This is a genomic window from Herbaspirillum sp. Her3 (assembly GCF_057961275.1).
This window is the reverse complement of the sequence record NZ_CM176328.1, coordinates 2,442,581-2,498,148: the sequence shown is the minus strand read 5'-3', so window position 1 is coordinate 2,498,148 and position 55,568 is coordinate 2,442,581. Positions and strand designations below refer to the sequence as shown.

Below are 55,568 nucleotides of genomic sequence, written 5' to 3'. Positions count from 1 at the left end.
CGCCGTCGCGGGTGTAGCGGTCCAGCACCGGGATGTTGCGCACGATGGCCAGCAGCAGGCCCAGCGCATGGTCGGCCACGCAATCTTCGTTGGTGCCGGCGCCGGTGGCGATCTCGATACCGTTGGCCTTGGCGTGGGCCACGTCGATGTTTTCAAAACCGGCACCCAGGGCGCAGACCAGTTGCAGATGCGGCAAGGCGCGCATTTCATCGGCGGTCAGGCCGGTGGAGCCGTTGGTCAGCACCACCGCCACTTTCCTGGCGGGGCCGGCGATCATCTCGTCGCGGCGCGGGCGGTCCGGTGCGTACAGGATGTCGTAATGGGCGGCGATGGTGGCCGTGCTTTCTTCGGAAAGATGAATCAGGACGAGCAGGGGCGGTTTCATGAGGGGACCTGGCAAGACGTGGGTAAGGAAGAGATGAACGAAAAAGCAATGACCGCCATTCTATTGCGAAACCGCAAAGCGGGCCGTACCTCGGTCAGCCATGCTTCATGCGAATTCCATGCCATGCCAGGCCGTGCCATGAAAAAACCCGGCGCACCGTGAAGCGCGCCGGGCCATCGGGGGACCCCAAGTCAGCACTCAGGGCGGGTGCATCCGGTCAATGCCGTGCCTGCTGTTTCTCCAGCAGGTCGTGCGCAGCCTGGCGCGCACCCTGCTCGGCCGCCTTTTCGTCGGCGAAGGTCTGGTCGGGCAGTACCCGCTGCACCGGGAACACCGGGTTGCGGTGCATGGGATTGGCCGAATGGCCGAAGATGGCCACCTGGGCCACCCACTGCTCGCCGCCGATGACGCGCACCCCCGCGTATTCCACTTCGTAATCGCCTATTTGTTCGGTGGGCATGATGGTCTCCTCTGGTGATGCTGTGGGCCGGCTGGCTCAGGCAGCGCCGTCGCTGGCGCGATCGTGCAGATGGGTGATGGCATAGCCTTTTTCGCCGATCTGCAGGAAGGCGTCTTCCGCCTCCAGCGTGAAATGCCGCTTGCCGTCGCGCTCGAAATCCACGTTCTGTTCATGCAGTTGCCAATCGGTATTGGTCACTTCGTCGGGCAGCGGTTCTTCGTGGGGCAGGACGAGGTAGGAAAACAGACCGTCGCCGTCCGGGCGCTTGTACACATCGACTTTCATCTTGGGCCTCCTGGTCGGGTTGAACATGGGCATTGCTTCAAGATGCGACTGGACGACCCGCCATTGGTTCGCCGTGAGGACGCGGGGAGATGCACAAAGCGGGTTGCGCTGTCAGCCTGATCCGACAGCGGCGCCCGGCGAGGGAGGAGGCATGGCTTCAAGATAGCACCGCCATCGGTGCGATGCCACTCGGTGATGTGTGCAGCGCAGCGTTCAGTCCGCCTGCCGCCGCAGCCAGGCCAGGGCGCCGGACAGACTGCGAAAATCAGCCAGGGACCGGCAGGCGATCTGCGGATGGCGCTCGCGCAGCATGCGCGAGAGCGCTGCGCCGGGGCCCAGTTCCAGCGCCACGGTGACGCCCCGTTCGACACAGGCGTCCATGCAGGCGGCCCACTGGATGGGTTCGACCAGTTGGCGCACCAGCAGCGCCTGGGCCTGCGCCGCATCGGTGATGGCCTGGCCGCTGACGCCGGCCAGCAGCGTCAGGCTGGGCGATTCCAGATGACGCGCCGCCAGTTGTGCAGCAAACGGTGCCGTGGCCGCTTGCATCAGTGGTGTATGCGAGGCCAGCCCAACCGGCAAGGCAGAGGTGCGCGCACCCGATCCAGCCAGTTCAGCCGCTGCCGCTTGCAGGGCGGCCTCGGCGCCCCCGGCGATGAGCGTATCCTCGCCCGTGATGATGGCCACATGGCCGCCATGGCGCGCCAGGCAATCCCGGGCACGATCTGTCGGTACGCCGCCGATGGCCATCAATCCTTGAGCGGGCTGCGCGCTGGCGGCCAGCGTCATTGCTGCGGCGCGCTGCGCGGCCAGCGCCACGGTATCGCGCGCCTCGATGACCCCGGCCACCGCATACGCGGACAATTCGCCCACGCTGTAGCCCGCCACCAGTACGGGCGCGCCTGCGATGGCAGTCAAGGGTTCGCGCAACGCCTGCCAGGCGGCAAGCTGGGCGGCCACGATCAGCGGCTGGGCGTTGCGATTGGCGTAGAGCCGGGGGGAATCGGCCAGTACCGCTTCAAGAGGGGCTTGCAAGTGCGCCGGCAGACCGGATTGCGCCAGGAAGGCGCTGGCCTGCGGTTCATCACGCAGCAGGTCGAACATGCCCGCATGCTGCGCGCCCTGCCCCGGACAGAGGATGGCCAGTCGCATGCTCATCCCTTGTCGGCCTCCAGCAAGCTTACCTGATGCACCAGGCAAGCCGCTGCCAGCAGATCGGCCGCACCGCCCGGAGACAAACGCCGGGCCACGAACTCCCGATGGCAGGCCAGCGCTTCGGCTTCCCAGCCAGCCCGCGCGGTACCGCCAGCGGCCAGGAAGGCGGCGCTGCGTTCGCGCACCAGCGCCGCGCCCTCGGCGCCACCGCGATGGTAAACGTTGGTATCGCTGAGTTGCGCCATCAGCGCAAAGAGCGCATCGATCCGGGCGTGATCATCATCGCGCCCGGCAGCAAGGGTGGCCTGCAATTGCGGCAAGGCCACTTCGAACACCGACGGAAAGCCCAAGGCCCCCTCTTCCCGCGCCCCGCCCACGGCATGCTCGGCCGCCACGCGCTGGCCATGGCTGTGCTCGTCGCCACCTGCTGCTGCGGCGCTATGGCGCGCCAGCGCATCGCCCCACTGGATCAGCAAGGTGGCGCGGATGGTGGCTGGCTGCAAGGGCATGTGGCGGGCACGCGCATGGGCCATGGCCGCGCACAGCATGCCCAGCGCGAAGATGGCACCGCGATGCGTATTGACGCCACCGGTAGCGCGCAGCATGCGCTCTTCGGCCTGGATGGCCAGTTTCTTCAGGGTGTGGAAAGGGGCCGCGTCCAGTCCGGCCGCCGCGATCCGGAAAAAATAATGGCGCAACGCGAACAGGCTGCGCAGGAAGGTCTGAGCGGTCATGTCCAGGTGGCTACCATTGTCCACGCGCGACACCAGGCCCGGCTTGGGATAGAGCACCAGTTCCTGGTACAGGCTGCGCACCGCCAGGCGCGCCAGTTGGCGGCAAAAGGCCAGGTTCTCGCGGACGGCCCGGCGCTTCTGGGTGTGATGGAGGGGCCGGGTCAGCGTATCCGCGTGCTGCATCAGGCGGCGCATGCTTGCTCCTGCGGCAGGCTGGCGCGCAATGCACCGACCCGCTCCAGCGCCACGCTGGCGGGACGCTTGACCAGCACCCGGCCCTCGGGATGCGTGCCCAGCACGGCCACCTGCCGCCACTCTTTCCAGGACACGGCAGCCCCGCCAGGGAACAGGATTTCTCCATCCAGCGGCAGGAACATGGCCTGCCAGGCCAGCAGCCGCACACCGGCTTCCAGTTCGGCCTGGCTGCGCGGCGCAAAGAGCAGGTCGATGTCGGAACCGCTGCGCAGATAAGCTTGCGCCGTCACGGCCTGCCAGGCCAGCGAGCCGAACACGGCCAGCGCAATGCCGGCACGGTCCATGTGCTGCTGCAATTCGTCCAGCCCCGGCTGCCAGGCCGAGGGCAGGCCCGGCAGATGCGCGGCCACGATATCGCGCAACAGGAATGGCACACGGCTGGCCGCCACCTCCTGTGCCTGCACCCGCAGGGCGATGCGCGGCTTGTTGCCCTGCGCATCGGGCGGCAAGGCGATGCCGACGCAGAGGTCCTCATCGCTGGCATCCACGTCGCGCCGGCGCACGATCAGCGGCCAGCGCATGCGCTGCCACTGCCGCAGCGTGGCATGCTGGCGGTCATCGCCGCTGCCGGCCAGCAGGCGTTCCCAGCCGGCCTCCTTCAGCCAGAGCAGATGGTGGCGGGAAGCAGCAAGGGACGGCGCGGACTCCATGCTCATCCCTGCAAGGGCGTATCGTTGGCCACTGCGTCGATGACGCGTTGCGCCCATTTGCGGCCGCCACGCGCCAGTCCCGTGGCCGCGCGCGTGTCGGCGCTGCGGTCCTGTGCCAGCGCCTCGACCAGGGACTGGGCCAGGTCGCCATTCCAGATCTCGGCGACACCGCCCATGCGTTGATAATTTTCCGGTCCCGGCGCAAAGACCGGATTGCTCTTGGCCAGTTCGGTCAGCCGTTCTTCCGGCACCTTGGTAATGCGCGCCATCGCCGGCAGGCCCATCACGCGGATGGTGGCGGCAGGCAAGGCATAGCAGGCGTCAGCGATCAGGCCGCTGGTGATGAAGCCGCCCGACAGGGCCTGGTCATACACCAGGCCGACGACGCGGTGGCCCTGGCGACGCGCCAGTTCCACGCACTTGCCGAGGTGTGCCATGTAGCTGTTGATGCCCAGCATTTCATCGCGGTGGCGCAGGCGCTGGCCTTGTGTATCGACCAGGATCACGATGGGCCGGCCCGGATGTTCACGCACCGTCTGCAAGATCACGCTGGCCTGGGCCAGGGCGATCTCGATGCCGATGGGCGTGTGGCCGGTGGTGCCGACCACGGTGACGGTGCTGCCGTCGACCTGGGCCGTGCCGGAGAGGAAATACTCCTGCTCGGTAATGGCATGACCCTGCGGGAACAGGTCTTGCGCGAGCGCGCGCCAGTCGACCTGGGTGGGGGTGACAATTTGACTCATGGATTCCTCTCAAGCCTTGGACGCTATGCGCAGGCGCTCGGCCATGGCAGTGAAGGCGCCGGCTTCCAGCATCGGCACCGCTTCCGGCCGGGACACGCCCAGCTCGGCCCAGATATCCATCGGATCCTCGGCATGGCCGAAGGTGGCGATGCGACGGCGCAGCATGTCCTGTTCGGCTTCCAGCGCGGCCAGCGTCAAGGGCACGTCGCCGGCCTGGGCCAGCGCTGCGATGGCGGCGGCGCGGAAGGCCTCGGTATCATCGCTGACCAGTTGCTGGCAATCACCGATCAGGTAGCGATGCTTGCCGCCCGTGGTGCGCCAGACCAGCGCACGGTCGCGCGAATCGAATTCTTCCACGCCGTTGGCCGTCTCGATCACCTCGGGACCGGACATGGCCAGCCGCCCTTCCTCGGACATGATGATGGTATTGGCACAGCGCGCCACGATGCCCATGCCGCCGAAGCAGCCATTGGCGCCGCCCACCAGCACGATCACCGGGATACCGGCGGCGCGCGCCTCCAGCACCGCACGCATCACCTCGGAGACCGCAATGAGACCAGCGTTGGCTTCATGCAGCCGCACGCCGCCCGTTTCCAGCAGCAGGATCACGCCAGCCGCTTGCCGTGCAATGGCGCGCTTGAGCAGGCCGACCAGCTTGGCGCCATGCACCTCGCCCACGGCCCCGCCCATGAAGCCGCCCTCTTGTGCGGCGGCCATCACGGCACGCCCGCCCAGCAGGCCTTCACCGATGATGACGCCATCATCGAAGGAGACCGGAGCGTCCAGCTGGCCCAGGTGCGGGCTCACCACGCGCTGGGCCGGTGGCAGCAGTTCCTTGAAGCTGCCGGCGTCCAGCACGGCCAGGATGCGCTCGCGCGCCGTGGCTTCCAGATAGCTCGCGCTCATTGGCCTTCCTCCACCATGGCTTCCACGGCCTGGTCCAGGCGCAGGCTGACCACGGCCGGCGTGGCGCCCATGTCGTTGATGGAAATGCGGGTATCGGCCAGTTGCCAGCGCTGCTGGAAGTCGGTCATCACCGCTTCCCAGATGGTGCCGAAGCCGCGCGCGGCGGTCTTGACCTCGATGGCGCAGGCGCCGTTCAGGGGCGCGTTCTCGATCAGCACTTCCAGGTTGCCCGAGCTGACCACACCGACCAGTTCAGGCGCAGCCTTGAGGCGGCGCTGGCCGTGCTCAAAGCGAAAAGTCAAAGTTTCCATAGTGTCGCTTTCGTTGCAGATGGCTTACCAGTTGCGGAAGCGCTTGGGCGGGTTGTACAGCCCGCCGGAAGCCCGCACCAGGTCTTTCATGTTCTTGGCCGCCAGCAGGTCGCGGGTGGCCATGCGCTTGTCGATGCCCAGGTCTTCGGCGCGGCGGATGATGCCGCGGTCGCGCAGGTTTTCGACCATGCGCTTGTCGCGGCCCATGCCCACGGCGGTGTAACCGGCCACGCCGCGAATGGCCTGCTCGCGCTCTTCCTCGGTACGGCACAGCAGCAGGTTGGCGATGCCTTCTTCGGTGAGGATGTGGGTGACGTCATCGCCATAGATCATCACGGGCGGAATCGGCATCTTGGCCTGTTCGCCCAGCTGCCAGGCGTCCAGTTTCTCGACGAAGGCCGGCTGCATGTGTTCGCGGAAGGTCTCCACCGTCTGCACCACCAGCTTCTGTCCGCGCGGGATGGTATTGCGACCGGCGCGCGCCTGCTGGCCGGCCTTGAGCCAGGCTTCACTGGCATGGCGGCGGCCACGGGCATCCGCTCCCATGTTGGGCGCACCGCCGAAACCGGCGATGCGTCCGAGCGTGGCCGTGGAGGAATTGCCCTGCAAGTCGATCTGCAGGGTCGAGCCGATGAACATGTCGCAGCCATAGTGCCCGGCCGTCTGCGAGAAGGCGCGGTTGCTGCGCATGGAGCCGTCCGGACCAACAAAGAAGACATCGGGACGGGCACGGATGTAGTCTTCCATGCCCAGCTCGGAGCCGAAGGAATGCACCGACTCCACAAACCCGGCCTCGATGGCAGGAATCAAGGCCGGATGCGGATTGAGCGCCCAATGCTTGCAGATCTTGCCGCGCAGGCCCAGCGATTCGGCATAGGTCGGCAGGATCAGTTCGATGGCGGCGGTGTCGAAACCGATGCCATGGTTCAGCCGCTGCACGCCGTATTCGGCATAGATGCCCTTGATGGCCATCATCGCCATGAGCACCTGGATCTCGGAAATCTGCGCCGGGTCGCGCGTGAAGAGCGGCTCGATGTAATGCGGCGTGGGCGCCTTGATGGCGAAGCTCACCCAGTCGGCCGGGATGTCCACGCGCGGCAGCTCATCGACAATTTCGTTCACCTGGGCAATCACGATGCCACTGGAGAAGGCCGTCGCTTCGGCAATGGCGGGCGTATCTTCCGTATTGGGCCCGGTATAGAGATTGCCATGGCGGTCGGCAGCCTGCGCGGCCACCAGCGCCACGCGCGGGGTCAGGTCCACGAAGTAGCGGCCGAACAGTTCCAGGTAGGTATGGATGGCGCCGATGTTGAGCTTGCCGGCCGAGGCCAGCTTGGCCAGGCGGCCGGCTTGCGGACCGGAGAAGGAAAAGTCCAGCCGGTCGGCGATACCCTTTTCGAACACGTCCAGATGTTCCGGCAAGGCCAGCACCGAGAACAGCATGTGCAGGCCATGAACCCGGGCCGGATCGAGCGCCGCCAGGCCCTTGGCCAGGAAATCGGCCTGCTTCTGGTTGTTGCCCTCGACACAAACCCGGTCGCCGTTTTCCAGCACCGCATAGAGCAGGTCCGCCAACTTGTCCGCAGGCGCGATCTTGCCCTGCAACTGGCTACCCAATGCGGCGGTGGCGCGCGCCAGCCGCTGTTCACGGTTTGTCTGGCGCGCATTCCACACGCGTTCGCTACTACTCATTTACTTGGCTCCCATCAACAGGTCAGGCAATACGGTCGCGATGCCCGGGAACATGCACAAGAGCAGGACCGCGAGAAACATCAGCGCCAGGAAAGGAATCGTCCCCTTGATGACATCGCCCAATGCGATATCGGGTGCGATGTTCTTGATGACAAACAGGTTCAGCCCCACCGGCGGGTGGATCAGGCCCATCTCCATGACCACGGTCATGACGATGCCGAACCAGATCAGGTCGAAACCGGCGGCTTTCAACGGCGGCAGGATGATGGGTGCGGTCATCAGGATGATCGACACCGGTGGCAGGAAGAAGCCCAGCACGATCACCATGCCCAGGATCACCGCCAGCAGCAGCCATTTCGACAGGTGCAGGTCGACCACCCATTGCGCCGCCGACTGGCTGATGTGCAGGTAGCTCATCACGTAGGAATACAGCAGCGACATGCCGATGATGAGCAGCAGCATCCCCGATTCCTTGATGGTGGAACTCAGGAACGGCGCAATCTCGCGCGGCTTGTAGATGCGATAGACCACCGCGATCAGCACCAGCGCCAGCAGCGCGCCCAGGCCAGCGGTTTCGGACGGCGTGGCCAGGCCGCCATAGAGCGCCACCATCACGCCGATCAGCAGGATCAGGAAGGGCAGCACGCGCGGCAGCATTTCCACCTTCTGCGCCAGCGTGAAATGCTCGTCATCGAGGTAGGCCGACTTGGCCCCGCCTGCGGTGTAGACGGCATGCGCCAATTTGTATTCCTTGCGTGCACGGAAGACGGCATAGCCGGCAAACAGGATCACCAGCAGCACACCCGGCCCGATACCGGCCAGGAACAGGCGGCCCAGCGATTGCTCAGCGGCCACCGCATACAGGATCATGGTGATCGATGGCGGCAGCAGGATGCCCAGCGTACCGCCAGCGGCAATGATGCCTGCGGCAAAACCGGGCGAGTAGCCACGCCGGCGCATTTCCGGAATGCCGGCCGAACCGATGGCCGAGCAGGTCGCGGGAGAAGAGCCCGCCATGGCCGCAAAGAGCGCGCAGGCAAACACGTTGGCAATGCCCAGGCCACCCGGCACCTTGTTCAGCCAGGCGTGGATGGCCGAATACAAGTCCTTGCCCGCTGGTGATTTACCGATGGCCGCTCCCTTCAGGATGAACAGCGGAATGGACAGCAGCGTGATGGAAGCGATTTCTTCATAGACGTTCTGCGTGATGGTATCGAGCGACGATTCCGGCATGAAGAAATACATGAAGCCGGTCGCCACCACGCCCAGCGCGAAGGCGATCGGCATGCCCGAACACATCACCAGGATGGTGACCACGCCATACAGGACGCCCAGGGTCAGCGGACTCATTGCACACCTCCGGCCTGCGGCGCGGGAACGGTGCCGGTGATGCGCACCAGCACTTGCACCAGCAGTTGCAGGGTAAGCATGGTCATGCCCAGCGCCATCAGGGAATACGGAATCCACAAGGGCGGCGCAAAGGTCGACGAGGTGGTCTGCCCTTCCGCCCAGGCTTCATGGAACAGGGCCCAGGATTTCCAGGTGAAGAAGGCGCAGAACAGCAAGGACGCCACATCCACGATGAACATGCGCACCTTGTTGGCCAGCGGCGAAAGCATGCCCGCCAGCGCCTCGATGCCGATGTGGCCGCGCAGCGATTGCACATAGGCCGAGCACAGGAAGATCACGCCCACCAGCATGAAGACCGACGCTTCATCCTGCCAGTCGGTCGGCTGATGGAAGAAGTAACGCACCACCACTGAATAGGTCAGGATGCAAGAGGTGACCAGCAAGGCGATCATCCCCAGGAACACGGCCACCCGATGGTAGCCCTGCAGGAAGGCCGCCAGCCACGCCACCGGGGCGCTGGCCGGGACGGCCGGGCGCGCTGCCGCCGCGCCGGGCATCTCGAAACCGTGGCTCATACGGTCTTCTCCGCCAGAGCCAGCAGCTTGGCGCAGCTGGCGTTACGCCCGGCGAAGTCCTTCCAGGCGGTATTGCGGGCGATGTCCTGCCACTTCTTGACGACCTCGGCGTTCAGGTCGACCACCTTGGCGCCGGCCTTCTGGTAGACCTGGGCCACGGCGATGTCATCGGCCTGGGCGGCCTTGGTGGCGAACTGCTCCATCTCTGCGCCTACCGCCATGATGACGGCTTGCTGATCCTTGGGCAGGCGCTCGAAGACGGCTTTGGACATCATCAGCGGTTCGAACATGTACCAGTAGGCTTTGTCGCGCCCGGTGGTCAGGGCCTTGGCCACTTCTTCCAGGCGGAAGGACATGAAGGAAGTCGAGGAAGTCATGGCCGCATCCATGGCGCCGGTCTGCATGGCGGCATAGATTTCATTGGAGGGCAGCGTCACCACGGCGGCGCCTGCCTCCTTCAGGATCAGGTCCATCTCGCGCGAACCGCCGCGCACCTTCATGCCCTTGACGTCGGACGGATCGACGATGGGCTTGCTGCGCGAGGCCACGCCGCCGGCCTGCCAGATCCAGCTGATGATGACCACACCCTTCTCGCCCAGCACGCGGGCCAGTTCCTTGCCGACCTCGGCATTCTTCCAGGCCGCGCCCTGCTGGTAGGACGTCACCAGGCCGGGCATGAGGCCGATGTTGGTTTCCGGGACTTCGCCCCCGGCATAGTTCAGCGGCACCAGCGACATGTCCAGCGCGCCCTTGCGAAGGGCCGAGAACTGGGCATTGGTCTTCATCAGCGAAGAACCGGGGTAGATCTCGAATTTCAGTGCGCCTTTGGTCCGTTCGTTCACCTGCTGGGCGAACATGCGCACCAGGCGGTCGCGGAAGTCGCCTTCGGTCAGGGTGCCACCGGGAAACTGGTGAGAAATCTTCAGACTGGCCGTTTGCGCCCAGGCGGCGGGCATGGCGGCGGCAAGCGGGGCGGCGGCTAAGGTGCCAAGGAAGTGGCGACGGGTCAATGCGGTCATGCTGGTATCTCCTCCAGGGATTGATGGAACTGCGAGTGTGTTTTTATGCTCTCATCATGTATACAATTTCAGTCGAAACGCATACATTGTCAAGCATAAATCCACTGGAAGACGATCCCTTTACACTGCTTGCCTTAAAAAAATCACCATGGATACGCCAAAGACCCGTTCTGAAACCCTGCGCGAATCGATCGAAGAATTGATCGCCGTCGGCAAGCTGGCACCCGGCCAGCATCTGGATGAAACCTCACTGGCCGAGCAATTCGGTGTTTCGCGCACGCCCATCCGCGAGGCGCTGATCCAGCTGGCCTCGATGGGCATCGTCGAGATGCGCCCGCGCCGGGGCGCCATCGTGGCCGAAATCGGCCCGCAGCAATTGATTGAGATGTTTGAAGTAATGGCCGAATTCGAAGCCATGTGCGGCCGCCTGGCTGCGCGCCGCATGACCCCGGCCGAGCATGCCGAGCTGCTGGCGGCGCACCAGGCCTGCCAGGCCGCGCGCGATGCCAGCGATCCGGATGCCTATTTCTATCTGAACGAAGCTTTCCACGATCATATCTACGCCGGCAGCCACAACGGTTTCCTGGCCGAGCAGGCGCGCGCCCTGCACCGCCGCCTGCGGCCCTACCGGCGCCTGCAGTTGCGGGTGCGGGATCGCCTGAAGATGTCCTACGACGAACACCAGGCTGTGGTCGATGCCATCATTGCGGGCGATCCCGAGCGCACCGTGGAAGTGCTGCGCCAGCACATCATGATCCAGGGGCAGCGCTTTGCCGACCTGGTGGCCTCGCTGCACCAGCTCAAGTCGGCCGCATGAGCTACGGCCAGCCGGCTACAGGCTGCGCTGGCTGACGAAATGGCGCTCGCTGCCGTCCAGCGGATCAATGAAGAACAGCGAACGCGCCAGCAGTTTGAGTGGTTTGTCCAGATCATCGGCCACCCCGACGGGCACCGCATCGGGATAGAACAGATCGTTGAGGATGGGAATGCCCAGCGCGGCCATGTGTACGCGCAACTGGTGGCGCCGGCCCGTCACCGGCTCCAGCTGGTACAGGCCCAGTTCTCCGCGTGCCTCCAGCAGGGAAATATGGGTTTCCGAATTGGGTGCGCCTTGCGCCTCATACATTTTGAAGAATTGTTCAGGAATTTCTTCCACGCGGCTGCGATGCACCCGTGGCAGCTCCAGATCAGGCCGCAGCGGGGCGATGGCTTCATATACCTTGAACATCGCCCGCTGCTGGAACATGGACTGGTACTTGCCCCGGCTGGCCGGCTGATGTGAAAAGACGATCACCCCGGCCGTCTCGCGGTCCAGCCGGTGGATGGGCACCAGGTCCTGCAGACCGGTGGCCTTCTTCAGGCGCACCAGCAAGGTTTCCTGCACGAAGCGCCCGGTCGGGATCACCGGCAGGAAATGCGGCTTGTCGGCCACCAGCAGGTGATCGTCCAGATGCAGGATCTTTTCTTCCACGGGGATGCGCTCTTCGCCCTGGGGCAATTCCCGGTAATAGAAGATGCAATCCCCGCTGCGATAGGGCGAATCCGGACGCAAGTGTTCACCTTGCTGGTTGCGCACCTCTCCGCGCAGAAGACGCTCGCGCCAGATCGCTTCGGGCACTGCCGTAAACCGTTCAGCCAGGAAGGACAGCATGTCGCGCCACGGTCCCGGTTGCAGCCAGAGGTAGCTGGGCGAGAGGCCCTCGCGCATGGGCAGGGTCGGCGTGGGTCTCATGCGCCCTCCCCGTTGGCCGGTTTCCTGCGCGCGGCGCGGCGGCGCCAGGCGGCCACGCTGGCATTGGCGTCCAGATGCGCCAGCAGCTTGCCCCGCTGGGCGTCGGTGAACGGCAGGCTGTCGATCAAGGCCGGCCATTGGGTCATGGCGCGCTCTACGGTCTCCACCAGCACCGCCTGCAGCCTGGGCTCGGGCAGGCGCCACAGGTTGGCGAGCTGGCGCAGGATGGCCGGGGTCAGCAATTGCTTGCCCTTCTGCCCCGGCACGAAGGCCAGCGCATGGCCGTCCCCGCCCACATAGGCGGCATAGGCCACGATGTCATAGGCCGGCGACAGCGCAGCCTGCTGCGGGGTGTGATAGAGCAGGCTGAAGTTCTTCAGGTGTGCGTCGAAATTGCCGAGCAGTTCGTTGACCTTGATCCGGCGCAGCAATTCGTAGACATCTTCCGCACCGCGCGTACTGCGCTCCAGCAAGACCACGCCGATGGCCGCATAGGTACCAACATACTTGGCCGCCGGCGCGGTGCCGGTGACCTGGGCGAAATCTTCCATGTGCAGGCGGCCGGTGGGGGTGGGGGCATCGCGGTCGAAGCGCTGCACCAGCAGGAAACGGCTGGCGTCATTGCGCAGACCGAACGGCAGGTGCTCAGCAATGGCCGAGAGCGGCTCCAGACTGAAGCGGCAGGTCTGCACGCCGGCCGCCGCCGCCAGCGAGAGCGAAGCAAATTCCACTTGCGGCATGTTGGGGTAATCGGTGGCCGGCAGCTTGGCGATGAAGTGGCTGCCCTGGCTGTCCTTGGAGCGCATCACGTAGCGGCCGCCACTCTCCCTTACCAGGGCCAGCTTGGGCTGCACGCCAGAGAGCGATTCCCCGCCCGGCACCGGCAACTGGCCGGAACTCATTTCGTAGCTGTCGTGCCCCTGCCCCAGCAAGCGGCCCAGCTCGCGTTCATCCAGCTCTTCGGCCAACGCCGAGACATCACCAGGCAGGTCGCGTCCGCAATAGGCCAGGAGGCCAAATTCATCGTCCGGGGCCAGCCCGGCGCGCTGCACCAGGTGCTTGCGCAACTGCCCTTCCGGCAGCAGGTTCTGGAAGAAAGCCGGCAAGCCGCCCCGGCCATCGCCCCGATTGGCGGCCAGCGTCGGATCGAGCAACTGGGCGCGGGTGCGCTCTTCGGTGGAGGCCAGATAGAGCTGGGAAAGGACCGGGCGATCCGCCCCCTGCAAGGCATAGGCGTCATCGAAACGGAAGTAGCAGCGGCCGTCGTCCAGTGCGAACAGGGAGCCGACCTCGGTCTGCCCCAGGCGGATGCGCAGGGATCGCAGCATGCTCATGCCTTGCCTCCCTCGCCCATGAGCGCCTGCAGGCGCGCGCCCAGTTCGGTCTGGCTACCGCTGCCTTGCGCCTCAGCCGCACGCAGGGGGGCCGCCTGCCGTGGCAGCAGCAGCAAGTCCAGTTCCAGCGCCTCGCACAGCGCCAGCAGCTTGACCAGCTCGATGTTGCCGCGCCCGGTTTCCAGTGCCAGCAAGGTATTGCGGTGCATGCCGGCGCGCTCGGCCAGGGTGACGGCCGTCATCCCGCGCGCCTTGCGGGCGCTGCGAATGCGCTGGCCGATGTCTTGCAGATTGGTCATGAGAAGATCCAATTAAATGGTTCTTTTTACATATGACCATTTTATTGGACATTTGGTCGAATGCAAGACCAATTAATTGTGTTTTTTATTTTATACCTAATTTATTGGTACTTAAGATCTAAAAACAGGGCGTGAAGGACGGGGCAAGTCGAAAGGGGAAAAAAAATCGCAGCCTGTGAGGACTGCGATTTCAAGGCTGCCAGCGTATTCAGGCGGTGGTATTGACGTTGCGCCCGATGTTCGGGTTGGCCGGCAACGGCAGCGCCTGCAGCAAGCCAGCGGCTGTGGCAGCCTGGCTATCGAGCGCCTTCTTCAGCATCAGCACGTTGACTGAATCCGAAGTCTGCGCCGCGGCCATGTTGCTGGCCAGTGATGCGATTTGAGTGACATCCATGAAGCTCTCCTTTTGGGGATACCGGAAAACAGGATGCGTTGACCGGTGCCTTGATTACGGCTCCGGATTCCCTTTCTTTACATTAATCAAGAAGTTTTGCTCAGTATCCGAGACAGGCTGCTGCCAGCTTGACTAAATAAGCCCAACATAGAGGATGTTCTGCGCAAAAAAAAATCGCACCCCAGAAAGGTGCGATCGCCCAACGCCGATACCGCAAGCTCCGACTGTCTAGGCGATGGTATTGATGATGCGGCCGATATTCACGTTGGCCGGCAAACGCGCCACCGATTTGGCTGCGTCTACCACGTCCCCCACTGCCGCCTTGGCGACCTTGCCCACGTCGACGCCCACAGACTGCGCCGCCTTGTCGGCCATCCAGGCCGTCGCCACGCCACTGGCAATCGCTGCTAACTCCACCATATGAAACTCCTTGTCTGAAGTGCAACCGGACCATGATGACAGCCTGATCGCCAGAATTTACACATTCCACATACCATGACAAACAATTATTTACGTCATGATTAAATGTGTTAACGCAGAGCATGCTCCCGCCTTGACGGTTTTTGCTGTTTCCTTACTTGTTTTTACCTTTGTAAACAGCAGGTTGCGGCCGCGCTGGCCCTATGTGGCTCAGCGCGCCGGTACTGGGGGAAGAGAGGCCAGTTGCTCGTAGACCGAGCTGGCAATACGGGAAAGTTCGGCGCGGGGGATACTGCCGGAGAGCGCATACCCAAACTGGCCATCGATCCAGTAGAAGACATTGACCCGGCCTTCCAGGGCGAAGCGGAAACCGGTGTCACGGTTCTGGACCTGATCATGGGAGACATACAAGGTCAGCCGCTGGCCGGCGGCATCCTGGTACATGAACTGCGCCACCGGGCCGCTCTGGCCCGGCAGCAGGCGGCCACCGATCAGGTCATAGCCCAAGGGCGCCAGCTTGGGCGCACGCACGTTCGCCCCAAGCCGTCGGGAAAGCCAGGTGACCAGCGCCTGTTCCTGGTCGGCACCGACTTCCACGGGACGCCGCAAGTCGGCGCTGAAGACGGTATGCGCCACCGCCGCCTGGCGCGCCAGCATGACCGGGGCAGTGGCGAGCGGATTGCGGGAGTGGCTGCCTGCGGCCAGATCGTGCGCCACCCAACCGCCCGCAGCGCCGGCCAGCGTCAGCAGCAGCATGGCTGCGTAACGCCACCAGGCCGGGCTGTTGGCCGCCGCGCGCGGCCCGGCTTCATCGCGGCGTTGATGGGACTGCCCGGCCCCTGCCAGGACGGCTGCGGCCAGGCGCGGCGGCAGGGGTTCTTCCAGTACAGGATCGTAATGCGCATGCAGGGCCCGGTTCTGCGCCCGCCAGCCTCGCACGCGCTGCAAGTGCGCCGCATGGGCCGGGTCCTGCTCCAGCCAGGCGGCGATCTCGCTGGCACGCGCCGCCGGCAACTGGCCGTCGGCATAGGCGTGCAGATCTTCTTCGGAAAGTGCCGGAATCTTCATTTCACCACCTTCAGGGTCGAGCCGGCCTCGCTGCGCCCGCCAGGCCCCTCCATCCATTGCCGCAGCCGCTCGCGGGCGCGCGACAGGCGCGACATCACGGTGCCGGTGGGGATGCCCAGCGTGGCGGCGACTTCTTCATATCGCATTTCTTCGAGCACCACCAACAGCAGCACTTCGCGCTGTTCGGGCGGCAACAATTGCAGGGCCGCTTCCAGGTCCAGCACCAGGCCGTGCTCGGTCACTGGCGGGGGCGCTGCCGCGTCGGCCGCCTGTTCAAGCTCCACCGTGACCAGCGCCGGCTGGCGCCGTTGGTCGGCATGCAGGTTGTGCATGATGGCAAAGAGCCAGGGCCGCATGTCGCTGCCGCGCTTCCAGCTGTCCAGTTTTTGCCAGGCACGTTCCAGGGTGTCCTGCACCAGGTCGTCGGCGCTGTCGCGCCCGCCAGTCAGGGCGCGGGCGTAGCGGCGCAGACGCGGCAGGCAGGCGAGCATGGCTTGCTCGTCGGCCTGCCGTTCCCGTTGCTGACGCTGCAGCCTGGCAGTGCGTCCGAACATGGCGTACCTGGGGCTCGGTCAGGGCTTGACGATGTGCCAGATGTCCTTGAAGTTGTCGCCGGTGCGGTCACCCGGCTTCTTGTCGGATTCGTACAGGTACAGCGGCTTGCCCTGGTAGGCCAGCTGGGCGCTGCCATCGTCGCGGGTCACGGTGGAATACGGGGCCGCAGGCATGCCCATGGGCGCCACCGGTGGCCACAGCTTGGCACAGGGGCCATTGCAGACGCTCTTGCCGCTGTTGGCGGTGTCCTTGTCGAAGGTGTAGACGGTCATGCCGTTGGCATCGACCAGGATGCCGTCCATGGTCTTGACGCCGGCGCTCTGGGCCGAGGCGGTGAAAGAAACCGAGGCGCAGGCCAGGGCCAGCAGGGAAGTTGCGAGCAGTCTCATGGTGTTTCCTTTTTCGTGGTCGGGTTGCGCGATGTGCCATACCCATGCCGACGTATACGGAAGGCGGCCCTGCTTTATTCCCGCCGCCGGAAAATATTTTTCCCTACCGGGTCACGGTCTCCCGTTGCATCGGCGCCAGCAGCGCCAGCAGGCGGTTCTGGGTGCGTGAGGCAATGCCGTTCTTGTCCATGGCCAACTGCAGATCCTCGACCAGGGCGTTGAAATCAGCATTGGTCAGTTTCAAGCCCTGGTGGACTTCCCGCATCGGATCGCCCGTATAGGCACAGCCGCCGCCGCTCAACTGGCAGAACTGCTCCACCAGCTTTTCCTTGACCCGCTTGATATTGGAATTGTTGAAGGTATGGCGGATCCGGGCGTCGGCCAGCATGGTGTCCATGAAGTCCTGCACCACCCGCTCAATCACCGGCAAACCGCCGAGCGCACGGAACAGGCTGTCGTCAGGTGCCGTCTGCCCCTGGGCCAGACCAAGGGTGGAGGCCAGGACCAGGGCGCTGACTATTTGCTTCATCCTGAAGTGGTTCATTGCTGCTTCCTCACGTTCAGAAACCGGCCTGCAGCGACAGATAGACGCCTCGCTGCCGCTTGGGGTTGTAGACGGTGATGTCGCCCAGCGCCACATAGGCCAGGGTCACCGACAGGTTCTTGCCGGGGAACCAGGCCAGGAAGGCATCGTAATAATCCTTCTCATGATCGGCGGAAAGATTGCGCGGCTTCATGCGGTATTCCACGCCCAGCGCCAGCTTGCGGTTGATCAGGTAAGCCGCCGAGAATTCGCCCATGGCCTGGTAGCGGTCATTGAGATCGCCGCCAAAGCCCAGCAGCCCCATCTGGTTGGCCTTGGTCAGCCGCAGCGTGCCATTGAGAAGCAGGCTCTGCGCCAGCAGGATCTTGGTCGCCGACAAGTAATAGTCGATGCCGGCATCGCTGGCCGCGCCCAGTTGTTTGACGCTGGTCACGCTGCCTAGCCCGCCGATGCCGTTGTTGTGCTTGAACATGGCGCCCGCAGCCAGCTGCGGCAACCAGCGGTCCTGGTCGTAGACGGCATCGCCGGCCAGCCTGACCTTGATGCCCACGATGTCCTGGGTGATCTTGAGATCGGCCAGCGGCGCCAGGCTGCCGTAGAACTCCTGCTTGGCCAGCGACAGTTCCACCCGATCCATGAGGCCCACGGCCACGCCATAAGATCTGAGCGTGTAGTCCTGGGTGGCGAGGTAGGTAGCGTGGGCGTTGGCGCCATAGCTGTCGCGGCTGCCATAGCCGGTGATGAGCGCCCAGGGCGTCAAGCCGCCGCCACCGGCACCCTCGACCTGGATCACGCCGCCGGTAGCGATGAGCTTGCCCAGGTCGGGCATCCAGCGCGTGTTGTTATCCTGCGTATTGTCCTGCGTGGCTGGCTCGCTTGCCGCCGCAGCCGAGGCACGCATGGCCTGGGCCGCCTTGCGTTGCTGGGCCTGCAGCCAGGCATCGCGATCAGCTTCGCTCATCTGCGCCGGCACCGGCGTGGCCAGCGCCACCAGCAGCAAAAACGCCGCGTTTTTGGTCAATTTCTTCATGCTCCCCCTGCGCCCCTCTTGTTCATCCTTTGCTGGCGCGGCCCCCTGCGCCACTATTCATATTGCGACATTTTCGGACTGATCCAGCACCTTCGGGGCGCGCCATTGTGGCAGCCACTCCATGAAGCGCTCCACCGGCATCGGTTTGCCCATGAAATAGCCCTGCCCCTGGTCGCAGCCCATCTGCCGCAGCAGGAACCAGACCTCTTCGCTTTCCACCCCTTCGGCCACCACGCGCAGGCCCAGGTTATGGCCCAGGTCCACGGTGGAGCGCACGATCTTGGCGTCATCCTGGTCCTGCGCCATCTTCATGACGAAGGACTTGTCGATCTTCAGTTCATCCACCGGCAGGCGCTTGAGGTAGGCCAGCGAGGAATAGCCAGTCCCGAAGTCGTCGATGCTCAGCGCAAAGCCCATGGCCGAGAGGCGGTCCAGGGTGCTCTGGGCGCGCGCCGGGTCATCCATGATGGCGCTTTCGGTGATCTCCAGGCAGAGCGCGGATGGCACCAGGCGATGGCGTTCGAGGATGGCGCCAAAGGCGGCCGGCAGGTCCGGGTCCAGCAGGTCGCGGGTGGAGAGATTGACCGAGAACTTCAGCCGCAGGCCCTGGGCGCGCAGCTCGGCCGACAGGCGCGCCACCTTTTCCATCATCCACAGGGTCAGCATGCGAATGAAGCCGGTGGTCTCGGCAAAGGGAATGAAATTGTCCGGCCCGATGAAGCCCTTTTCAGGATGCACCCAGCGCACCAGTGCCTCGCCGCCGACCACGGCACCGGTGGCCAGGTCCAGCTTGGGTTGCAGGTAGAGCATGAATTCGTCACGCTCCAGCGCACGGCGCAGTTCGGACAGCAGCGACAGGTTTTCCTGGCTGCTCTGGTCGATGGCGGGATCATAGATCACCACGCCACTGCCCTTGCGCTTGGCGGCATACATGGCGACCTCGACACGGCTGAGCAGCACCTCGCTGCTCTCGCCATGGGCCGGATAACCGGCCACGCCGATGCCCGCGCCCAGGTCCACGGTCTGCTCCTGCAGTGACAGCGGCTGCTCCAGCGCGCGCAGGATGTGCGCGGCCTGGTCCAGTGCCCCGTCCAAGTCGACGCCCGGCAGCAGGATGGCGAATTCATCCCCGCCCAGGCGCGCCAGCTTGGCCCCGGAATATTGCAACCGGGCCGCCAGGCGCTCGGCCACCTGGCGCAGCAGGGCGTCGCCAAAACTGTGGCCCAGCACGTCATTGACATGCTGGAAGCGGTCCAGGTCCAGCATCAGGATGTGGCAACTGCTGCCCGGCCGCGCCTGCGCCTGGCCGATGGCGTCGCGCAGCAGGTCGGCGAACTGCAGCCGGTTGGGCAGCCCGGTGAGCTGGTCCTGATAAGCGAGGCGGCTGATCTTGAGCTCGCGGCTGGCGATTTCCGACCGCATGGTTTCGAAGGCCGCTCCCAGGCGGCCGATTTCATCCTGGCGGCGGATGTAGAGACCTTCACTGTAATCACCCTCCCCCAGCCGCCTGGCCACGGCCGCCAGTTCGCGCAAGGGACTGGTGATGCGGCGCGCCATCACGGCGCTGGCCAAGGCCGCACCCAGCACACCCAGCACCGTGATGCTGAGCAGGATCAGTTGCAGGCGCTGGTAAGGCGCCACCGCCTCGCTCACCGAACGCTGCAGCACCGCCACCGCTTCCTGGCCATTGCTGGCGCGCGCCAGCGGCAACACGCGGGCGCGATACTGGTTGCCATCGATCTGCACATCGGCGGCGCCGGCCTGGCCCAGCTGCTGGCTGCTGGCCTCTTGAGCCATCATCTTGGCCTGGGCATCGGGCAGGGTCGAAACATCGGCCGACCAGCGCGTGCCGCCGCGCTGGCGCACCAGGATGGAGACCTGCAATTGCGACAGCGCACGCATGTCGTTGACCAGATCGCGGTCCACCGGGAAGCCCATGACCACCCAGGCAATCGTGACCGGCGCCTTGACCGGCACGGCCACGATCTGGAACAGGTTGTCGCCGACCACGGCACTCTCGGCGGCGCCATTGCCATTGCCGGCGCGGCGTACCAGCTCCAGGCTGCTGCGCTGCAGATCGGTATCGGGATAGTCGAGGGTGGAGGCATGGATGAGGCCATCGGTCCCCACCAGCATGCCGATGGAAGCGCCGATGCGGGCACCGTGATTGGCCAGGACCGAAGCGATGGTGGCGCGGTCATCGGTGCCGATGGCCTGGCGGAAGCCGAAATCCGAGGCCAGCAGGCGCGCGCCCTGGGTCAGCTTCTGGGCGTTCTGGTCCAACAGACGCGTGAAGACGCGCTCGCCGATGACCAGTTCCTCGCTGATGGCGCTGCGGGCATTGCGATCAATGGCGGTTCGGATCGCCACGAAGCCGGCCAGTTGCACCACCACGATGAGGATGATGAACAGCGCGACGATCTTGCTTTCCAGACGGTAAAGACGCACCCCTGCCCCGTTTCCTGTGTAATGTCAGCCGGCCTTACAACGGCACTGCCTTGACGTTGAGTTTGATGACGGCCCGGCCCTCGCCCTGTACCTCCAGCGGCTGCTCCACGGCGGCCTGGTTCGGTCCCATGGTGAAGTACCAGGCCTTGAGCGCGTACCGGCCGTTGGCGATGCCCTCCAGCCGCACCACGCCGCTGCGGTCGCTCACGCCGAAATGCGGTGTATTGACCACCTGAACGTAGGCCACCATCTCGTCATGGATGTTGCAGCCCAACACCACCGTGCCGGCCTTGTCGAACACCACCGGGCTGCCCGGTACGCCCGAATACAGCTTCAGTTCGAAGGTCTTGGCCGGCGAAAAAGAATAGACGTGATGCCGCACCGTGTCATGGTTGGGGAACAGGATGGGCGTGCCCGTCTGCACCACCGTGACCAGCGGAATGAAGGTTTTGTTCTTCTGCTCGATCTCGACCTGGCGCGGTGGTTTGGCCGGTGCGGCGGAGCCACTGGCCGGTTCGGCGTAGACCACGGCGTTGGGAACGGGCTGGCCGGCGCTGTCCAACACTTGTACCGAGACGGCCGCCTGGGCACCGCAAGCCCACGCACCAGCCCACCACAGGAAAAGTGCCAGGAAGGGGGCGCGGCGCGTGTTCTTTTTCTGCATATCGCTGTCACTGGAAAATAAGGGCGGAGGAAACGGCCGGCGGTAGCCCCGGCAGCGGCGCATTCCTCCAGCATTCTTTGCCCGCCACTATACGCATGCCCTGCGGGTTGCCTATCGGGGAGTTTCTTAATTGCCATGCAGCAACAACACGAGAACCGGCAGCACGGCCGCTGCCTGAATCTTCAGTTCCACAATTATGCCCGTGAATTCCCGCGCCGGATTCACGGGACACCCGGCCTTACTGGCTGCGTCCAGCCGTCAGGTAGCCGATCACGGCGGGCAGGATTTCGGTACGCACGCTGGTCGGCGAAACTCCGCCATACCCGGTCAGGACTACCGCCTTGATGAGCGCCTTCATGATGCGCTGGACCACGAAAGCGGCCATATCCAGATCGGGCGGGGTGATCATGGCGCGATGCTTTTCCAGCACGCGGCGGATGGCTTCAAAGAAGCCCTGGCGGATCTCTTGCGATACCGGCAGGTTGTAGGCGGGGAATTCCTCTTCGAGGATGCGATTGAGTTCCGGTTCCAGCAAGTGCGCCGCCACCAGTGCATTGATCAACTTTTCGAAGTCGCCCGAGAGCGTGCCGTTGGCGTCGATATGCGCCACCACATCCTCGAACAGGGTGAGCATGCGCGTGCCGTGGCGCTCGCGCAGCGCAAAGATCAGCGAATCCTTGTTGGGGAAATACTGGTACAGCGAACCGACGCTGATGCCGGCCGATTCGGCCACGAGATTGGTATTGGTCTTGGCGTAGCCACGCTCGACCAGCACGCGCGACATGGCATCAAGGATGGTATCGACCATCGCCCGCGAACGCGCCTGGCGAGGTTCTTTTCTGGGTTGCAGTTTCATTGGCAGCTTTGGTAAGGAATTCGCCCGCCCCCGACGCGAATTCACAACGTGAGTGAATGTTCGTATATCACAGTATAATACGAAAAATGAGTTTTTACTCGCCGACCTTCGGATGGTACTCGTAAATTCCGGCAAGCGCTTGTTGCCTCATCCACCCGGTCCTGTAAGGCCTTGCTGCACATTGCGGACTGATTCGGTTGCCGCAGGTCGCAAAACTCGCCAAATAACTCGTATCGCCAAACATTTCTTCGTGGAGAATTCTATGAAACGCATCACCTCGCCCGCCACCCGGCCGCGGGCGAAGGCGGCCGGTGCCATGCTGGCCGCCCTGATCGGTGCCATCGGGCTGGCGGGCTGTGCCAGCTTCGCCGGCATCGGCAGCGACAAGCAGCCGGCACAGGCGCGCGACTTCAGCACGCAGCAGAGCCTGTCCGATCCCAATCCTGGCGCGCCCCACGGGCAATGGCCCGGCAGCGACTGGGTGCGCCAGTTCGGCGATGCCCAGCTCACCACGCTGATCGAGGAGGCCCTGGCCTCCAGCCCCAGCCTGCAACAGGCACGCGCCCGCATTGCTGCGGCCGCCGCCCTGTCCGAATCGCGCGGCGCACCGCTGCTGCCCAGCGTCGATGCGCAAGCCTCGGTGATCCGCAACCAGTTCTCCAGTACCACGGTCTATCCGGCGCCTTACGGCGGCAACTGGTACAACGAGAAAAAAGCGGGCTTGAACGTCGGCTATGAACTCGATCTCTGGAACAAGAACCAGGCCGCCCTGGAGCAGGCCATCTCCAGCGAAAAAGCCGCCCAGGCCAGCGAGCAGGAAGCGCGGCTGGCACTGACGGCCTCCATCGTCTCGGTGTACAGCCAGCTGGCAGCCCAATATGCGGTGCAGGACATCCTGCAACGCACCGTGCAGCAACGCAGCGCCCTCGAAACCATCACCGCCGACCGTGTACGCACGGGCCTGGACAGCCAGATCGAACGCAACCAGTCCCGCACCAGCAGCGCCGATGCGCGTGCCCAGCTGGAGCAAAGCGCCGGCCAGATCGTGCTGCTGCGCCAGCAGCTGGGCGCCTTGAGCGGCAAGGGTCCCGACCGTGGCCTGCAACTGGCGCCGCCCTCGCTGCAGAGCCTGTCCACTCCGGCCCTGCCGGCCGACCTGCCGTTGAACCTGCTGGGCCGCCGCCCGGACATCGTGGCCGCCCGCTGGCAGGTGGAAGCCGCCAGCCGGGGTGTGGATGTGGCCAAGGCACGCTTCTATCCGAACATCAACCTGAGCGCCATGATCGGCTTCGACAGCCTCATCGACAGCAATCCCTTCACCGCAGCCAGCAAGAGCATTGCCTTCGGCCCGGCGATCACGCTGCCGATCTTCGAGGGCGGCGCACTGCGGGCCGGGCTCAAGGGCGAATACGCCAACTACGAGCTGGCCGTAGCCACCTACAACAAGACCTTGAACGATGCCTATGCCGACGTGGCCCGCCAGATTGCGGCGATCCACTCCATCGACCGCCAGCTGCCGATCCGCCGCGAAGCCCTGCAGGCAGCCGAGCGAGCCTATGACCTGGCGCGTGAGCGCTATCGCCTGGGCCTGGTCTCGCAACTGACGCTGCTGTCGGCCGAAACGAGCGTACTGGCCCAGCGCCAGTCGCTGGTAGCCCTGCAAGCCCAGCGCCAGGACCAGCAGGTGGCGCTCTACAAGGCGCTGGGCGGCGGTTTCGACGCCCAGCAGGCCGGGCTGGCCTATGCCCCGGCGCAGTCGCGCTGAGCGCCGCCAAGGACTGCACCCGCCAGTGAACTGAACCCTGCCCGCCACCGGCTTCTCCACCCCGCCGCCGGTGAACGGGACGGCCCTGCCCTGTGGCAAGGCTGATCGACCGACTACAAAGAGATTGAACGGAGTCCTCCATGAGTGACAGCACCACCCAACAAAATCCGCAAACCAACGGCAACGGGAATGGCAAGCGCAAGCGCCAGCTGTTCCTGCTGACCCTGGTCCTGCTGGTGATCGCCGCAGCCTGTTTCCTGTACTGGTTCCTGCATGCGCGCTTTTTCGAAGAAACTGATGACGCCTACGTCGGCGGCAACGTGGTCCAGATCTCGGCCCAGGTTGGCGGCACCGTGGTGGCCGTGAAAGCCGACGATACCCAGGTGGTCAAGGCCGGCCAGCCGCTGGTCGCGCTCGATGCCGCTGATACAAAGCTGGCCCTCGATCAGGCGCAGGCCGCACTGGCCCAGGCGGTGCGCCAGACGCGCCAGCTGTTCCTGAACAATGACACCCTGGCCGCCAACGTGGCCGCCGCCGACACCAGCCTGGCGCGTGCGCAGGAAGACCTGCAGCGCCGCCAGGCCGGCCTGTCCTCCGGCGCGGTCTCGCAGGAAGACGTCTCGCACGCCCGCGATGCCGTCAAGAGTGCCGTGGCCGCGCTGGACCAGGCGCGTGCGGCCGCAGCGGCCAACCGTGCCCTGACCGATCACACCAGCGTGACCGAGCACCCCAACGTGCTGCAGGCCGCCACGGCCGTGCGCAATGCCTATCTCAACTATGCCCGCGTGAACATCGTGGCGCCGGTCTCGGGCTTCGTCTCCAAGCGCTCGGTGCAGGTCGGCCAGCGCATCGCGGCCGGCAATCCGCTCATGGCCATCGTGCCGCTGGAACAGATCTGGATCGACGCCAACTTCAAGGAAAGCCAGTTGCAGCACATCCGCATCGGCCAGCCGGTGGAAGTGGTGGCCGACGTCTACGGTTCCAGCGTCAAGTACAAGGGCACCGTGATCGGCTTCTCGGCCGGGACTGGCGGTGCCTTCTCGCTGCTGCCGGCGCAGAACGCCACCGGCAACTGGATTAAGGTGGTGCAGCGCGTGCCGGTGCGCATCGCGCTGGATCCGGAACAGGTGCGCGCGCATCCGCTGCGCATTGGCCTGTCCACCACCGCCACCGTCGACATCCATGGCGACGGCCGTGCCCTGGAAGCGGTACCGACCAATTACCAGACCAATGTCTATGACGACCTCGGCAAGCAGGCCGATGCCATCGTCGACCGCATCATCAGCGACAACGCCAGCGGCTTGCCGCAGCCACACAAGAGCAAGGCTGCAGGCGCACCCGTGATGGTGCCGCATACCTGAACCGATGCTGCCCTCACAGGACCTCCACTGGACAATGACTGAGCTCCATGGCCACTAGCCCCACTCCCCCCAAACCCTACACGCCACCGCCACCGCTGACCGGCGCCAGCCTGGTGCTGGGCACCTTGTCGGTGTCGCTGGCGGTGTTCATGAACGTGCTGGATTCCTCCATCGCCAACGTCGCCATTCCGACCATCTCGGGCAACCTGGGCGTGTCGGTCGACGAAGGCACCTGGGTCATCACCTCCTTTGCCGCCGCCAATGCCATCTCGATCCCGCTGACCGGCTGGCTGACCCAGCGGCTGGGCGCGGTGCGTCTGTTCGTCAGCTCGGTGCTGCTGTTCGTGCTGGCCTCCTGGCTGTGCGGACTGGCACCCACGCTGCCCATCCTGCTGGCCGCCCGGGTGCTGCAGGGGCTGGTAGCCGGCCCCATGGTGCCGCTGTCGCAGTCGCTGCTGCTGGGGGCCTACCCCAAATCGAAATCCTCCTTCGCGCTGGCACTGTGGGGGATGACGGCAGTGGTGGCCCCGGTGGCCGGTCCGGCGCTGGGCGGCTGGATCACCGACAGCTACACCTGGCCCTGGATCTTCTACATCAACGTGCCCGTGGGTCTGATCGCGGCCGGCATCACGCTGGCGATCTACCGCTCGCGCGAGACCCCGACTCACAAGCTGCCCATCGACAAGATCGGCCTGGCGCTGCTGGTGACCTGGGTCGCGGCCTTCCAGATCATGCTGGACAAGGGCAAGGACCTGGACTGGTTCTCCTCGCCCACCATCGTCACGCTGGGCATCATCGCGTTCATCGCCTTTGCCTACTTCGTGGTGTGGGAACTGAACAATGATCACCCTGTGGTGGACCTGCGCCTGTTTGGCCGGCGCAATTTTGCCGGGGGCACCATTGCCATTTCCATTGGCTACGGCGTCTTCTTCGGCAACCTGGTGATCCTGCCGCAATGGCTGCAGCAATACCTGGGCTATCGCTCGATCGACTCGGGCCTGTCGACCGCGCCCATCGGGGTCTTCGCGGTGATCCTGATGCCGCTGATCGGGCGATTCCTGCCCCTGGTGGATGCGCGCAAGGTAGCCACGGCTTCCTTCATCGGCTTTGCCATCGTGTTCTGGCTGCGCTCGCGCTACAACCTGGAGGTAGACCAGATGACCGTGATCCTGCCGACGCTCTTGCAGGGCATCCCCATGGCCATGTTCTTCGTACCGCTGACGGTGCTGCTGCTGTCGGGCCTGCCACCGGAGCGCATCCCGGCTGCCGCCGGCCTGTCTTCCTTCGTGCGGGTGTTCTGCGGCGCGGTCGGCACCTCCATCTCGACCACCGCCTGGAACAACCGCACCATCCTGCATCACGCCCAGCTGACCGAGCACGCCACGCCGTACAGCCCCTGGTTGCAGGAGACGGTCAACAACCTCAGCAGCACGCTCGGCCTGAATGCCGAACAGACGGCCGGGATGCTGGAGCGGACCATCACCTTCCAGGCGGCCATGCTGGGGATCAACGACATCTTCTATATCTCGGCGGTGATCTTCATCGTCATCATTCCGCTGATCTGGATCATCAAGCCCTCCAAGGGCGGTGCCGGCGCGGCGGAGGCCTCGGCCGCACACTGATGATCGTGCTTTGTCCCGGCTAGCGCAGCCGGGACAAACCGTGCTGCAGGCGGATGATGTCGATCAGCTTGCGCAGGGCCGGATGCGCATGACGCCGGTTGCTGTAGTACATGTGAAAGGGCTCGCTGGGCGCAGCCCATTCCTCCAGGATCACTTCCAGCGATCCCTCGTCGATTTCCCGGCTGATTCTTCCCTCCAACAGATAGGCAATACCGACCCCGGCCTTGGCCGCCGCGATGGTGGCGGCAGTATTGTTGATCGTCACCAGGCCCGGCACGCGGATGCGCCGTCTGTACTTGCCTTTTCCGAATTCCCACTGGTAGCTCGAATTGTCGCCCAGCAGCAGTTGCAGGCAGGTATGCTGCGCCAGGTCGTCCAGCGTGAGCGGCCGGCCGTGCCGGTCCAGGTACGCGGGCGAGGCCGCGGCCACCCAGCGATGCGCCCGCGTCAGGGGTGCGGTCACCATGCCCTCGGGCACATAGTGGCCGTAGCGGATGCCGGCGTCATAGCCTTCGCTGACGATATCGATGGGCTTGTCATCCACCACGATGGTCAGCTTGACCTTGGGACATTGCCGCACGAACTCGGGAATGGCCGGCTCGATCAGCAGATGGGCGGCGTCGGCGAAGACGTTGATGCGCAGCTCGCCGAGGCTCCCTTCTGCCGAGCTTTCCAGATGGCTCAGCGCTACCGCGATCTGCTCGAAGCCCTCCTCCAGCCTGGACGCCAGTTCGCTGCCGGCCACCGTGGGCGAGATGGCGCGGCTGGAGCGGTACAGCAACTGGGTATCGAGCCGCTCTTCCAGCCGCTTCATGGCGTGGCTGGTGGCCGAAGGCGTCAGGCCCAGCTGGATCGCGGCCGCCTTGAAACTGCCCGTGCGCAGGATGGTGACGAACACCCGCAGGTCGGAAAAATCGATATGGTCGAGCAGGGACATGGATGAATTTCAATCACTTCTAAAATGAATCAGGCTCATCTTAAACCAGCCGCCCTTGCGCGTGTGAGGCGGTATAACTACTGCTTTAAAAGGCATTGAAGGAGGACGGAAATGAAATCAAGACGCTTTGGCCGCACTGGCGCGCAAGTATCGGAAATCGGATTTGGCGCCTGGGCCATTGGTGGCTCGTGGGGCGACGTGTCGGCCCAGGATGCCAAGGCTGCCCTGCACGCTGCGCTGGACGCGGGCGTGAGCTTCATCGACACCGCCGACGTGTATGGCGATGGCCGCTCCGAACAGCTGATTGCCCAGGTCTTGAAGGAACGCGGCGGCGAGCGCCCGTTCGTCGCCACCAAGGCCGGCCGCCGCCTCTCGCCGCATGTGGCCAGCGGCTACAACAGCAAGCAAAACCTGATTGCCTTCATCGACCGTTCGCTGCAGAACCTGGAGGTGGATTGCCTGGATCTGGTACAGCTACATTGCCCGCCTACCGAGGTGTATTACCAGCCGGAAGTGTTCGGCCATCTGGACGATCTGGTTGCGGCCGGCAAGATCCGCCATTACGGTGTGTCGGTAGAGAAGGTGGAAGAAGCGCTCAAGGCCATCGAATATCCGAACGTGAAATCGGTGCAGATCATCATCAACATCTTCCGCCAGCGCCCGATTTCCCTGTTCCTGCAGGAAGCGCAGCGGCGCGACATTGCCGTCATCGCGCGCGTGCCGCTGGCCTCGGGCTTGCTGACCGGCAAGATGAGCGCACAGACCACCTTTGCCGCTGACGACCATCGCCAGTTCAACCGCCATGGCGAAGCCTTCGATGTCGGCGAGACCTTCTCGGGCGTACCTTACGACGTGGCCCTGGCGGCCGTGGAGAAGATTCGCACGCTGCTGCCGGAGGGGGTGCCCATGGCGCAATTTGCGCTACGCTGGATCCTGATGGAAAACGGCGTGAGCACCGTCATCCCGGGCGCACGCAACGTGCAGCAGGCGCAATCCAACAGCGCCGCCAGTGCGCTCCCGCCGATGACAGCCGAGGTGATGCAGGCGCTGCGTGAACTGTATCTGCATGACATTGCCCCGCACGTGCATCAACGCTGGTAATCTGTGGCCCCGCTTCATGTCATCAACAATAACCAAGGACACCATGAAACCCATCCAGCTCGCCATCGCTGGCGTCGGCAAGATCGTTTATGACCAGCACGCCCCTGCCATCAGCGGCAACGGGGATTTCCAGCTGGTGGCCACCGCCAGCCGCAACAACAGCATCGAGGGCGTGACCGCCTACAAGACCATGGCAGAGATGCTGGCCTCGGGCACGGCCATCGAGGCCATCTCGCTGTGCATGCCACCGCAGTACCGCTATGAAGCGGCCCGTGAAGCCCTGCGCGCGGGCAAGCATGTCTTCCTCGAAAAGCCGCCCGGCGCTACCCTCTCCGAGGTCGAATCATTGAAGAACCTGGCGGCCGAACAGGGCGTGACACTTTTCGCCAGCTGGCACTCGCGCCATGCACCTGCCGTGCAGGTGGTCAAGCGCCATCTGCAGGAACATGCGCCGCGCCAGGTCAAGGTGATCTGGCGCGAAGACGTGCGCCACTGGCATCCCGACCAGGAATGGATCTGGCAACCGGGCGGCCTGGGCGTATTCGATCCGGGCATCAATGCCCTGTCCATTGTCACCGAGATTCTGCCGCAGGCCATGTTCCTGAAGCAGGCTGCACTGGAAGTGCCGTCGAACCGCCAGACGCCGATCGCCGCACGCCTGGGCTTCACCGACGCGCTGGGCACCGACGTGCAGGCCGACTTCGACTGGCGCCAGACCGGTGAACAGACCTGGGACATCCTCATCGAGACCGACAGCACCCAGCTCCACCTGAAAAAGGGCGGACATGAACTGTCGATCAATGGTGCGCCGTGCGAACTGCCGGTGGAGGGCGAGTATCCCTCGCTGTATGCCTACTTCTGCAAATTGATCCGGAGTGGATCTTCGGATGTGGACGTGGCGCCGCTGCGGCATGTGGCCGATGCGTTCATGCTGGGGGAGCATATCGTCACGGACGCGTTCGTATAAAAAAACGCGACTATCGGGCAATTGCGGCTTCCCGATAGTCGCTTTGCGGACGGACTGTTCAACCCATCAAGTTCGCATGATGGAAGCGCAAATGATCTTCCATAAAACTCTCAATGAAGTAATACCCGTGGTCATATCCTGCATGCCGACGCAAGCTCAGCGGCTGTGACGCCTCCTTGCAAGCGGCCTCGAAACGCTCCGGCAGCAACTGCTCGATCAGGAATTTATCCACCAGCCCCTGATCGATCAGGATGCCCTGCGGGAAAGGCGCATACAGCTTGCGCATGAGCTCGCTGGCGTCATGCTCCTGCCAGCTCTCCTGATCCCCACCGAGGTAGTGACTGAAGGCCTTCTGTCCCCAAGGGCAGTGCACCGGCGCGGCAATCGGCGCAAAGGCCGAGACCGAACGGTACAGCTCGCGGTGACGCAAGGCCAGCGTCAACGCCCCGTGTCCGCCCATGGAGTGACCAAAGATCCCCATGCGCTGCGGGTCGGCCGGGAAGTTCTCCAGCACGGCCCGGCGCAGGTCCTCGACCACATAGCTTTCCATGCGGTAGTGCTGGCTCCAGGGCGCCTGGGTGGCGTCCAGGTAGAAACCGGCCGCCACGCCGAAATCCCAGTGGTCGCTTTCCCCGGCGATGCCGGCGCCGCGCGGGCTGGTGTCACTGCTCACCAGGATCATGCCCAGCTCGGCCGCTACGCGCTGCGCGCCGGCCTTGATCATGAAGGTTTCTTCGGTACAGGTCAGGCCGGCCAGGTAGAACAGCACGGGCAGCTTCGCACCGCCCTGGCTGCCCTGGGGCGGCACGAAGACCGAAAAGCGCATGTTCAGCCCGATGGCGGGCGAAGCATGACGATAAAAGCCCTGCACGCCGCCAAAGCAGCCGTGCTCGGAGAGGGTCTCCAGCATCGCGCTCTCCTCAGAACTCGACCACGGAGCGGATCGATTCGCCGCTCTTCATCAGGTCAAAACCTTCATTGATGCGCTCCAGCGGCAGCTTGTGGGTGATCAGGTCGTCGATGTTGAGCTTGCCTTCCATGTACCAGTCGACAATCTTGGGCACGTCGGTGCGGCCGCGTGCGCCACCGAAGGCCGAGCCCTTCCAGACGCGTCCGGTCACCAGCTGGAACGGACGGGTGGAGATTTCCTGGCCGGCAGCAGCCACGCCGATGATGATGGACTGGCCCCAGCCCTTGTGGCAGCACTCCAGCGCCTGGCGCATGGTGGTGGTGTTGCCGATGCACTCGAAGCTGTAGTCGGCGCCGCCATCGGTCATGCCGATGATGGCATCGACCACGTTGGGCACGTCCTTGGGATTGATGAAGTCGGTCATGCCGAACTTGCGGGCCATGGATTCACGGGCCGGGTTCAGGTCCACGCCGATGATCTTGTTGGCCCCCACCATCTTGGCCGCCTGGATGACGTTCAGGCCAATGCCGCCCAGGCCGAACACCACCACGTTCGCGCCCGCTTCCACCTTGGCGGTGAACAGCACCGCCCCCACACCGGTGGTCACGCCGCAGCCGATGTAGCACACCTTGTCGAAAGGCGCATCGGAGCGGATCTTGGCCAGGGCGATTTCTGGCACGACGATGTAGTTGGAGAAGGTCGAGGTGCCCATGTAGTGAAACAAGGGCTTGCCATCCAGCGAAAAGCGGCTGGTGGCGTCCGGCATCAGGCCACGGCCCTGGGTGGCGCGGATGGCCTGGCACAGGTTGGTCTTCTGAGAGAGACAGAACTTGCACTCGCGGCATTCGGGGGTGTACAGCGGAATAACGTGATCATCCTTTTTCAGCGACTTCACGCCCGGGCCGACGTCGACTACCACGCCCGCGCCCTCATGGCCGAGAATGGCCGGGAAAATGCCTTCCGGATCGGCGCCCGAGAGCGTGTAGTAGTCCGTGTGGCAGATGCCGGTGGCCTTGATCTCGACCAGGACTTCGCCGGCCTTGGGGCCGCCGAGTTCGACTTCCTCGATGGTCAAGGGCTTGCCTGCCTGCCATGCTACCGCTGCTCTTGTCTTCATAGGGATGGGTCCTTTGCTTGATGGGATGTGAAGTAAAACCGCCTGGCCGGCACGCCGCGTGCCGTCAGGAAAATTCAGTAAAAACGATGTTGCCAATGAACTTGCTGTCTGGACGGTATTATCGCATTGCAAACGAAAACGCATGAGTGAGGCTTTACGTCTTCCTGTTGATATCGTAACAAGTGAAAAATCACGTCTCGCATGAAAATCACACTGTCGCGTTGCGGCGACGTTGCGGGCTGGATGACAAAGCCTTTGGCTTGCGGTAAGGTTGCTACAAAACAAACGATGAACGTGGCGGGCAAGTCGGCTACTGATCAACGCAAAACAAGTACACAAAGCAAGGACAGGCGCTGTCAAGGCGCAGCAGGAGACGAGATGGCGTGTGAGCATCTCGCGTATCAACAAGTGGGGGCATCCACGTAACTTTTGCATCGGCATTCACACCGGGTGAGTGCCTGTGGCTTGCTGCTGCGACATGGCAGATCATTTCGGCCAGGTCGCAGGGCCATCGTTGCGCGGGTGCAGGGAACGCGCGAATTGCGTACGAAGGCTGTCGAAGCAGCCGTCCGGCATCTTGGCGGGCCAAGGGACGGCAGCTGTCTGCTGCCTAATGACAGGTGATGACAGGTGATGTGATATCGGTCACATGGGAAAACAGAACAAATCGCCGGGACGCCCAGGCAACACCCTGAAGACCTTGCTGCTGTTCGTGGGCTTCGTCGGGTCGTTCATCGTCGTGCAGACCTGGTGGGAGATCCGCCAGGACCGCCAGCTGACCATCGACGCCGAGCGTTTTAGCTCAATGGCGGCCGTACGCAGCGTGCAGGAACACGCCGAACGGGTATTTGGCGAGCTGGACCGCATGCTCTGGTCCACTGCCGAGCACATCCATAGCGCCGGTCCCGATCTGCTGGACGATGACCAGGCCTTGTACCGCCTGCTGTCGGAGGCACAGCAGCGCCTGCCCACCGTGATGGTGGTGCGCTACATCGACCGCAACGGCCATACCCGCGCAAGTTCGCTGCGCACCTTCGATACGACCAGTATTCCGGAAGACGGCAAGCTGACCCACGTGGATGGCAATCCGGCGCGGCCCAACCTGTTCGTGGGCCAGCTCATGCGCAGTCGCTACAACCGCGAGCTGGTGCTGCCGGTGGCCATGAACCTCTACGACGGGAGCAACCGGCCTGTCGGTCTCCTGGTGGCCGAGCTGAAGGCCTCGACCTTCTTCGACTTCTACAAGCGCATCACCAATTTCGAGGCCATCGTCTCGCTGCGCACCGATAGCGGCTCAATGATGCTGCGTTCGCCCTTCGAGGAGCGCTGGCTCAGCGTCAGCCTGACCGACGCCAGGAGCATGGCGCGCATCCGCGCCGGGGCGGAGGAAGGCACGTTTGAAGAGATTTCATATCTGACCGGCGAACCCCTGCTGTTCTCCTACAAGCGGCTGGACAAATGGTCACTGGTGGCGGTTTATGCACGGCGCATGGAAGACGTGCTGGCACCCTGGCGCAGCCGTACCGAAAACCGCATCCTGCTGGCCACCGGCATTCTCGGTTTCATCCTCATCGCGTTGATTGCCTTCCTGGTGTATTACCGCTACCAGCGACGCCTGGACCATGCGCTGTCGTCCAGCGAATACCGCTACCGCAAGCTCTACGAGGAAGGCAGTGATCCCATCGTGCTGATCTCTTCCGAGCTGCGCTATCTGGATTGCAATGCGGCGGCGCTGCGCTTCTTCGGCGTGCCCGACAAGGAGCGCATCATCGGCCGCAAGGTTGGGCTGTTCTCGCGCCAGAAGGCGCACCAGCCCGACCAGCCCGACATCGACGAACTGGTCGGGCGCGTCCTGTCGGGCCAGCCGCAGCAGTTCGAATGGGTGACGGTACGCCGCAACAAGATCATCTACACCGACGTCACCCTCAACCGCGCCGAATTCGAGCGCGGCTATGCGATCTTCGCCATCCTGCGCGACATCAGCGCACGCAAGCGCGCCGAGCTGCTGCAGAGCGAACAGAACCGGGTCCTGCACATGGTGATGGCCGATGAAGACCTCGATACCATCCTCAATGAAATCGTCGGCTTTGCCGATGCCCAGATTCCCTATGGCGCTTCCAGCGTGATGCTGGTCAACGAGCAGGCCTCGCACTTCACCTCGGTATTGAGCAAGCGCTACCCGCCGCGGCTGCTGCGCGCCCTGCAGGGCATGCCGATCCGTCATGGCTGCGGCGTCGCCGCCGAAGCGGCCTTGCGGCGCGGACCCTGCATCGTCACTGATATCGCCCGCGATCCGGTAACAGAGCATCTGCGGGTGCTCATCGATGTGGAAATCTACCCCTCTTGCGGCGCCTGGCCCATCATCGGCAAGGAAGGCCAGCTGCTGGGCGTGTTTGCCGCCCTGCTCAAGGAAAACCAGGCGCCCAGCAACGAATACCTGCAACTGGCCAACATCGCCGCCGACCTGGCTAGCGTGGCCATCGAGAGCCGCCGCGCCGACGAGCGCATCCGCCACCTGGCGCACTACGATGAGCTGACCGGCCTGCCCAACCGCTTCCTCTGCACCCAGCACGTCTCCAATGCGATCACCCACGCGGAACACCGCGACGGCATGGTGGCGGTGCTGCTGATGGACCTGGACCGCTTCAAGAACATCAACGATACCTTCGGCCACGAAGCCGGCGAAGCGGTGCTGCAGGAAATCGCCCTGCGTTTCCGCAGTACGCTGCGCGAACTGGACATCCTGGCGCGCGTGGGCGGGGATGAATTCATCGTGCTGGTGGATGACTTCGACGATCCGCTACAATTGGGCGAGATCGCACAGAAGCTGCTGGCCGAGGCGCGCAAGCCCTTCATCATCGATGGCCAGGAAGCCATGCTCTCAGCCAGCATCGGCATCGCCACCTATCCCGGCGATGGCGACAATGCGCAGACCCTGATCAAGAACGCCGACATCGCCATGTACCGCGCCAAGCACCATGGCAAGGATGACTATCGCTTCTTCTCCGATGAGGTCAACACCAATACGGTGGAGCGCATCGCGCTGGAAGCCGAACTGCGCCGTGCCATCGAGCGTGCCGAATTCGTGGTGCATTACCAGCCCAAGATCAACCTGGCCAGCGGCGTCATCGTCGGCGCCGAGGCCCTGGTGCGCTGGCAGCATCCGGTGCGCGGCCTGGTGCCGCCTGGGGAATTCATTCCGCTGGCCGAAGAAACCCGGCTGATCGACCAGATCGGCCTGGCCGTGCTGGATGTGGCCTGCCATGACATCGGGCTGATGCTGGAACGCGACCTGGTGTGCGGACGCATTTCCATCAACCTGACCGGCAGCCAGTTCGGTGACGCGCGCTTGCTGGACGATATCAAGAGCGTGGTCCAGCGCCACGGTACGCCACCGGCCTGCCTCGAATTCGAGATCACCGAGAGCATGGTGATGCACAACCGCGACCGCGCCATTGCCATCATGGATGGCATCCGTGCAGAAGGCTTCACCATCTCCATCGATGACTTCGGTACCGGCTATTCCTCGCTGGCCTACCTCAAGCGTTTCCCCGTCAATACGCTGAAGATCGACAAATCCTTCATCAACGACATCCCCGACGACGCCAACAGCAGCGCCATCGTGCAAGCCATCATTGCCATGAGCCACGCCCTGAACCTGAAGGTAGTGACCGAAGGCGTGGAGACCGAGAAGCAGTTGCAGGCCCTGCGTGAATTCGGTTCGGATGAATACCAGGGCTATTACTTCAGCAAGCCGGTACCCTGCGCGCAGTTCCTGCAGATGCTGCAGGTGCAGCAACAGGCCGCGCGCCGGGACAGCCAGATGCTGGTGACCGAGGGCGATCCGCCCTGAGCCCTGCGGGGTGACGCTTTCAGGAACTGCGCGCCGACAGGCGATCCACCTGATAGAGCGAGGGGAACAGGCGTATCCACAGCACCACGATCAAGAGCGTGCCAATTCCGCCGATGAGTACCGCCGGCACGGCGCCGAACCAAGCGGCGGTGAGTCCGGATTCGAATTCACCCAACTGATTGGACGTGCCGATGAAGACCGAATTGACGGCCGAGACCCGGCCGCGCATGGCATCGGGCGTCTCCAGCTGGACGAAGGAGGAGCGCACCACCACGCTGATCATGTCGGCCGCACCCAGCACCGCCAGCGCCGCCAGCGAGAGCGGGAAGGACCGCGACAAACCAAAGACCATGGTGGCCAGCCCGAACACGCCCACCGCAATGAACATGGTCCTCCCTACCCTGCCGCCCAGCGGAAAACGTGCCAGCAGCAACGCCACGATCAAGGCACCGGCTGCCGGCGCGGAGCGCAAGAGACCCAGGCCGACCGCGCCGGTATGCAGGATGTCGTTGGCATAAACCGGCAGCAAGGCGGTCGCGCCGCCCAGCAGGACGGCGAACATATCCAGCGAGATGGCACCGAAAATGGCGGGCTTGCTGCGGATGAAGGCCAGCCCGGCAAATACCGACGAGAGGCTGGCCCCGGTCGGTTTGGCCGGCGCAGCTTCGGCAGGTGAAGCCTGCGCCGGACGCCGGATCAGCGACAGCAGCACACTGCATGAGACGAACAAGGCACAACTGCTGGCATACACCACGGCCGGCCCCGCCACGTAGAGAAAGCCGCCCAAGGCCGGACCGATGATGATGGCGAACTGGGTCGCCGACGCCGAACCCGCCGCGGCACCCGGCAAGGCCCTGGGTGACATCAGGCTGGGCAGCAGCGCCGACATGGTAGGTTTGGAAAAGGCCCGGCCGGCGCCGATGACGGCCACGATGGCGAAGATCATTTCCCGGTTGAGCCAGCCGCCCAGGCTGCCTGCTGCCAGCGTGGCGGCGGCCGCCGCCTCCACCAGCGCGCTCACGCGGGCCACGTTGCGGCGATCAAAGCGGTCGGCCACGTGGCCCACCACGAACACCAGGATCAGCGAAGGAATGAACTGCACCAGGCCCACGATGCCCAGGTCGAAGGCACTATGGGTGAGCTGGTAGACCTGCCAGCCGACCGCCACGATCTGCATCTGCAAGGCAATGGTGGAGGCCACGCTGGCGCACCAGAAGAGTTTGAAGGGAGTGTGATGGCGCAGGGGCTGCAGCGGCTCGGCGGCCTCATCAGGGTTGGTGCTAGGGGAAGTGGATGACATGTCTCGTGGATGGGAATACGGGCGTTCTGGCGTTGTGGAGTCCGGCCTGTGCGTACAAGTGCCGGCCCTGGCGCGAGCGGTTCTGGTGCCGCTGCGGCCCTGCCCTGCAAGCCAGGACGGGCGCCGCTATACTACCCGATCCCGCGCCAGCCGGCAGGACCCGCACCTGCCTGCGCATCACAAGGAGAACTCCATGCAGTATCGCCAACTCGGCCGCACCGGCCTCAAGGTCAGCCTCATCACGCTGGGTACCATGACCTGGGGCGAACAGAACAGCGAAGCCGATGCCCACTCGCAACTGGACTATGCCGTCGAGCGCGGCATCAACCTGATCGACGCCGCCGAAATGTATCCGGTCCCGCCCAAGGCGGAAACGCAAGGCCTGACCGAGCGCTACCTGGGCAGCTGGCTGAAGAAATCCGGCAAGCGCGACCAGTTGCTGATCGCCACCAAGTGCACCGGCCCGGCCCGCAAGCCGCACAACCCGCGCCACATCCGTGGCGGCATCAACGACCTCGACCGCAAGGGCTTGACCGATGCCCTGCATGGCAGCCTGGAGCGCCTGCAACTGGATCACGTGGACCTGTACCAGTTGCACTGGCCGGACCGCAGCGTCAACAGCTTCGGCCAGCTCGGCTACGAGCACGTGGAGGATGAAACCACGGTGCCCATCGAGGAAACCCTGACGGTGCTCTCCGAATTCGTGAAGGCCGGCAAGATCCGCACCATTGGCTTGTCCAACGAGACCGCCTGGGGCGTGGCGCAATTCCTGCGCGCAGCCGAACAGCACGGACTGGAGCGCATCGTCACCATCCAGAACCCGTACAACCTGCTCAACCGCAGCTTCGAAGTCAACCTGGCCGAATTCGCCCATCGCGAGCAGGTCGGCCTGCTGGCGTATTCGCCGCTGGCCTTCGGCATGCTCAGCGGCAAGTACCTGGACGGCGCGCGTCCGGCCGGTGGCCGCCTGACCCTGTTCGAACGCTTCGTGCGCTACACCAATCCGCAAGCCGAACGCGCCACCGCCGAGTACGTCGCCCTGGCCCGCCAGCACGGACTGGACCCGGCGCAGATGGCCCTGGCCTACGTCAACAGCCGCCGCTTCCTGACCTCCAACATCATCGGTGCAACCACGCTGGAACAACTGCGCAGCAACATCGACAGCGCCCAGGTGCAGCTGAGCGACGAGGTGCTGGCCGGGATCGAGGCGATTCATCGCAGGCAGCCCAATCCGGCACCCTGAGCAGGACCGGACAAGCAGTACAGGCAATAAAAAAACCGGCTGAGCCGGTTTTTTTAATCGGGGTGTGATGCGTGTAGCCGAGAGATCAGTCGCCGCTGCTTTCGGTGGCCACGGCGGCCTGTACCTGTTCTTCGCGGGCACCATAGCGGGCCGCCATGACGGCACAGACCATCAGCTGGATCTGGTGGAACAGCATCACCGGCAAGAGCACCATGCCGATGGCGCCACTGGAAAACAGCACCTTGGCCATGGGCACGCCCGAGGCCAGGCTCTTCTTTGAGCCGCAGAAGACGATGGTGATCTCGTCTTCCTTGTTGAAGCCCAGGCGGCGGCTGCCGAAGGTGGTGAAGCCCATGATGATGGCCAGCAGCACCGCATTGATGACCAGCAGCGCCAACAGCATCGTCACCGGCACCTGATGCCACAGGCCCTGCACCACGGCTTCGCTGAAGGCCACGTAGACCACCAGCAGGATGGAGCTCTGGTCGACGAACTTGAGCCAGGACTTGTTGCGCTCGACCCAGCGGCCGATGAAGGGACGCGCGATCTGGCCGGCCACGAAGGGCAGCAGCAACTGATAAACGATTTTCAGGATGGAATCGAGCGAGGAATGCCCGTCGCCATCATGGGCCACCACCAGCACGCCCACCAGCAGCGGCGTCAGGAAGATGCCCAGCAGGTTGGAGGCCGAGGCCGCGCAGATCGCCGCTGGCACATTGCCGCGCGCCACCGAGGTGAAGGCGATCGAGGATTGCACGGTAGAGGGCAGCACGCACAGGAACAGCAAGCCCAGGTACAGCTCGGGCGTGATGAATTGCAGCAGCAGCGGCTTCAAGGCCAGGCCTATCAGCGGGAACAGCGCAAAGGTGCACAGCAATACCGTCACATGCAGCTTCCAGTGCGTGAAGCCGGCGATCACTGCTTCGCGCGAGAGCTTGGCGCCATGCATGAAGAACAGCAGGCCGATCATGAAGGTGGTCAGGCCATCGAAGGCCTCGGCCACCTGGCCGGTACAGGGAAGGAAGGATGCGGTCAGCACGACGGCCAGCAGCATCAGGGTCATGTTATCGGGCAGGAAACGGGGACGGGCCATGGCGGTCGGATTGTTGTCGTGATCAGGTCGCCCGCACCGTGGACGCTGCGGGCAAACCGCCATTCTACGTGAGAGCAGCCCTGGCTTGCAGGGCAACCTCCCGGCGCGGGCGCTGCCTCAGGCCTTGCGCACGAATTCGGTCTTCAGGCCCATGGAGCCGAAACCGTCGATCTTGCAGTCGATGTCATGGTCGCCGTCGACCAGGCGGATGTTCTTGACCTTGGTGCCCATCTTGACCACGCCGCCACCCCCCTTGAGTTTCAGGTCCTTGATGACGGTAACGGTATCGCCGTCCTGCAGCACGTTGCCCGAGGCATCGCGCCAGACGCGGGCCTCTTCGGCGGGCGCGGCCTGGGCGCTCCATTCGTGGGCACATTCGGGGCAGACGTACTGGCCGCCGTCCTCATAGGTGAATTCGGACTGGCATTGGGGACAGGCGGGCAAGGTGCTCATGAAAACTCCGGCAATTGGCTTGAAAAGGCAGCGATTGTACTGCTTCAGAGCCTAACTGCGCTATAAATCCAAGCCCTGCCAATCAAATAAAGCGCAAATAAAAGCGGCAGGCTTGCTAGCAAACCTGCCGCTTTCCTTCATGGGACAGGGGCAAAAACGTCCTTACCAGCCCCAGAACATCAGCCACCAGGCCGTATTCACCAGCGCCAGACCGCCCATCAAGGGCAGCATGGCCAGTACCTGCTGCAGCCAATGAGTGGCGTGGCGTGCCACCACCTTCCAGCACAGCCACAGGCTCCACAGGGTCATGGCACCGAGCAAGGCGGCTCGCACGTCGTTGGCCCAGTACACCGGCCAGTGCTCGGCGCGCAAGAGGCTGATGGTAGTGGCCGAGAGACCGACGAAGACGCCGCAGCCCGCCAGCGGGATCAGGGCCTGCACCAGGTGGTTGAAGCGGCTCCACTCCCACTTGCCCAGCAGGCGCGTGGCCAGGCCGAACATCAGCGCCACGCCGGTGCCCAGCACCAGGCCGGTGGTGAGGATGTAGCCCACCACCATGGCACCATCGAGCCAGGTGAAGACGTCGCTTTGCTGCGGATAATTGGTCAGCAGCCACCACGGCGCCTGGGTGCCGAAGGGCCACATGATGTCGCGGTCGATCAGCCAGGTGGCGATGTCCTGCTTGATGGCGATGAACCAGGGACTCACCGTCCAATGGAAGGCACCAATGGCGATGCCCAGCAGGCCATAGAGCACCAGGGCGCTTTCCCAGAGGTTGTTCTGGGTCTTGCCGAACTGCACCACCTCCACCGCTGGCGGACGGAAGCTCAAGGCGATGGCATCACGGTGCCCGCTGCAACGGCCGCACATATGGCAGTCGGAAGCACCCTTCATATTGCGCAGGGGGACCAGCGGTGCGCAGTTGATGGGAATGATCTTGTGTTCGGGATGGTAGGAGGCGCGCCATGCGTCTTCATTCACCTTGTAGTGAACCGGCGCCAGTTTGGCCAGCAGGCCGAAGACGCCATTGACCGGGCACAGGTACTTGCACCACACGCGCTTGTCGCGCCCATAGAGGTAGCCGATGATCATGGCGCCGACGGTGGAGCCACCCAGCACCAGCAGCACGGCCTTGGGATACTGATAAACGCTGACCATCTGGCCATAGACGGTGGTCAGGGCGAAGGCCACGAAGGGCCAGCCGCCCCAGCGCACCCATTTGGGGATGGCGCGTCCGCGTCCATGGCGGCTGGCGAATTCGGTGAGCGCGCCTTCCGGACACAGCACGCCACACCACACGCGGCCCATCAAGACCATGCTCACCAGCACGAAAGGCCACCAGATGCCCCAGAAGGCGAACTGGGCGATCAGGGTGAGGTTGGACCAGAGATGGGCGGTCTCGTCAGGCAGCGGGAGGAACACCGGGACCAGGATCAGCAACGCGTAGACGGCTACCACGATCCATTGCAGGCCTCGGATGAATGCGCCATGGCGGCGCATCCAGTCTCCGGTACGCGTGAGCAGAGTCGGCGATTGCGTACAGGTCGTCATCGGGCTTCAGGCTGCTTCTTGCCTTTTGCCCTGGGGCGCAGGCTTGGGTTTTCGATAAAGGGCCGAGCATACCACAGCCCAGTAGAGGACATAGACGATCACCGACAGCAGCGCCGGACGGGCACGGTAGCCCGTCAGGGTGGATACCAGGCTGCCCAGCGTGGACGAATCATCCAGCAGGGCCGAGGTATCCCAGAGCTGGCCGGTCAGGGTCATGGTCCAGTTGGCCGAGGCCAGCATGTCGGAGCTTTCCAGCAGCACGTCGAAGAGCTTTTCCACGCCCGTCACCAGGAGACCCGCCGCCAGCAGCAGCAGGATCACCTCGGTGACCTGGAAGAAACGGCGCCAGGAGAAGATCTTGCCGCCAAGTTGCAGGAGGTAGAAGGTCAGGAAGGCCAGGCCAAACCCGATCGCCCCGGCCAGCACCAGCGAAGCCGTGCTGGCGTCCTGCTGGCCCAGGCCGATGCCGTAGAGGAACACCGCCGTCTCGCTGCCTTCGCGGGCGATGGCCAGCATCACCAGCACGAACACGCCCCACCAGTTGCCGCTTTCATAGCTGGACTGCATGGAGCTTTCCATTTCCTTCTTGAGGGTACGGCCATGCTTGCGCATCCAGAACACCATCTGCACGATCAGCACCGCGGCAATCAACACGATGGCGATCTGGAAGTAGGTCTGGGCGTCACCCGAGAGCAGTTCCGAAAAGCCCAGCAGGGCTGCGCCCAGGGCTGCCGCCAGCACCACCCCGGCGACCACGCCGCCCCACAGGTAGGGGATGCCGCGCCGCGCGCCGGCGTCGCCATTCTTCAGCCAGGCATACAGAATCCCGACCACCAGAAGCGCCTCGACGCTTTCGCGCCAGACGATGAACATGACCTGTCCCATGAAACCCTTCCCTTCCTGAAAACCTGAACTTCCCTGTCGCCTGCGTGTGCCGCGTCTTACTTGGCGACAATCACGCCTTGCGGCATGTTGAGGTGGAAGTCATCGAAAAACTTGTATTCGCCCGGACGCAACGGGGCGATCACCACGAAGGACTGCGCACCCGGTGCCAGTACCTTTTCCTTGCGCAGTTCGACGCTTTCGAACTCGGCGGCGGACTTGCCGATGTTGTGCACTTCGATCTTGATGCGCTGCCCGGCCGGCACTTCGATGCGCGGCGGGATCAGCTTGCCATCCTGCATCTCCAGCTTGAAGGTCGGCAGGTCGGAGGCCTGCGCGCCCACGCCCGCCATGGCCAGGGCTGCCAACGACAAGCAGGACAGGCAGATCAGTCGAACGATTCTTGCGATCATGAAGACTCCGGAACTCTGAAAACGGTGAAGCCGGCCCGCCATGGTGGCGTAGGCCGGCGTCGTAATACGGGCTTGCGGCCTGGATCAGGCGATCCAGGAACCGGCTTAGTAGCCGCCCTTCTTGCCGATGCCGGCGAAGGTGAAGTCGTAGTTCAGTTCGAAGGTCTTGAACCACGGGCCGACGCCGGTTTCCTTGTCGACGTGGCGGCCAAAGTGGGCGTGTTCATTGGCCTGCGGGGAGGAGATGATCAGCTTCAGCTTGTACTTGCCAGGGCCTTCGAGCTTGACGTTATCGCCATAGTGCGGACCGTCGTTGGCGACCATGGGCATCATGTCGCCCTTGATGGACTTGGTGGAACCGACCTTGGTCAGTTCGTACTTGATGACCAGGTAGGGCATCCAGTCGCCTTCGGCGAAACCATTGGGGTTCTTGGCCACGGCGTGGATGTCGGCTTCGAGGTGGATGTCGGATTCTTCGGCCTTGCGCATCATGCCGTCCGGCTCCATCTTGACGGGCTGCAAGTAGACGGCGCTGACTTCAATACCGTTCTGGATCTGCGGTTTGCCGATGGGGTACTCGGCAGCCGAGGCGGCGCCGGCGAAGGTCAGGCTCAGCGCTGCGGCCACAGCCAGTTTCTTGAAACCGATCATTGCATATTCTCCTGGTGGTCAAATGATAATGATTAGCATTAAGTATATCACCCTTTGGGACAACTGATGCCCGCCCTTTGGTGCAATCATTCACAACAATGCTGACCGGATAGGTAGAAACATGCAGAAATAAAAAACGCCCGGTGAAAACCGGGCGCTGCAGGTAGGCGGCAAGGCTTGCCGCAGGCGGCCGCCAGCGGCCCGCCCAGGCGATCAGAACTCCGCCATCTCGGCCACCTGGTGCACTGCCACGGTGGCCGGCACTTGGACGCGGCTGGCAGCAGGCTTCACTTCCACGCTGCGCAAGCTCGCCCCGGCGCGTCCCTCCAGCTGGAACACCGCCACCACGCTCTCCAGCTTCTCGGCCTGCACCTGCAGGGCCTGGGCTGCTGCGGCGGCCTCTTCCACCAGCGCGGCGTTCTGCTGGGTGCCCTGGTCCATCTGGGCGATGGCCTGGTTGACCTGGGTGATGCCGGCGCTCTGCTCCTCGCTGGCATCGGCGATGTTGCCCACGATCTGGGTCACCAACTGGACGCTATCGACGATATTGCTCATGGTAGAGCCGGCCTGTTCGACCAGCCTGCTGCCACTATCGACCTTATCGACCGAATCATCGATCAGTTCCTTGATTTCCTTGGCGGCGGCGGCCGAGCGCTGGGCCAGCGAACGTACTTCCGAGGCCACCACGGCAAAGCCGCGCCCCTGCTCGCCGGCACGGGCCGCTTCCACGGCGGCATTCAGGGCCAGGATGTTGGTCTGGAAGGCAATGCCATCGATGACCGCGATGATGTCCACGATCTTGCGCGAAGAGGCATTGATGGAGTTCATCGTATCGACCACCTGGCGCACCACGCTGCCACCCTGCGAGGCGATGTGCGAGGCCGATTGCGCCAGTTCATTGGCCTGGCGCGCGTTCTGGGTGTTCTGCAGGACCACCGAGGTCAGTTCTTCCAGGCTGGAAGCGCTTTCTTCCAGGGCGGCGGCCTGCTGCTCGGTGCGCGCCGACAGGTCGGCGTTGCCGGCGGCGATCTGGCGGGCGGCCACGGTTACCGAATCCGTGGAGCTGCGGGTGGTCGCCACCACCTCGACGATGCGGGCCAGCAGCTTGTTGAAAGCGGCGGCGGTACGGCCAATTTCATCCATGCGCTCCACCGGCACCGGGCGCGACAGATCCAGCGTCTGGCTGACGTGTTCGAAGGTCTGCTGGATGTTGCCGAGGCTGCGCGTGACGCTGCGCAGCGTGCGGATCCCCAGCACCGCCGTCAGCAGCACCGCCACCACGATGACCGCGATCATCGCGCGCAGGGCGAAGGCGTAGGCGTCGTCGCTCTCCTGCTTGATGGTGTCGATCATCTGGCGGCCGATCAGGATGTGATCCTCAAAGCCCTTCTTGGCAGCCGCAGCCGACAGCGCCAGGGGCGTACCGGCCTGGAGGGTAGCGCGCACGCCATCCATGTCATTGGCATAGGCAGCCGCGAAGAACGGCACCAGGGCCTTGCGGTAAGCCTCGATATTGGCCTTGTCGGCCTGGATCAGGGCACGGTCCTTGTCATCGAAAATCAGGTCGCGCTCATAGTGGGCGAATTCCCCATCCAGTGCCTTGTTGGAGGCATCGACCGCCTTCTGCAGCGCGGTCTTGTCGGGCAGGTTGGCAAACACCGACAGCCGATAGCCGGCCAGGCGCGAATCGGCCAGGTAGCCCTTGAGCAGGTTCAGGCTGTCCATGCCGGGGATGATGCGGTTCTGGATCAGCTCCAGCCGCTGCTGGGCACGCTGCAATTGCCAGAGTCCGTCGGCGCCGACGAACAGCAGCGCCACCAGGGCTGTCGAGAGAGTGAGAATGAGGCGCTTGGTAATGGTCATGATGGAAAATTCACCGAGGGAAAAGAAGCGCACCGCAGCGCGCGGGTTCAGCCAAAGAACTGGAAAACAAGATGAAGAAACAGGCCCGTTGAGCCGGCCGCTGAATCACGCCGCCAGCGGCGCCTCCTGCAGACCGGCCCCGAGCAGCTCGCCGTGCTGGCGACAGAAATCCACCCCGGCGCGATAGCCCACGCCGAACAACAGCTGCATGTTGGAAGCCGACCAGTCCAGCACCTGCGGCCAGTGATCCTGCGGCACGCCGGCCATCAGGTCGACCTTGAGCACCTGGCGCAAGGGCGCGCCCGTGGCGGGATCGCGATTGTGTTCCAGCTCGAAGAGGCGCTGCTCGGCCTGCGAAATCTTGACCAGGGGCGTGATGATCGAACGCACCCAGGCATCATAGAGATTGCGGGGCTTGCGGATGAGGCGGTCCTCGCCCAGGATATCCAGCACCACCAGGGTATCGACCTCCCCGGCCGGCGCCACGCCGGTGGCGGGATCGGCGATGAAGGGCGTGAAATTGAGAGTATCGAGGGCGGCCCCCTCGATGTAATGCTCGCCCTCGATCTCGGTGGGCGCATACAGGAAGGGGAAGGACAGCGAGGCCCGTACGTGCGCCGGGGTGATCTGATCCTTGCTCCAGATCTGCATGCGGTGGCGGTCGAGATTGTAGGCGTTGATGTAGAACTCGGGCGCCATGCGCGGCACCGCCGAAAAGTCGATGGACTGCTCCAGGAAAGGCAAATGGGCGCACAGACCCAGGCTGCCCGAATGCAGATCCGAGGGCGACAAGGCCGACATCATCAAATGCATCCAGTCATTCCACTTGGCCGATGCTTCAGCAAAGTGCTGGGTGAAGAGCGCCGCAAAGGGCGAAGCGGCCAGCCCCGGCAACTGCTGCATCTGCGCCAGCATGGACTCGCGATAGCTCTCGGCCTGGGCACCAGGCTTCTTGAACACCTTGTAATTGACCGGGAAAAGCTTGTAGATGCTGTCGGCCACCCCCACCTCGGCCCATTGCATCAACGCGTCCTGCGGCGAGGCATCGCGCGGTGCCGTGGCCAGCAGTCCCATGAGCACACCGGCACCGGACGCCGAGATGACGTCGAACTCCACCCCTTCGGCGAGAAATGCTGCCAATGCCCCGGCGATCAAGGTCGAATTGGGCGCCCCGCCCCCGATGACCAGCGCCTTTCTGTTGCGTCGTGGCGACCCCTTCATTGCACTCCCCTTGTTGACTTTGGCGGCGTTGCGCCGGATTTTGATGCGATGCAACAGCAGCCCCGCTGTCGTGGGAACAATGACTGCTCCGACGTGAAGCGTCTTTACATTGACTCGAATGATCAGAAATATAGCCGAGCGGCAACGTTGAAATGCTGCACTGCGAGATTTTATTCGCGCATATCTGGCATTCAGAAATTGAATGACGCCGCAGCGCTGCCGCCGAACGCGGCAAATGGACAAGATGGCAAGCACTCACGCTTGGTTTGTAATTATCACGTAAGCTCACTGCGCTATGGCGCTAGCACTTCAGGACCGCCTTCATACAGCGCCGACTCAGGCAGCACCGGGCTGGCAGGCGCATTCAGCAATGGATTTCTGCACCCTGCTATGTCAAACTTGCCGAAAACCAGAAATGCAACATTCAAAAAACAATACCCAGTTCCGCACATAACGCATGTCCCGCCCCAGCATATTGATGGTCGATCCCAGTCCTGAGTCGGTGGAACTGGCGCGCTTCAGCCTTTGGCGCAGCAAGCTGGAGTGCGACTTCGGCTGGTTCGAGGATGCGGAACGGGCCATGGAATCGCTCTTCAGTCCGCACGCACAGCACCATCCCGAGACCCTGCCCTGCCTGATCCTGCTGGAACCCCGCTTGCCGCGCATGGAAGGCGTGGATCTGTTGCACATGCTGCGCAGCCAGCCGCATACGCGCGCCCTGCCGGTCATCATGTTCGCCACCTCCTACGACGAGACCGATGCCAGGCGCTCGCGGGAAGCGGGCGCCAATGACTATCTGGTCAAGCCGGTGGATGCGCGCGAATTCATGCAACTGGTCAACCAGACCGTGAACCACTGGCTGGCAGCACAGCCGGGCTGACGCCGGGGCGCCAGCGCCGAGAGCTTCAGCTGAAGCATGATTGAAGTGAAGAAAACGGAAGCAGAAAAGACAAAAGGGCCCATCTTTCGATGGACCCTTTATATCTGGTGCGGCTGGCAGGAATCGAACCCACGACCCCTTGGTTCGTAGCCAAGTACTCTATCCAGCTGAGCTACAGCCGCGAAAAACAAAATTATAGCAGCATGTTTTGTCATTTGAATAGCCCCCTTGGCCTCTTTTTTTACTGAGGGAGCCATCTCGGCCGACAACACAGCTTCCCATTTTTCTGCCTGGTTCTTCATCAGCCCGTTTGCACGTGACAGATGACCCGGCTCTTCCGGGCGGCTATGATGAAGCCTTGTTCATATCGCCCTCCAACCACCCCTTCCATGTCCGCCCCGTCACCTTTCGATCCATCGCAAGCGCAGCGCATCCGCGAAGAAGAACGCACCCGCATCGCCCGCGACCTGCACGATGAACTGGGCGCACAACTGACCGGCATCGGGATGGCGCTGGGCCAACTACGCGAACAGCTGGCCCGGGAAAAACATCCCTGGCAGGCCCAGGCCGACTACGCCGGGCAATTGCTGCAGCAGGCCAGCGAAGGCATGGAGCGCATCATCGACGATCTGCATCCGGCCATCGTGGAGTTCGGGCTGGTCGATGCACTGACCTGGCAGTGCCGCCATTTCAGCCGCCAGAGCGGCCTGGACTGCAAACTGCAGTGCGACCCCGGGCTGCAAAGCGGCGATGAATTCGTGGTCCTGAGCCTGCTGCGCATCCTGCGCGAAGCCCTCAACAACGCGGCACGCCATGCCCATGCCCGCCGTATCGAGGTCCGCCTGTACACCGAAGGCGAGCGGCTGCACCTGAGCGTGGCCGACGATGGCAGCGGCTTCGATCCGGAGCGAGTACCCCGAGGTGGCAGGACCGGCCAGGGCCTGGCCAACATGCGCCAACGCGCGCAGGCACTGGGCGGCAGCCTGGTGCTGGCGCCGCGCCCGGGCGGCGGCACGGTGGTGCGGGTGGACATGCCTGTCGCACACTGAACGAACACTATAGAATACGCCCTCGCCCGGCCGGTCCATCAGCCCGGGCGTGAAGACCTGAAGCACGCCAGTCCAGAGGAGTTTCGCAGTCCACCCATGAGCAAGAAAGCCACCGCCGCCATCAAAGTGCTGATCGCTGATGACCACGCCATCGTGCGTGAAGGCCTGCGCCAGATCTGCGCCGGCAGCAAGGATATCGTCGTGGCCGGCAATGCCGCCAATGGACTGGAAGCCATCAAGCTGGCCCGCGAAGGCAACGGCGACGTCATGCTGCTGGACATCGTGCTGCCCGACCGCAGCGGCATCGACATTCTCAAGCAGATCCGCAAGGAACAGCCGGACCTGCCGGTGCTGATCCTGTCCATCCACCGCGAAGACCAGTACGCCATCCGCTCGCTCAAGGCGGGCGCAGCCGGCTTCCTCAACAAGCAGGCCAGTCCGGGCGAACTGCTGGCGGCGATCCGCCAGGCCGCCGCCGGCCGCAAGTACGTCAGCCCCTCGCTAGCGCAGGAGCTGGCCAACCAGATCGGCTTCGACCACGACACGCCCCTGCATGAAACCCTCTCGGACCGCGAATACCAGACCATGGTCATGATCGCCTCCGGCAAGACCGTCAGCGACATCGCCGCCGAGCTGCTGCTGTCGGTCAAGACCATCAGCATGTATCGCTCGCGGGTGCTGACCAAGATGAAGATGCGCCACAACGCCGAGCTGACCCACTACGCACTCAAGAACAACCTCGTGGAATAAGCCCGCGGCCCAGGCAGCGGACCGGAAAACCTGGATTTCTTGCTGAAAAGGGGGTTTTCTCCTCCTATTAAATGCATCCAGAAAACAGGCGCTGACGTACAATTCGTTGTCATTTTGCTTCTCCCCACCGGGAGACCGGCAACGGATCCGGCTGCAGGGGGGGGAGACCAGGCCGTGTCTGGCGCGATGATGACGGTAGCGGGCGCATTCAAGCCGTACCTGCCTGCGCCGATACCGTCAGCAGTTCCCCGTGGCACACCGAGAACCACACCAACAATACAGTCAGCCGGCATGTCCAAGAAACCGACCTCGCTCACGCCTGTCGAGATTGCCCGAGAAGCTTTCCAGCGGCTCGGGGCGCGGCGCATTTCGCCCACCCCGGATGCCTACCGCACTGCGTATGAAGAGATCCAGGGCGGGTCGCCGGGCGTGAACGCCGAGTCGGTCCTGGGCGCTTTCGCCACCAAGCTCTCGCGCCAGCCGGGCGAAAACGGCTTGCTGGGCACACGCCTGGTCCGTGCGCGCGAGAATGGTGACTGGCCCGAATTCGAGCGCCAGCTGATCGAATTTGCCGACGCCAACTGGCAAAGCCGCCCCATCGTGCCGCCCAAGCCCGTCGTGCCCCACGGCGAGCTGGTCCCGATCGACCTGGAACGCCAGTTCATCCGCGATAGCGTCAAAGAGAAGATGCTGCGCGAAATGCTGGCCCGTATCCTGGTCTTCAACCTGCCCTCGCTGCTCTCGACCGCACCGGAACTGGCCACCGAATCGCGCAACAGCGGCCAGGATCTGAAGATGGCATTTTCCGAGCAGGCGATGAACGACATCATCACCCGCGTCAAGCAACTGAGCTTCCAGATCGAGCTCAAGACCGACGACATGGCCCAGCAGCAGGAATTGCTGATGCGCCTGTTCCAGCTGCTGCTGGAAAACATCAATGGCTTGCTGGAACAGGGCTCCTGGCTGTCGAGCCAGATCGAGACGGTGCAAAGCCTGATCGCGGGTCCGCTGAGCAGCACTTCGCTGGCCGATGCCACCAAGAACCTCAAGGAAGTGATCTACAAGCAGGGCTTGCTGAAGAACACCCTGTCCGAGGAAAAGGTGGTGGTCAAGAACATGATGCTGACCTTCGTGGACCGGCTCTCGGCCATGGTCTCCACCACCGACAACTACCAGCGCACCATTCGCGGCTTCTCGCAGCAGATCAGCCAGGCCGGCAACATCGCCGACCTCAACAGCGTGCTCAGCGAGATCATGACCGAGACGCAGAAGGCCCAGGAAGAAGCCACCCGCTCGCGCGACGCCATGGAAGATGCGCGCCAGGAAGTGGAAAAGGCCGAGGACCGCATCCAGGCGCTGGAGCAGCAATTGCTGCAGATGGGTGAACTGGTGCGCGAGGACCAGTTGACGGGCAGCCTGAACCGGCGCGGCATGGACGAATCGCTGGACCGCGAGATCGCCAACGCGCTGCGCCGCGAAACACCGCTGTGCGTGGCCTTGCTGGACCTGGATGATTTCAAGCGCATCAACGATACCCACGGCCACGCCACCGGCGACGAAGTGCTGGTCCACCTGGTCCAGGTGATCCGCGAAACCCTGCGCCGCCTGGATGTGATCGCCCGCTTCGGCGGCGAGGAGTTCGTGGTCCTCATGCCCGAGACCGAGCCCCAGGATGCGGTGCAGATCATCACCCGCGTGCAGCGCGAGCTGACCAAGCGCATCTTCATGCATGAAAGCCAGCGCCTGCTCATCACCTTCAGCGCCGGGCTGGCGCTGTATCACCCGGGCGAGTCGCAGGCCGAGGTGCTCAAACGCGCCGACGTGGCACTGTACAAGGCCAAGAACGCCGGCAAGAACCGCATCGTCTTTGCCGAGCCGCCTCCGGCCGCGCCGCCGGACGCTTGAGCTGGGTCAGGCTGCTCCGGCGTTGCCCCGGGTGCGTCGCCAGCTGCGCCAGCCGGCCGCCGCCATCACCACGAACAATGCATAGAGGATGGCAGTAAGCATCAGGTGCTTGTACAGATACAAGCCCACGTAGAGCACATCGACTGCCATCCACACCAGCCAGTTTTCCAGCTTCTTGCGCGAGAGCAGGAATTGCCCGACCAGGCTGCCTGCGGTCAGGAAGCCATCCATGTGCGGCACGTCCGTGTCGGTATAGTGCCGCAGGAACCAGGACAGCACCGCCCACCCCGCCAGCCAGACCAGGGCCATCAGCCACCAGCCACGCGCGGCCAGGGTGGAGACCTGAAGCGGCCGGTGCTGCTCGCCGCCGCGCAGCCACTGGTACCAGCCCCACACCGAGACCGCCACGAAGACGAACTGCAGGCCGGCATCGCCATACAGGCGGGCATCGGCAAACACGGCCGCATACAGCAGGGAAGACAGGATGGAAAAGAGCCACGCCCAATGGTTCTGGGCGATATTGAGCCAGACCGTGATGACGGCCAGCGCGAAGGAGACCAGCTCCAGGGGCGTCGTGGTCAGGCCAAACCAGTTCAGCGGGGTATCAAGACTCATGCAGCCACAGGCAGATTGGACAGGGAAGTGACGCGTCAGCGGCTGGCGACGTGACTGGACGCAGCCGGCGCATTGGCGGGAACGGAGACACTGCCAGGCTGCCCGGAACCGGGCATGTAGGGATTGGGATTGACGGCAGAGGCAGGCTTGCCGGAACTGCCATCGAGCAGCTGGATGAACACTTCGTTCTGCTTGATCATGCCCAGCTCGAAACGCGCACGCTCTTCCACCGCCCCCTTGGACTGCTTCAGGTCGTCCACTTCAGAGGCCAGCTTGGCGTTGCGTTCCTTGAGTTCGTCATTCTTCTTGTGCGCCAGTTGTACCTGGCGGTCGAGCTCCCAGACCTTGAACCAGCCGCCCTTGCCCAGCCAGAGCGGATACTGGATCACGACCAGCAGGAAGGACAGGCAAAGGATGATCAGGCGCATAGCCGGGAGCTCTCAATGCGGCGCCTGCCTTTGGGGTGGGCGCCGCAAGCTTCTTACTTCAGGTTGTAGAACGCAGCGCGGCCGGGATAGCTGGCGATGTCGCCCAGGTCTTCTTCGATACGCAGCAGCTGGTTGTACTTGGCCATGCGGTCCGAACGCGACATCGAGCCGGTCTTGATCTGCAGCGCGTTCATGCCAACAGCGATATCGGCGATGGTCGAGTCTTCGGTTTCGCCCGAACGGTGCGAGATCACGGCAGTGTAGCCGGCACGCTTGGCCATTTCGATGGCAGCGAAGGTCTCGGTCAGGGTGCCGATCTGGTTGATCTTGATCAGGATCGAGTTGGCGATGCCCTTGTCGATGCCTTCCTTCAGGATCTTGGTGTTGGTGACGAACAGGTCGTCACCCACCAGCTGGACCTTCTTGCCCAGGGTTTCGGTCAGCAGCTTCCAGCCGGCCCAGTCGTTCTCGGCCATGCCGTCTTCGATGCTGATGATGGGGTACTTGTCGCACCAGGAAGCCAGCAGACCCGTCTTCTGGGCCGGGGTCAGCACCATGTTTTCACCGGCCAGGTGGTAGTTGCCGTCCTTGTAGTATTCGGAGGCAGCGCAGTCCAGGCCCAGGGCAACTTGCGTACCCGGCTCGTAACCGGCCTTCTCGATGGCTTCGATGATCAGCTTGATGGCTTCTTCGTGGCTGGAGACGTTGGGGGCGAAGCCGCCTTCGTCACCGACCGAAGTGGCCAGGCCGCGATCGTGCAGGATCTTCTTCAGGGTGTGGAACACCTCGGCGCCGTAGCGCAGGGCTTCACGGAAGCTCGGTGCGCCCACCGGGATGATCATGAATTCCTGGATGTCCAGGTTGTTGTCGGCATGGGCGCCGCCGTTGATGACGTTCATCATCGGCACCGGCATCTGCATGGAACCGCTGCCGCCGAAGTAGCGATACAGCGGCAGGCCCGATTCTTCAGCGGCAGCCTTGGCCACGGCCATCGAGACGGCCAGCATGGCGTTGGCGCCCAGGCGGCTCTTGTTCTCGGTGCCGTCCAGGTCGATCAGGGTGCGGTCCAGGAAGGCTTGCTCATTGGCGTCCAGGCCCATGATGGCTTCCGAGATCTCGGTGTTGATGTTTTCGCAGGCTTGCAGCACCCCCTTGCCGAAGTAGCGGCTCTTGTCGCCGTCACGCAGTTCGATCGCTTCGCGCGAACCGGTGGATGCGCCCGAAGGCACGGCAGCGCGGCCCAGTACGCCCGATTCCAGCAGCACGTCGCATTCGACGGTGGGATTGCCGCGCGAATCGATCACTTCGCGGCCGATAATATCAACGATTGCACTCATTCCAGATCTCCATCAGGTTTTAAAAATGGTGGGCGGGTGCAGGCCCGGTGGCCGGGGCGCCCATGTTGAAACGGCCGCCCGACGGCAGCCGTTTCATGCACCTGGCCGGCAGATTATGCCTGGCCCTTCAACGCCGCATGATGCGCCAGTGCCGCGCGGATGTACGAAATGAACAGCGGATGGCCGTCACGCGGAGTGGACTTGAACTCCGGGTGGTACTGCACACCGATGTAGAACGGGTGGGCGTTCTCGCCGGTACGCGGCAGTTCCATGATTTCGCACAGGTCTTCGCTCGGGGTACGGGCCGAGACGATCATGCCCGCCTCTTCCACACGGCCGAGGTAGAAGTTGTTGGCTTCATAGCGATGGCGGTGACGTTCGGTCACGCTGTCGCCGTAGATTTCGGCAGCCAGGGTACCCGGCTTGACCGCACAGGTCTGCGCACCCAGGCGCATGGTGCCGCCCAGGTCGGAGTTGGCATCGCGGCGCTCGACCTTGCCGTCATGGTTCTGCCATTCATCGATCAGGGCGACCACCGGTTGCTCGGTATCCGGATCGAACTCGGTCGAATTGGCCTTGGACAGGCCGGCCTTGTTGCGCGCATATTCCAGCAGCGCCACTTGCATGCCCAGGCAGATGCCCAGGTAAGGAACCTTGTTTTCGCGGGCATAGCGGGCGGCGGCGATCTTGCCTTCCACGCCGCGCTTGCCGAAACCACCCGGCACCAGAATGGCATCGTACTTGGCCAGGCTGTCGGTGCCGTTGGCTTCGATCTCTTCCGAATCCAGGTATTCGATATTGACGCGGCTGCCGGTGTGGATGCCGGCGTGGCGCAGCGCTTCGGTGAGCGACTTGTAGGATTCGGTCAGGTCGACATACTTGCCGACCATGCCGATGGTGACTTCATGCGACGGGTTGTTTTGCGCGTCGATCAGCTTGTCCCACATCGACAGGTCGGCCGGCTTGGGCGAGAGGCCCAGCTTTTCGCAGATGATGGTGTCCAGGCCCTGGTCGTGCAGCATCTGCGGGATCTTGTAGATGGTGTCGGCATCCCACACCGAGATGACGGCATCGGCGGCGACGTTGGAGAACAGCGAGATCTTGTCGCGTTCGTCGTCAGGAATGCGGCGGTCGGCACGGCACAAGAGCGCGTCGGGCAAGATGCCGATCTCGCGCAGCTTCTGCACGCTGTGCTGGGTGGGCTTGGTCTTGAGTTCGCCAGCCGAGGCTAGGTAGGGCACCAGGGTCAGGTGCACGAAGGCGGTGGCGTTGCGGCCGGAGCGCAGGCTCAACTGGCGCGCGGCTTCCAGGAAGGGCAGCGACTCGATGTCGCCGACGGTGCCGCCGATTTCCACCAGCGCCACTTCAAAGCCTTCGGCGCCGCGATGGATGAATTCCTGGATCTCGTTGGTGATGTGCGGGATGACCTGGACGGTCTTGCCCAGGTATTCGCCACGGCGTTCCTTGCGGATCACCGATTCATACACCTGGCCGGTGGTGAAATTGTTCACCTTCTTCATCTTGGCCGAAATGAAGCGCTCGTAGTGGCCCAGGTCCAGGTCGGTCTCGGCGCCGTCGTCGGTGACGAACACTTCACCGTGCTGCAACGGGCTCATCGTGCCGGGGTCGACGTTGATGTAGGGATCGAGCTTGAGGAGGGTGACTTTGAGGCCGCGCGATTCGAGGATCGCAGCTAGGGACGCGGCGGCAATCCCTTTACCGAGGGAAGACACGACGCCGCCAGTGACAAATACAAACTTGGTCATTACAGATGAGTGCCGAACGGCACATGCGGGAAATTCAAATTATACCCCAAAATGCGCTCGTTTTTTAAGACTCCCTGCGATAAGTGTCTGTACGTCGACAAACTTGCAGCAGGAAAACATGCACGCTCCGGGCGCTTGCCTCTTGACCATCGGCCAAGAAGATTGGTTCAGCGCCCTCACCGTCAAACCGCCTGCACCCTGCCCTGCAACAGCTGCACGATCATGTCGTGCGTGGCCTGGGCCGCCTCCACGGGCGACTCCATCGGGAACAGGTGGCCGCCC

Annotated in this window: 56 protein-coding genes and 1 tRNA gene (2 of these 57 running past the window's edge); 13 read left to right on the top strand and 44 right to left on the bottom strand. The window is 63.7% G+C overall.

Annotation, left to right across the window (positions count from 1 at the left end; all coding sequences use genetic code 11):
- A protein-coding gene (locus tag ACVC5H_RS11475) for a 2-hydroxyacid dehydrogenase (RefSeq protein ID WP_489622414.1) crosses the window boundary here: on the bottom strand, nt 1-385 show its beginning. The gene continues 548 nt to the left of window position 1, outside the view; the window shows 385 of its 933 coding nt (coding positions 1-385); it begins with the start codon at nt 383-385; its stop codon lies off the left edge, out of view.
- Nucleotides 386-418: 33 nt separating this feature from the next.
- Here ACVC5H_RS11475 and ACVC5H_RS11470 point away from each other — a divergent pair, with 33 nt between their 5' ends.
- Complete coding sequence (locus tag ACVC5H_RS11470) at nt 419-547, top strand: hypothetical protein (protein WP_489622413.1); 129 nt, start codon at nt 419-421, stop codon at nt 545-547.
- 55 nt (nt 548-602) lie between these two features.
- On the opposite strand, the gene ACVC5H_RS11465 is transcribed toward ACVC5H_RS11470, so the two are convergent.
- From ACVC5H_RS11465 to dctP, 12 genes are all read right to left on the bottom strand, one after another.
- Nucleotides 603-845 (bottom strand): hypothetical protein, encoded by a 243-nt coding sequence (locus tag ACVC5H_RS11465; protein ID WP_489622412.1) that lies wholly within the window; start codon nt 843-845, stop codon nt 603-605.
- 36 nt (nt 846-881) lie between these two features.
- The gene (locus ACVC5H_RS11460) at nt 882-1,157 is read right to left on the bottom strand and encodes a DUF6139 family protein (RefSeq protein ID WP_489622411.1); all 276 of its coding nucleotides are present in this window, start codon (nt 1,155-1,157) and stop codon (nt 882-884) included.
- Nucleotides 1,158-1,343: 186 nt separating this feature from the next.
- Entirely contained in the window at nt 1,344-2,288 is a 945-nt protein-coding gene (locus tag ACVC5H_RS11455; RefSeq protein ID WP_489622410.1) for an ACP S-malonyltransferase, read from the bottom strand.
- Complete coding sequence (gene mdcB, locus ACVC5H_RS11450) at nt 2,285-3,214, bottom strand: triphosphoribosyl-dephospho-CoA synthase MdcB (protein ID WP_489622409.1); 930 nt, start codon at nt 3,212-3,214, stop codon at nt 2,285-2,287. The genes ACVC5H_RS11455 and mdcB overlap by 4 nt, the downstream gene beginning before the upstream one ends.
- The gene (gene mdcG, locus ACVC5H_RS11445; RefSeq protein ID WP_489622408.1) at nt 3,202-3,930 is read right to left on the bottom strand and encodes a malonate decarboxylase holo-[acyl-carrier-protein] synthase; all 729 of its coding nucleotides are present in this window, start codon (nt 3,928-3,930) and stop codon (nt 3,202-3,204) included. Before mdcG ends, mdcB begins: the two co-directional genes overlap by 13 nt.
- A complete protein-coding gene (gene mdcE / locus ACVC5H_RS11440; protein WP_489622407.1) occupies nt 3,927-4,667 on the bottom strand; it encodes a biotin-independent malonate decarboxylase subunit gamma in 741 nt (246 codons plus the stop codon). The genes mdcG and mdcE overlap by 4 nt, the downstream gene beginning before the upstream one ends.
- A 9-nt stretch (nt 4,668-4,676) precedes the next feature.
- Nucleotides 4,677-5,573: a biotin-independent malonate decarboxylase subunit beta gene (locus ACVC5H_RS11435; protein WP_489622406.1), complete on the bottom strand. Its 897-nt coding sequence runs from the start codon at nt 5,571-5,573 to the stop codon at nt 4,677-4,679.
- The gene (gene mdcC / locus ACVC5H_RS11430; RefSeq protein ID WP_489622405.1) at nt 5,570-5,884 is read right to left on the bottom strand and encodes a malonate decarboxylase acyl carrier protein; all 315 of its coding nucleotides are present in this window, start codon (nt 5,882-5,884) and stop codon (nt 5,570-5,572) included. The genes ACVC5H_RS11435 and mdcC overlap by 4 nt, the downstream gene beginning before the upstream one ends.
- Before the next feature lie 24 nt (nt 5,885-5,908).
- Nucleotides 5,909-7,576 carry a malonate decarboxylase subunit alpha gene (gene mdcA / locus ACVC5H_RS11425; protein ID WP_489622404.1) on the bottom strand — a complete coding sequence of 556 codons (1,668 nt, stop codon included), beginning with the start codon at nt 7,574-7,576 and terminating at the stop codon, nt 5,909-5,911.
- A complete protein-coding gene (locus tag ACVC5H_RS11420; RefSeq protein WP_489622403.1) occupies nt 7,577-8,926 on the bottom strand; it encodes a TRAP transporter large permease in 1,350 nt (449 codons plus the stop codon).
- Nucleotides 8,923-9,501 (bottom strand): TRAP transporter small permease, encoded by a 579-nt coding sequence (locus ACVC5H_RS11415; protein ID WP_489622402.1) that lies wholly within the window; start codon nt 9,499-9,501, stop codon nt 8,923-8,925. The genes ACVC5H_RS11420 and ACVC5H_RS11415 overlap by 4 nt, the downstream gene beginning before the upstream one ends.
- Nucleotides 9,498-10,520, bottom strand: a complete 1,023-nt coding sequence (gene dctP, locus ACVC5H_RS11410) for a TRAP transporter substrate-binding protein DctP (protein ID WP_489622401.1) — start codon at nt 10,518-10,520, stop codon at nt 9,498-9,500. Before dctP ends, ACVC5H_RS11415 begins: the two co-directional genes overlap by 4 nt.
- A 148-nt stretch (nt 10,521-10,668) precedes the next feature.
- Here dctP and ACVC5H_RS11405 point away from each other — a divergent pair, with 148 nt between their 5' ends.
- Entirely contained in the window at nt 10,669-11,337 is a 669-nt protein-coding gene (locus ACVC5H_RS11405) for a GntR family transcriptional regulator (protein WP_489622400.1), read from the top strand.
- 15 nt (nt 11,338-11,352) lie between these two features.
- On the opposite strand, the gene ACVC5H_RS11400 is transcribed toward ACVC5H_RS11405, so the two are convergent.
- The 13 genes from ACVC5H_RS11400 to ACVC5H_RS11340 form a co-directional block, all read right to left on the bottom strand.
- A complete protein-coding gene (locus ACVC5H_RS11400; RefSeq protein WP_489622399.1) occupies nt 11,353-12,252 on the bottom strand; it encodes a pseudouridine synthase in 900 nt (299 codons plus the stop codon).
- A complete protein-coding gene (locus ACVC5H_RS11395; protein ID WP_489622398.1) occupies nt 12,249-13,586 on the bottom strand; it encodes a type II toxin-antitoxin system HipA family toxin in 1,338 nt (445 codons plus the stop codon). The genes ACVC5H_RS11400 and ACVC5H_RS11395 overlap by 4 nt, the downstream gene beginning before the upstream one ends.
- Nucleotides 13,583-13,885: a helix-turn-helix transcriptional regulator gene (locus ACVC5H_RS11390; protein ID WP_489622397.1), complete on the bottom strand. Its 303-nt coding sequence runs from the start codon at nt 13,883-13,885 to the stop codon at nt 13,583-13,585. The genes ACVC5H_RS11395 and ACVC5H_RS11390 overlap by 4 nt, the downstream gene beginning before the upstream one ends.
- A 208-nt stretch (nt 13,886-14,093) precedes the next feature.
- Nucleotides 14,094-14,279 (bottom strand): YjfB family protein, encoded by a 186-nt coding sequence (locus ACVC5H_RS11385; protein WP_489622396.1) that lies wholly within the window; start codon nt 14,277-14,279, stop codon nt 14,094-14,096.
- Nucleotides 14,280-14,507: 228 nt separating this feature from the next.
- Nucleotides 14,508-14,699: a hypothetical protein gene (locus ACVC5H_RS11380; RefSeq protein ID WP_489622395.1), complete on the bottom strand. Its 192-nt coding sequence runs from the start codon at nt 14,697-14,699 to the stop codon at nt 14,508-14,510.
- A gap of 210 nt (nt 14,700-14,909) precedes the next feature.
- A complete protein-coding gene (locus ACVC5H_RS11375; protein ID WP_489622394.1) occupies nt 14,910-15,767 on the bottom strand; it encodes an anti-sigma factor family protein in 858 nt (285 codons plus the stop codon).
- Entirely contained in the window at nt 15,764-16,321 is a 558-nt protein-coding gene (locus ACVC5H_RS11370; RefSeq protein ID WP_489622393.1) for an RNA polymerase sigma factor, read from the bottom strand. The genes ACVC5H_RS11375 and ACVC5H_RS11370 overlap by 4 nt, the downstream gene beginning before the upstream one ends.
- 18 nt (nt 16,322-16,339) lie before the next feature.
- Nucleotides 16,340-16,711: a COG4315 family predicted lipoprotein gene (locus ACVC5H_RS11365; protein WP_489622392.1), complete on the bottom strand. Its 372-nt coding sequence runs from the start codon at nt 16,709-16,711 to the stop codon at nt 16,340-16,342.
- 103 nt (nt 16,712-16,814) lie between these two features.
- On the bottom strand, nt 16,815-17,240 hold the full coding sequence (locus ACVC5H_RS11360) for a group I truncated hemoglobin (RefSeq protein WP_489622391.1): 426 nt from the start codon (nt 17,238-17,240) through the stop codon (nt 16,815-16,817).
- Between the two features lie 31 nt (nt 17,241-17,271).
- Complete coding sequence (locus tag ACVC5H_RS11355) at nt 17,272-18,285, bottom strand: DUF3034 family protein (protein ID WP_489622390.1); 1,014 nt, start codon at nt 18,283-18,285, stop codon at nt 17,272-17,274.
- Between the two features lie 57 nt (nt 18,286-18,342).
- Nucleotides 18,343-20,733 (bottom strand): putative bifunctional diguanylate cyclase/phosphodiesterase, encoded by a 2,391-nt coding sequence (locus tag ACVC5H_RS11350; RefSeq protein WP_489622389.1) that lies wholly within the window; start codon nt 20,731-20,733, stop codon nt 18,343-18,345.
- 34 nt (nt 20,734-20,767) lie between these two features.
- Nucleotides 20,768-21,397, bottom strand: a complete 630-nt coding sequence (locus ACVC5H_RS11345; RefSeq protein WP_489622388.1) for a methylamine utilization protein — start codon at nt 21,395-21,397, stop codon at nt 20,768-20,770.
- A 238-nt stretch (nt 21,398-21,635) separates the two neighbouring features.
- Nucleotides 21,636-22,253, bottom strand: coding sequence for a TetR/AcrR family transcriptional regulator (locus ACVC5H_RS11340; protein WP_489622387.1), 618 nt, complete (start codon nt 22,251-22,253; stop codon nt 21,636-21,638).
- Between the two features lie 262 nt (nt 22,254-22,515).
- Between ACVC5H_RS11340 and ACVC5H_RS11335 the strand changes: the two genes are divergently transcribed.
- The 3 genes from ACVC5H_RS11335 to ACVC5H_RS11325 all read left to right on the top strand — a co-directional run bounded on the left by ACVC5H_RS11335 (nt 22,516) and on the right by ACVC5H_RS11325 (nt 27,001).
- Nucleotides 22,516-24,018 carry an efflux transporter outer membrane subunit gene (locus tag ACVC5H_RS11335; RefSeq protein ID WP_489622386.1) on the top strand — a complete coding sequence of 501 codons (1,503 nt, stop codon included), beginning with the start codon at nt 22,516-22,518 and terminating at the stop codon, nt 24,016-24,018.
- Between the two features lie 140 nt (nt 24,019-24,158).
- Complete coding sequence (locus tag ACVC5H_RS11330; protein ID WP_489622385.1) at nt 24,159-25,379, top strand: EmrA/EmrK family multidrug efflux transporter periplasmic adaptor subunit; 1,221 nt, start codon at nt 24,159-24,161, stop codon at nt 25,377-25,379.
- A gap of 47 nt (nt 25,380-25,426) precedes the next feature.
- Entirely contained in the window at nt 25,427-27,001 is a 1,575-nt protein-coding gene (locus ACVC5H_RS11325; protein ID WP_489622384.1) for a DHA2 family efflux MFS transporter permease subunit, read from the top strand.
- 19 nt (nt 27,002-27,020) lie between these two features.
- Here the strand turns inward: ACVC5H_RS11325 and ACVC5H_RS11320 are convergent, their stop codons facing one another.
- Nucleotides 27,021-27,938: a LysR family transcriptional regulator gene (locus ACVC5H_RS11320; RefSeq protein WP_489622383.1), complete on the bottom strand. Its 918-nt coding sequence runs from the start codon at nt 27,936-27,938 to the stop codon at nt 27,021-27,023.
- Nucleotides 27,939-28,049: 111 nt separating this feature from the next.
- Here ACVC5H_RS11320 and ACVC5H_RS11315 point away from each other — a divergent pair, with 111 nt between their 5' ends.
- Nucleotides 28,050-29,039, top strand: a complete 990-nt coding sequence (locus ACVC5H_RS11315) for an aldo/keto reductase (protein WP_489622382.1) — start codon at nt 28,050-28,052, stop codon at nt 29,037-29,039.
- A gap of 43 nt (nt 29,040-29,082) precedes the next feature.
- Nucleotides 29,083-30,006, top strand: coding sequence for a Gfo/Idh/MocA family protein (locus ACVC5H_RS11310; protein WP_489622381.1), 924 nt, complete (start codon nt 29,083-29,085; stop codon nt 30,004-30,006).
- A gap of 58 nt (nt 30,007-30,064) precedes the next feature.
- On the opposite strand, the gene fghA is transcribed toward ACVC5H_RS11310, so the two are convergent.
- Both fghA and ACVC5H_RS11300 read right to left on the bottom strand, forming a co-directional pair.
- On the bottom strand, nt 30,065-30,916 hold the full coding sequence (gene fghA / locus ACVC5H_RS11305) for an S-formylglutathione hydrolase (RefSeq protein ID WP_489622380.1): 852 nt from the start codon (nt 30,914-30,916) through the stop codon (nt 30,065-30,067).
- 10 nt (nt 30,917-30,926) lie between these two features.
- Nucleotides 30,927-32,033 (bottom strand): S-(hydroxymethyl)glutathione dehydrogenase/class III alcohol dehydrogenase, encoded by a 1,107-nt coding sequence (locus tag ACVC5H_RS11300; protein ID WP_017450265.1) that lies wholly within the window; start codon nt 32,031-32,033, stop codon nt 30,927-30,929.
- 649 nt (nt 32,034-32,682) lie between these two features.
- Here ACVC5H_RS11300 and ACVC5H_RS11295 point away from each other — a divergent pair.
- Nucleotides 32,683-35,886, top strand: a complete 3,204-nt coding sequence (locus tag ACVC5H_RS11295) for an EAL domain-containing protein (RefSeq protein ID WP_489622379.1) — start codon at nt 32,683-32,685, stop codon at nt 35,884-35,886.
- A gap of 19 nt (nt 35,887-35,905) precedes the next feature.
- Here the strand turns inward: ACVC5H_RS11295 and ACVC5H_RS11290 are convergent, their stop codons facing one another.
- Nucleotides 35,906-37,186, bottom strand: a complete 1,281-nt coding sequence (locus ACVC5H_RS11290) for an MFS transporter (protein ID WP_489622378.1) — start codon at nt 37,184-37,186, stop codon at nt 35,906-35,908.
- Between the two features lie 193 nt (nt 37,187-37,379).
- Between ACVC5H_RS11290 and ACVC5H_RS11285 the strand changes: the two genes are divergently transcribed.
- The gene (locus ACVC5H_RS11285; RefSeq protein WP_489622377.1) at nt 37,380-38,429 is read left to right on the top strand and encodes an NADP(H)-dependent aldo-keto reductase; all 1,050 of its coding nucleotides are present in this window, start codon (nt 37,380-37,382) and stop codon (nt 38,427-38,429) included.
- Nucleotides 38,430-38,514: 85 nt separating this feature from the next.
- Here the strand turns inward: ACVC5H_RS11285 and ACVC5H_RS11280 are convergent, their stop codons facing one another.
- From ACVC5H_RS11280 to ACVC5H_RS11245, 8 genes are all read right to left on the bottom strand, one after another.
- Entirely contained in the window at nt 38,515-39,522 is a 1,008-nt protein-coding gene (locus ACVC5H_RS11280) for a bile acid:sodium symporter family protein (RefSeq protein WP_489622376.1), read from the bottom strand.
- 117 nt (nt 39,523-39,639) lie between these two features.
- Nucleotides 39,640-39,975, bottom strand: coding sequence for a zinc ribbon domain-containing protein YjdM (locus ACVC5H_RS11275; protein WP_338715301.1), 336 nt, complete (start codon nt 39,973-39,975; stop codon nt 39,640-39,642).
- A 162-nt stretch (nt 39,976-40,137) separates the two neighbouring features.
- Entirely contained in the window at nt 40,138-41,475 is a 1,338-nt protein-coding gene (locus ACVC5H_RS11270) for a 4Fe-4S binding protein (RefSeq protein ID WP_489622685.1), read from the bottom strand.
- A gap of 57 nt (nt 41,476-41,532) precedes the next feature.
- On the bottom strand, nt 41,533-42,411 hold the full coding sequence (locus tag ACVC5H_RS11265; protein WP_489622375.1) for an FTR1 family iron permease: 879 nt from the start codon (nt 42,409-42,411) through the stop codon (nt 41,533-41,535).
- Between the two features lie 56 nt (nt 42,412-42,467).
- Nucleotides 42,468-42,821 carry a cupredoxin domain-containing protein gene (locus ACVC5H_RS11260; protein WP_489622374.1) on the bottom strand — a complete coding sequence of 118 codons (354 nt, stop codon included), beginning with the start codon at nt 42,819-42,821 and terminating at the stop codon, nt 42,468-42,470.
- 105 nt (nt 42,822-42,926) lie between these two features.
- A complete protein-coding gene (locus tag ACVC5H_RS11255; RefSeq protein WP_489622373.1) occupies nt 42,927-43,472 on the bottom strand; it encodes an iron transporter in 546 nt (181 codons plus the stop codon).
- 213 nt (nt 43,473-43,685) lie between these two features.
- Nucleotides 43,686-45,335: a methyl-accepting chemotaxis protein gene (locus tag ACVC5H_RS11250; RefSeq protein ID WP_489622372.1), complete on the bottom strand. Its 1,650-nt coding sequence runs from the start codon at nt 45,333-45,335 to the stop codon at nt 43,686-43,688.
- Between the two features lie 105 nt (nt 45,336-45,440).
- Nucleotides 45,441-46,556: a patatin-like phospholipase family protein gene (locus ACVC5H_RS11245; RefSeq protein ID WP_489622371.1), complete on the bottom strand. Its 1,116-nt coding sequence runs from the start codon at nt 46,554-46,556 to the stop codon at nt 45,441-45,443.
- 457 nt (nt 46,557-47,013) lie between these two features.
- Between ACVC5H_RS11245 and ACVC5H_RS11240 the strand changes: the two genes are divergently transcribed.
- Nucleotides 47,014-47,436: a response regulator gene (locus ACVC5H_RS11240; protein ID WP_489622370.1), complete on the top strand. Its 423-nt coding sequence runs from the start codon at nt 47,014-47,016 to the stop codon at nt 47,434-47,436.
- A gap of 105 nt (nt 47,437-47,541) precedes the next feature.
- Here ACVC5H_RS11240 and ACVC5H_RS11235 read toward each other — a convergent pair.
- Nucleotides 47,542-47,618 (bottom strand) — tRNA-Arg (locus tag ACVC5H_RS11235).
- A gap of 207 nt (nt 47,619-47,825) precedes the next feature.
- Between ACVC5H_RS11235 and ACVC5H_RS11230 the strand changes: the two genes are divergently transcribed.
- From ACVC5H_RS11230 to ACVC5H_RS11220, 3 genes are all read left to right on the top strand, one after another.
- A complete protein-coding gene (locus ACVC5H_RS11230) occupies nt 47,826-48,485 on the top strand; it encodes a sensor histidine kinase (RefSeq protein WP_489622369.1) in 660 nt (219 codons plus the stop codon).
- A 96-nt stretch (nt 48,486-48,581) separates the two neighbouring features.
- On the top strand, nt 48,582-49,235 hold the full coding sequence (locus ACVC5H_RS11225; RefSeq protein ID WP_489622368.1) for a response regulator: 654 nt from the start codon (nt 48,582-48,584) through the stop codon (nt 49,233-49,235).
- Between the two features lie 291 nt (nt 49,236-49,526).
- Entirely contained in the window at nt 49,527-51,140 is a 1,614-nt protein-coding gene (locus ACVC5H_RS11220) for a GGDEF domain-containing protein (protein WP_489622367.1), read from the top strand.
- 6 nt (nt 51,141-51,146) lie between these two features.
- Here ACVC5H_RS11220 and pnuC read toward each other — a convergent pair whose 3' ends face one another.
- From pnuC to ACVC5H_RS11195, 5 genes are all read right to left on the bottom strand, one after another.
- Nucleotides 51,147-51,755, bottom strand: coding sequence for a nicotinamide riboside transporter PnuC (gene pnuC / locus ACVC5H_RS11215; protein ID WP_489622366.1), 609 nt, complete (start codon nt 51,753-51,755; stop codon nt 51,147-51,149).
- 35 nt (nt 51,756-51,790) lie between these two features.
- Entirely contained in the window at nt 51,791-52,183 is a 393-nt protein-coding gene (gene ftsB / locus ACVC5H_RS11210; protein ID WP_489622365.1) for a cell division protein FtsB, read from the bottom strand.
- Nucleotides 52,184-52,236: 53 nt separating this feature from the next.
- Entirely contained in the window at nt 52,237-53,520 is a 1,284-nt protein-coding gene (gene eno / locus ACVC5H_RS11205; RefSeq protein ID WP_017450249.1) for a phosphopyruvate hydratase, read from the bottom strand.
- Between the two features lie 113 nt (nt 53,521-53,633).
- A complete protein-coding gene (gene pyrG, locus ACVC5H_RS11200; protein WP_489622364.1) occupies nt 53,634-55,286 on the bottom strand; it encodes a CTP synthase in 1,653 nt (550 codons plus the stop codon).
- 182 nt (nt 55,287-55,468) lie between these two features.
- Nucleotides 55,469-55,568 carry the 3' portion of an alpha/beta fold hydrolase gene (locus ACVC5H_RS11195; protein WP_489622363.1) on the bottom strand. It continues 716 nt past the right edge of the window, so the window shows 100 of its 816 coding nt (coding positions 717-816); its start codon lies off the right edge, out of view — the gene reads right to left on this strand; the stop codon is at nt 55,469-55,471.

Coding starts and splice junctions, on each gene's coding strand:
- ACVC5H_RS11470 (WP_489622413.1), top strand. CDS start 419: ATGAACGAAAAAGCAATGACCGCCATTCTATTGCGAAACCGCAAAGCG.
- ACVC5H_RS11465 (WP_489622412.1), bottom strand. CDS start 845: ATGCCCACCGAACAAATAGGCGATTACGAAGTGGAATACGCGGGGGTG.
- ACVC5H_RS11460 (WP_489622411.1), bottom strand. CDS start 1,157: ATGTTCAACCCGACCAGGAGGCCCAAGATGAAAGTCGATGTGTACAAG.
- ACVC5H_RS11455 (WP_489622410.1), bottom strand. CDS start 2,288: ATGAGCATGCGACTGGCCATCCTCTGTCCGGGGCAGGGCGCGCAGCAT.
- mdcB (WP_489622409.1), bottom strand. CDS start 3,214: ATGCGCCGCCTGATGCAGCACGCGGATACGCTGACCCGGCCCCTCCAT.
- mdcG (WP_489622408.1), bottom strand. CDS start 3,930: ATGAGCATGGAGTCCGCGCCGTCCCTTGCTGCTTCCCGCCACCATCTG.
- mdcE (WP_489622407.1), bottom strand. CDS start 4,667: ATGAGTCAAATTGTCACCCCCACCCAGGTCGACTGGCGCGCGCTCGCG.
- ACVC5H_RS11435 (WP_489622406.1), bottom strand. CDS start 5,573: ATGAGCGCGAGCTATCTGGAAGCCACGGCGCGCGAGCGCATCCTGGCC.
- mdcC (WP_489622405.1), bottom strand. CDS start 5,884: ATGGAAACTTTGACTTTTCGCTTTGAGCACGGCCAGCGCCGCCTCAAG.
- mdcA (WP_489622404.1), bottom strand. CDS start 7,576: ATGAGTAGTAGCGAACGCGTGTGGAATGCGCGCCAGACAAACCGTGAA.
- ACVC5H_RS11420 (WP_489622403.1), bottom strand. CDS start 8,926: ATGAGTCCGCTGACCCTGGGCGTCCTGTATGGCGTGGTCACCATCCTG.
- ACVC5H_RS11415 (WP_489622402.1), bottom strand. CDS start 9,501: ATGAGCCACGGTTTCGAGATGCCCGGCGCGGCGGCAGCGCGCCCGGCC.
- dctP (WP_489622401.1), bottom strand. CDS start 10,520: ATGACCGCATTGACCCGTCGCCACTTCCTTGGCACCTTAGCCGCCGCC.
- ACVC5H_RS11405 (WP_489622400.1), top strand. CDS start 10,669: ATGGATACGCCAAAGACCCGTTCTGAAACCCTGCGCGAATCGATCGAA.
- ACVC5H_RS11400 (WP_489622399.1), bottom strand. CDS start 12,252: ATGAGACCCACGCCGACCCTGCCCATGCGCGAGGGCCTCTCGCCCAGC.
- ACVC5H_RS11395 (WP_489622398.1), bottom strand. CDS start 13,586: ATGAGCATGCTGCGATCCCTGCGCATCCGCCTGGGGCAGACCGAGGTC.
- ACVC5H_RS11390 (WP_489622397.1), bottom strand. CDS start 13,885: ATGACCAATCTGCAAGACATCGGCCAGCGCATTCGCAGCGCCCGCAAG.
- ACVC5H_RS11385 (WP_489622396.1), bottom strand. CDS start 14,279: ATGGATGTCACTCAAATCGCATCACTGGCCAGCAACATGGCCGCGGCG.
- ACVC5H_RS11380 (WP_489622395.1), bottom strand. CDS start 14,699: ATGGTGGAGTTAGCAGCGATTGCCAGTGGCGTGGCGACGGCCTGGATG.
- ACVC5H_RS11375 (WP_489622394.1), bottom strand. CDS start 15,767: ATGAAGATTCCGGCACTTTCCGAAGAAGATCTGCACGCCTATGCCGAC.
- ACVC5H_RS11370 (WP_489622393.1), bottom strand. CDS start 16,321: ATGTTCGGACGCACTGCCAGGCTGCAGCGTCAGCAACGGGAACGGCAG.
- ACVC5H_RS11365 (WP_489622392.1), bottom strand. CDS start 16,711: ATGAGACTGCTCGCAACTTCCCTGCTGGCCCTGGCCTGCGCCTCGGTT.
- ACVC5H_RS11360 (WP_489622391.1), bottom strand. CDS start 17,240: ATGAAGCAAATAGTCAGCGCCCTGGTCCTGGCCTCCACCCTTGGTCTG.
- ACVC5H_RS11355 (WP_489622390.1), bottom strand. CDS start 18,285: ATGAAGAAATTGACCAAAAACGCGGCGTTTTTGCTGCTGGTGGCGCTG.
- ACVC5H_RS11345 (WP_489622388.1), bottom strand. CDS start 21,397: ATGCAGAAAAAGAACACGCGCCGCGCCCCCTTCCTGGCACTTTTCCTG.
- ACVC5H_RS11340 (WP_489622387.1), bottom strand. CDS start 22,253: ATGAAACTGCAACCCAGAAAAGAACCTCGCCAGGCGCGTTCGCGGGCG.
- ACVC5H_RS11335 (WP_489622386.1), top strand. CDS start 22,516: ATGAAACGCATCACCTCGCCCGCCACCCGGCCGCGGGCGAAGGCGGCC.
- ACVC5H_RS11330 (WP_489622385.1), top strand. CDS start 24,159: ATGAGTGACAGCACCACCCAACAAAATCCGCAAACCAACGGCAACGGG.
- ACVC5H_RS11325 (WP_489622384.1), top strand. CDS start 25,427: ATGGCCACTAGCCCCACTCCCCCCAAACCCTACACGCCACCGCCACCG.
- ACVC5H_RS11320 (WP_489622383.1), bottom strand. CDS start 27,938: ATGTCCCTGCTCGACCATATCGATTTTTCCGACCTGCGGGTGTTCGTC.
- ACVC5H_RS11315 (WP_489622382.1), top strand. CDS start 28,050: ATGAAATCAAGACGCTTTGGCCGCACTGGCGCGCAAGTATCGGAAATC.
- ACVC5H_RS11310 (WP_489622381.1), top strand. CDS start 29,083: ATGAAACCCATCCAGCTCGCCATCGCTGGCGTCGGCAAGATCGTTTAT.
- fghA (WP_489622380.1), bottom strand. CDS start 30,916: ATGCTGGAGACCCTCTCCGAGCACGGCTGCTTTGGCGGCGTGCAGGGC.
- ACVC5H_RS11300 (WP_017450265.1), bottom strand. CDS start 32,033: ATGAAGACAAGAGCAGCGGTAGCATGGCAGGCAGGCAAGCCCTTGACC.
- ACVC5H_RS11295 (WP_489622379.1), top strand. CDS start 32,683: ATGGGAAAACAGAACAAATCGCCGGGACGCCCAGGCAACACCCTGAAG.
- ACVC5H_RS11290 (WP_489622378.1), bottom strand. CDS start 37,186: ATGTCATCCACTTCCCCTAGCACCAACCCTGATGAGGCCGCCGAGCCG.
- ACVC5H_RS11285 (WP_489622377.1), top strand. CDS start 37,380: ATGCAGTATCGCCAACTCGGCCGCACCGGCCTCAAGGTCAGCCTCATC.
- ACVC5H_RS11280 (WP_489622376.1), bottom strand. CDS start 39,522: ATGGCCCGTCCCCGTTTCCTGCCCGATAACATGACCCTGATGCTGCTG.
- ACVC5H_RS11275 (WP_338715301.1), bottom strand. CDS start 39,975: ATGAGCACCTTGCCCGCCTGTCCCCAATGCCAGTCCGAATTCACCTAT.
- ACVC5H_RS11270 (WP_489622685.1), bottom strand. CDS start 41,475: ATGCGCCGCCATGGCGCATTCATCCGAGGCCTGCAATGGATCGTGGTA.
- ACVC5H_RS11265 (WP_489622375.1), bottom strand. CDS start 42,411: ATGGGACAGGTCATGTTCATCGTCTGGCGCGAAAGCGTCGAGGCGCTT.
- ACVC5H_RS11260 (WP_489622374.1), bottom strand. CDS start 42,821: ATGATCGCAAGAATCGTTCGACTGATCTGCCTGTCCTGCTTGTCGTTG.
- ACVC5H_RS11255 (WP_489622373.1), bottom strand. CDS start 43,472: ATGATCGGTTTCAAGAAACTGGCTGTGGCCGCAGCGCTGAGCCTGACC.
- ACVC5H_RS11250 (WP_489622372.1), bottom strand. CDS start 45,335: ATGACCATTACCAAGCGCCTCATTCTCACTCTCTCGACAGCCCTGGTG.
- ACVC5H_RS11245 (WP_489622371.1), bottom strand. CDS start 46,556: ATGAAGGGGTCGCCACGACGCAACAGAAAGGCGCTGGTCATCGGGGGC.
- ACVC5H_RS11240 (WP_489622370.1), top strand. CDS start 47,014: ATGTCCCGCCCCAGCATATTGATGGTCGATCCCAGTCCTGAGTCGGTG.
- ACVC5H_RS11230 (WP_489622369.1), top strand. CDS start 47,826: ATGTCCGCCCCGTCACCTTTCGATCCATCGCAAGCGCAGCGCATCCGC.
- ACVC5H_RS11225 (WP_489622368.1), top strand. CDS start 48,582: ATGAGCAAGAAAGCCACCGCCGCCATCAAAGTGCTGATCGCTGATGAC.
- ACVC5H_RS11220 (WP_489622367.1), top strand. CDS start 49,527: ATGTCCAAGAAACCGACCTCGCTCACGCCTGTCGAGATTGCCCGAGAA.
- pnuC (WP_489622366.1), bottom strand. CDS start 51,755: ATGAGTCTTGATACCCCGCTGAACTGGTTTGGCCTGACCACGACGCCC.
- ftsB (WP_489622365.1), bottom strand. CDS start 52,183: ATGCGCCTGATCATCCTTTGCCTGTCCTTCCTGCTGGTCGTGATCCAG.
- eno (WP_017450249.1), bottom strand. CDS start 53,520: ATGAGTGCAATCGTTGATATTATCGGCCGCGAAGTGATCGATTCGCGC.
- pyrG (WP_489622364.1), bottom strand. CDS start 55,286: ATGACCAAGTTTGTATTTGTCACTGGCGGCGTCGTGTCTTCCCTCGGT.